Source organism: Bacillus sp. sid0103, assembly GCF_019219025.1.
Window position 1 is genome coordinate 1 of record NZ_JAHUWN010000033.1, and the last position, 57,671, is coordinate 57,671.

Annotated in this window: 48 protein-coding genes and 2 pseudogenes (1 of these 50 running past the window's edge); 27 read left to right on the forward strand and 23 right to left on the reverse strand. The window is 33.2% G+C overall.

Going from position 1 to position 57,671, the window contains the following annotated elements:
* Positions 1-293: 293 nt before the first annotated feature.
* Both KW850_RS26985 and KW850_RS26990 read left to right on the forward strand, forming a co-directional pair.
* Positions 294-503 carry a hypothetical protein gene (locus KW850_RS26985; protein WP_218350818.1) on the forward strand — a complete coding sequence of 70 codons (210 nt, stop codon included), beginning with the start codon at positions 294-296 and terminating at the stop codon, positions 501-503.
* Positions 504-1,358: 855 nt separating this feature from the next.
* Positions 1,359-2,633: pseudogene (locus tag KW850_RS26990) on the forward strand (IS110 family RNA-guided transposase).
* Between the two features lie 787 nt (positions 2,634-3,420).
* Here KW850_RS26990 and KW850_RS26995 read toward each other — a convergent pair.
* Entirely contained in the window at positions 3,421-3,996 is a 576-nt protein-coding gene (locus tag KW850_RS26995) for a DJ-1/PfpI family protein (protein ID WP_218350819.1), read from the reverse strand.
* A gap of 301 nt (positions 3,997-4,297) precedes the next feature.
* On the opposite strand from KW850_RS26995, the gene KW850_RS27000 reads away from it, so the two are divergent.
* On the forward strand, positions 4,298-4,675 hold the full coding sequence (locus KW850_RS27000) for a VOC family protein (protein ID WP_218350820.1): 378 nt from the start codon (positions 4,298-4,300) through the stop codon (positions 4,673-4,675).
* Positions 4,676-4,943: 268 nt separating this feature from the next.
* On the opposite strand, the gene KW850_RS27005 is transcribed toward KW850_RS27000, so the two are convergent.
* Positions 4,944-5,318: a permease gene (locus KW850_RS27005; protein WP_218350821.1), complete on the reverse strand. Its 375-nt coding sequence runs from the start codon at positions 5,316-5,318 to the stop codon at positions 4,944-4,946.
* Between the two features lie 338 nt (positions 5,319-5,656).
* On the opposite strand from KW850_RS27005, the pseudogene KW850_RS27010 reads away from it, so the two are divergent.
* The 3 genes and pseudogenes from KW850_RS27010 to KW850_RS27020 form a co-directional block, all read left to right on the forward strand.
* A pseudogene (locus tag KW850_RS27010) lies at positions 5,657-6,361 on the forward strand (metal ABC transporter ATP-binding protein); the annotation flags it as partial.
* A gap of 10 nt (positions 6,362-6,371) precedes the next feature.
* Positions 6,372-7,217, forward strand: coding sequence for a metal ABC transporter permease (locus tag KW850_RS27015; protein WP_218350823.1), 846 nt, complete (start codon positions 6,372-6,374; stop codon positions 7,215-7,217).
* A 48-nt stretch (positions 7,218-7,265) separates the two neighbouring features.
* Positions 7,266-8,198: a metal ABC transporter solute-binding protein, Zn/Mn family gene (locus KW850_RS27020; protein ID WP_218350824.1), complete on the forward strand. Its 933-nt coding sequence runs from the start codon at positions 7,266-7,268 to the stop codon at positions 8,196-8,198.
* A gap of 11 nt (positions 8,199-8,209) precedes the next feature.
* On the opposite strand, the gene istA is transcribed toward KW850_RS27020, so the two are convergent.
* The 3 genes from istA to mobQ all read right to left on the reverse strand — a co-directional run bounded on the left by istA (position 8,210) and on the right by mobQ (position 12,630).
* Positions 8,210-9,265 carry an IS21 family transposase gene (gene istA / locus KW850_RS27025; protein WP_256358479.1) on the reverse strand — a complete coding sequence of 352 codons (1,056 nt, stop codon included), beginning with the start codon at positions 9,263-9,265 and terminating at the stop codon, positions 8,210-8,212.
* Positions 9,266-9,730: 465 nt separating this feature from the next.
* Positions 9,731-10,003, reverse strand: a complete 273-nt coding sequence (locus KW850_RS27030) for an HU family DNA-binding protein (RefSeq protein WP_168244410.1) — start codon at positions 10,001-10,003, stop codon at positions 9,731-9,733.
* A gap of 611 nt (positions 10,004-10,614) precedes the next feature.
* Positions 10,615-12,630, reverse strand: coding sequence for a MobQ family relaxase (mobQ, locus tag KW850_RS27035; RefSeq protein ID WP_218350825.1), 2,016 nt, complete (start codon positions 12,628-12,630; stop codon positions 10,615-10,617).
* 215 nt (positions 12,631-12,845) lie between these two features.
* Between mobQ and KW850_RS27040 the strand changes: the two genes are divergently transcribed.
* Positions 12,846-13,094, forward strand: coding sequence for a hypothetical protein (locus KW850_RS27040; protein WP_218350826.1), 249 nt, complete (start codon positions 12,846-12,848; stop codon positions 13,092-13,094).
* Between the two features lie 18 nt (positions 13,095-13,112).
* Positions 13,113-13,391, forward strand: coding sequence for a DUF3847 domain-containing protein (locus KW850_RS27045; RefSeq protein WP_218350827.1), 279 nt, complete (start codon positions 13,113-13,115; stop codon positions 13,389-13,391).
* 35 nt (positions 13,392-13,426) lie between these two features.
* Here the strand turns inward: KW850_RS27045 and KW850_RS27050 are convergent, their stop codons facing one another.
* The 3 genes from KW850_RS27050 to KW850_RS27060 form a co-directional block, all read right to left on the reverse strand.
* Positions 13,427-13,597 carry a hypothetical protein gene (locus tag KW850_RS27050; RefSeq protein WP_218350828.1) on the reverse strand — a complete coding sequence of 57 codons (171 nt, stop codon included), beginning with the start codon at positions 13,595-13,597 and terminating at the stop codon, positions 13,427-13,429.
* Positions 13,598-14,028: 431 nt separating this feature from the next.
* Positions 14,029-14,181: a hypothetical protein gene (locus tag KW850_RS27055; RefSeq protein ID WP_218350829.1), complete on the reverse strand. Its 153-nt coding sequence runs from the start codon at positions 14,179-14,181 to the stop codon at positions 14,029-14,031.
* Complete coding sequence (locus KW850_RS27060; RefSeq protein WP_218350830.1) at positions 14,163-14,468, reverse strand: hypothetical protein; 306 nt, start codon at positions 14,466-14,468, stop codon at positions 14,163-14,165. Before KW850_RS27060 ends, KW850_RS27055 begins: the two co-directional genes overlap by 19 nt.
* A 468-nt stretch (positions 14,469-14,936) precedes the next feature.
* On the opposite strand from KW850_RS27060, the gene KW850_RS33570 reads away from it, so the two are divergent.
* Positions 14,937-15,065 carry a hypothetical protein gene (locus tag KW850_RS33570; RefSeq protein ID WP_256358480.1) on the forward strand — a complete coding sequence of 43 codons (129 nt, stop codon included), beginning with the start codon at positions 14,937-14,939 and terminating at the stop codon, positions 15,063-15,065.
* Positions 15,066-16,813: 1,748 nt separating this feature from the next.
* Here the strand turns inward: KW850_RS33570 and KW850_RS27065 are convergent.
* Complete coding sequence (locus KW850_RS27065; RefSeq protein ID WP_218350831.1) at positions 16,814-17,209, reverse strand: GNAT family N-acetyltransferase; 396 nt, start codon at positions 17,207-17,209, stop codon at positions 16,814-16,816.
* 785 nt (positions 17,210-17,994) lie between these two features.
* Here KW850_RS27065 and KW850_RS27070 point away from each other — a divergent pair.
* On the forward strand, positions 17,995-18,096 hold the full coding sequence (locus KW850_RS27070; RefSeq protein WP_218350832.1) for a YjcZ family sporulation protein: 102 nt from the start codon (positions 17,995-17,997) through the stop codon (positions 18,094-18,096).
* A gap of 687 nt (positions 18,097-18,783) precedes the next feature.
* On the opposite strand, the gene KW850_RS27075 is transcribed toward KW850_RS27070, so the two are convergent.
* Positions 18,784-19,902, reverse strand: coding sequence for a hypothetical protein (locus KW850_RS27075; RefSeq protein ID WP_218350833.1), 1,119 nt, complete (start codon positions 19,900-19,902; stop codon positions 18,784-18,786).
* Between the two features lie 1,721 nt (positions 19,903-21,623).
* On the opposite strand from KW850_RS27075, the gene KW850_RS27080 reads away from it, so the two are divergent.
* Complete coding sequence (locus tag KW850_RS27080) at positions 21,624-22,103, forward strand: hypothetical protein (RefSeq protein ID WP_218350834.1); 480 nt, start codon at positions 21,624-21,626, stop codon at positions 22,101-22,103.
* A gap of 5 nt (positions 22,104-22,108) precedes the next feature.
* On the forward strand, positions 22,109-23,764 hold the full coding sequence (locus tag KW850_RS27085) for a helix-turn-helix domain-containing protein (RefSeq protein WP_218350835.1): 1,656 nt from the start codon (positions 22,109-22,111) through the stop codon (positions 23,762-23,764).
* 2,174 nt (positions 23,765-25,938) lie between these two features.
* Here KW850_RS27085 and KW850_RS27090 read toward each other — a convergent pair.
* A complete protein-coding gene (locus KW850_RS27090; protein ID WP_218350836.1) occupies positions 25,939-26,163 on the reverse strand; it encodes a helix-turn-helix domain-containing protein in 225 nt (74 codons plus the stop codon).
* Positions 26,164-26,440: 277 nt separating this feature from the next.
* On the opposite strand from KW850_RS27090, the gene KW850_RS27095 reads away from it, so the two are divergent.
* Positions 26,441-26,860 (forward strand): hypothetical protein, encoded by a 420-nt coding sequence (locus KW850_RS27095; RefSeq protein ID WP_218350837.1) that lies wholly within the window; start codon positions 26,441-26,443, stop codon positions 26,858-26,860.
* A 260-nt stretch (positions 26,861-27,120) separates the two neighbouring features.
* Here KW850_RS27095 and KW850_RS27100 read toward each other — a convergent pair whose 3' ends face one another.
* From KW850_RS27100 to yhfH, 3 genes are all read right to left on the reverse strand, one after another.
* The gene (locus KW850_RS27100; RefSeq protein ID WP_214717358.1) at positions 27,121-27,750 is read right to left on the reverse strand and encodes a hypothetical protein; all 630 of its coding nucleotides are present in this window, start codon (positions 27,748-27,750) and stop codon (positions 27,121-27,123) included.
* Positions 27,731-28,204, reverse strand: coding sequence for a hypothetical protein (locus KW850_RS27105; protein ID WP_218350838.1), 474 nt, complete (start codon positions 28,202-28,204; stop codon positions 27,731-27,733). The genes KW850_RS27100 and KW850_RS27105 overlap by 20 nt, the downstream gene beginning before the upstream one ends.
* 1,913 nt (positions 28,205-30,117) lie before the next feature.
* Positions 30,118-30,252: a protein YhfH gene (gene yhfH, locus KW850_RS27110; protein WP_218350839.1), complete on the reverse strand. Its 135-nt coding sequence runs from the start codon at positions 30,250-30,252 to the stop codon at positions 30,118-30,120.
* A gap of 4,275 nt (positions 30,253-34,527) precedes the next feature.
* On the opposite strand from yhfH, the gene KW850_RS27115 reads away from it, so the two are divergent.
* Positions 34,528-34,692: a hypothetical protein gene (locus KW850_RS27115; protein ID WP_218350840.1), complete on the forward strand. Its 165-nt coding sequence runs from the start codon at positions 34,528-34,530 to the stop codon at positions 34,690-34,692.
* Positions 34,693-35,522: 830 nt separating this feature from the next.
* On the opposite strand, the gene KW850_RS27120 is transcribed toward KW850_RS27115, so the two are convergent.
* Both KW850_RS27120 and KW850_RS27125 read right to left on the reverse strand, forming a co-directional pair.
* The gene (locus tag KW850_RS27120) at positions 35,523-35,996 is read right to left on the reverse strand and encodes a ribbon-helix-helix domain-containing protein (protein WP_218350841.1); all 474 of its coding nucleotides are present in this window, start codon (positions 35,994-35,996) and stop codon (positions 35,523-35,525) included.
* The gene (locus KW850_RS27125) at positions 35,962-36,762 is read right to left on the reverse strand and encodes a ParA family protein (RefSeq protein ID WP_218350842.1); all 801 of its coding nucleotides are present in this window, start codon (positions 36,760-36,762) and stop codon (positions 35,962-35,964) included. The genes KW850_RS27120 and KW850_RS27125 overlap by 35 nt, the downstream gene beginning before the upstream one ends.
* A 3,260-nt stretch (positions 36,763-40,022) precedes the next feature.
* On the opposite strand from KW850_RS27125, the gene tnpA reads away from it, so the two are divergent.
* From tnpA to KW850_RS27190, 13 genes are read left to right on the forward strand one after another with little or no spacing between them, the layout of a single operon-like run.
* Positions 40,023-40,412 carry an IS200/IS605 family transposase gene (gene tnpA, locus KW850_RS27130; protein ID WP_218350843.1) on the forward strand — a complete coding sequence of 130 codons (390 nt, stop codon included), beginning with the start codon at positions 40,023-40,025 and terminating at the stop codon, positions 40,410-40,412.
* 43 nt (positions 40,413-40,455) lie between these two features.
* Positions 40,456-41,574 carry a hypothetical protein gene (locus KW850_RS27135; RefSeq protein WP_218350844.1) on the forward strand — a complete coding sequence of 373 codons (1,119 nt, stop codon included), beginning with the start codon at positions 40,456-40,458 and terminating at the stop codon, positions 41,572-41,574.
* A gap of 19 nt (positions 41,575-41,593) precedes the next feature.
* Positions 41,594-41,923 carry a CagC family type IV secretion system protein gene (locus KW850_RS27140; protein ID WP_308128857.1) on the forward strand — a complete coding sequence of 110 codons (330 nt, stop codon included), beginning with the start codon at positions 41,594-41,596 and terminating at the stop codon, positions 41,921-41,923.
* Positions 41,924-41,938: 15 nt separating this feature from the next.
* Positions 41,939-42,337 (forward strand): hypothetical protein, encoded by a 399-nt coding sequence (locus tag KW850_RS27145; RefSeq protein WP_218350845.1) that lies wholly within the window; start codon positions 41,939-41,941, stop codon positions 42,335-42,337.
* Positions 42,330-42,989, forward strand: a complete 660-nt coding sequence (gene trsD / locus KW850_RS27150; RefSeq protein WP_218350846.1) for a TrsD/TraD family conjugative transfer protein — start codon at positions 42,330-42,332, stop codon at positions 42,987-42,989. The genes KW850_RS27145 and trsD overlap by 8 nt, the downstream gene beginning before the upstream one ends.
* Before the next feature lie 21 nt (positions 42,990-43,010).
* Complete coding sequence (locus KW850_RS27155; RefSeq protein ID WP_218350847.1) at positions 43,011-44,981, forward strand: VirB4 family type IV secretion system protein; 1,971 nt, start codon at positions 43,011-43,013, stop codon at positions 44,979-44,981.
* Between the two features lie 12 nt (positions 44,982-44,993).
* Entirely contained in the window at positions 44,994-46,337 is a 1,344-nt protein-coding gene (locus tag KW850_RS27160; protein WP_218350848.1) for a type VII secretion protein EssB/YukC, read from the forward strand.
* 5 nt (positions 46,338-46,342) lie between these two features.
* Positions 46,343-47,398 (forward strand): bifunctional lytic transglycosylase/C40 family peptidase, encoded by a 1,056-nt coding sequence (locus KW850_RS27165; RefSeq protein WP_218350849.1) that lies wholly within the window; start codon positions 46,343-46,345, stop codon positions 47,396-47,398.
* Between the two features lie 12 nt (positions 47,399-47,410).
* Entirely contained in the window at positions 47,411-48,007 is a 597-nt protein-coding gene (locus KW850_RS27170; protein WP_218350850.1) for a hypothetical protein, read from the forward strand.
* Between the two features lie 40 nt (positions 48,008-48,047).
* A complete protein-coding gene (locus tag KW850_RS27175) occupies positions 48,048-48,482 on the forward strand; it encodes a hypothetical protein (RefSeq protein WP_218350851.1) in 435 nt (144 codons plus the stop codon).
* A 1-nt stretch (position 48,483) separates the two neighbouring features.
* Positions 48,484-50,073, forward strand: coding sequence for a VirD4-like conjugal transfer protein, CD1115 family (locus KW850_RS27180; protein ID WP_218350852.1), 1,590 nt, complete (start codon positions 48,484-48,486; stop codon positions 50,071-50,073).
* Between the two features lies 1 nt (position 50,074).
* Entirely contained in the window at positions 50,075-50,566 is a 492-nt protein-coding gene (locus KW850_RS27185; protein ID WP_218350853.1) for a hypothetical protein, read from the forward strand.
* A 13-nt stretch (positions 50,567-50,579) separates the two neighbouring features.
* Positions 50,580-51,422: a conjugal transfer protein TrbL family protein gene (locus KW850_RS27190; protein ID WP_218350854.1), complete on the forward strand. Its 843-nt coding sequence runs from the start codon at positions 50,580-50,582 to the stop codon at positions 51,420-51,422.
* A 96-nt stretch (positions 51,423-51,518) separates the two neighbouring features.
* Here KW850_RS27190 and KW850_RS27195 read toward each other — a convergent pair whose 3' ends face one another.
* The 7 genes from KW850_RS27195 to KW850_RS27220 all read right to left on the reverse strand — a co-directional run.
* On the reverse strand, positions 51,519-51,713 hold the full coding sequence (locus KW850_RS27195) for an IDEAL domain-containing protein (protein ID WP_088090622.1): 195 nt from the start codon (positions 51,711-51,713) through the stop codon (positions 51,519-51,521).
* A gap of 309 nt (positions 51,714-52,022) precedes the next feature.
* Positions 52,023-52,970, reverse strand: a complete 948-nt coding sequence (locus tag KW850_RS27200; protein WP_218350855.1) for a DNA-directed RNA polymerase subunit alpha — start codon at positions 52,968-52,970, stop codon at positions 52,023-52,025.
* A gap of 1,545 nt (positions 52,971-54,515) precedes the next feature.
* The gene (locus KW850_RS33575) at positions 54,516-54,791 is read right to left on the reverse strand and encodes a DUF4368 domain-containing protein (RefSeq protein WP_256358481.1); all 276 of its coding nucleotides are present in this window, start codon (positions 54,789-54,791) and stop codon (positions 54,516-54,518) included.
* 45 nt (positions 54,792-54,836) lie between these two features.
* The gene (locus KW850_RS27205; RefSeq protein WP_256358482.1) at positions 54,837-56,072 is read right to left on the reverse strand and encodes a recombinase family protein; all 1,236 of its coding nucleotides are present in this window, start codon (positions 56,070-56,072) and stop codon (positions 54,837-54,839) included.
* Complete coding sequence (locus KW850_RS27210) at positions 56,069-56,230, reverse strand: hypothetical protein (protein WP_218350856.1); 162 nt, start codon at positions 56,228-56,230, stop codon at positions 56,069-56,071. Before KW850_RS27210 ends, KW850_RS27205 begins: the two co-directional genes overlap by 4 nt.
* A gap of 381 nt (positions 56,231-56,611) precedes the next feature.
* Positions 56,612-56,962 carry a helix-turn-helix domain-containing protein gene (locus tag KW850_RS27215; protein ID WP_218350857.1) on the reverse strand — a complete coding sequence of 117 codons (351 nt, stop codon included), beginning with the start codon at positions 56,960-56,962 and terminating at the stop codon, positions 56,612-56,614.
* 483 nt (positions 56,963-57,445) lie between these two features.
* Positions 57,446-57,671, reverse strand: the 3' portion of a protein-coding gene (locus KW850_RS27220; protein WP_218350858.1) for a CdaR family transcriptional regulator. 941 nt of this gene lie beyond the right edge of the window; 226 of the gene's 1,167 nt are visible here — the last part of the coding sequence; its start codon lies beyond the right edge, outside the window; the stop codon is at positions 57,446-57,448.

The window sequence follows — 57,671 nt, forward strand, 5'->3', positions numbered from 1 at the left end:
TAAAAGAAAAAAATAGTTAGGGAAAATAGAAATAGGCAACTTCTTGCAAAAATCATACAAGAAGTTGCCTATTTTTTTTAGATAACACATAAATCATAAAAAAAGGAATGTTTTTCAGTGCCCTCGTACAATACCGAGGTCATCTGTTAACTGCATAGGCTCTTTTATTAAACTGTCCATATTAAAGGTTACAGTTCATACAAGGAATTGTGTCTTTTTAAGTTATCATCGTGTCTTAATAATTTAGTAATGCATAATTGACCCAAAAGGCGAAGTAAAAGGAGGAAATAAAAATGAGTTTTGAAAAATTACCAACAATCGAAGGCGGTAGCGGTGGATGCGCTTGTTGTGGGTACCAGTATTCACATTTACCATTACAAAGTTTAATTGCAGTAGGTTTTGGTCATGCGGCGGTAACGAAAAACGGTGAAGAAGTATACACGAAATGGATGCAGAATTTAAAAATGAAGATTTATGGACAGCGCAAGACGCAGAAAACTTAGCAAAAAAAGAACCTAACAACGATTGGAGAATACACCTTGTTGCTCCATTAAGTGAAAGACATTACCAACGTCAAGAAGATGGTTTGTGGGTTCTATATAAAAAAGGAATCGGCTTTGCTTAATGCATCTGTCGAACATAATATGCAGTAGCTTATTCAAGAATCGGGCGCTTTAATTGAGCAAGATAATTATTATAGACTGATCGGTTTTTACCGTTCAGTCTATTTTTTTCAATTAGGCTTACCCTATTGAGAAAATACCGATTTATCAGAATTGTTTAAATGGTATTTACTCCCATAGTGACCCCTCATCCTTCGAATCGTTTCCGTACCCCTTTTTCAACTTCCGTTAAGATTTTTTATGTAAACTAGCTTTGCATACGATATTCACGCGAAAATAAGGTCATTCTTGTTCAATTAACGTAGCAGTTATCTACAGTATCAGCAACAAAATGTTGATGTGATGCACCTTTTATCTTTGTTTATATGTATCCATAGATAAGCGTTTAAGAACTTGACTTGGAGCCTCTGTGGGTACGATTTGTCTTGAAAGGCTGAAGCAGTTATTTCATCAGGCAGCCAAGCCTATCATACCCACCCCTCCAAGTAAAGTCCTATATTTGTTTACGTTGAAAACTATAAATACTTACTGTAGATAATGCTTCTACAAAGATAGAAAACTAGCATTTTTCGTATCTTTACTTACTTTGAATACGGTGGAAATTCATACTGTAGATAATGGCAGTTTAGCATTCCTGTAGAGAGTTAATTATTGACTTTGATAAAAAAGGAGCTCCTCAGTAAGATATGAGTATAGACACCACTCTAACTCAAAACCTTAGGAGGAACCCCTACTATGAAGTTTAAAATGCAAGACAAACAAAATCAACTAATAGAAAGAATTTCCGATAAACACCTCGTTGTTGGTGTGGACATTGCTCAACAATTTCATGTCGCTCGAGCAGTGAATTTCCGTTGAATTGTAGTCGGCGATCCTCTCACATTTGAAAATAGCGAAGAGGGATATACTATTTTATTGCACTGGATTAACAAATTAAAAAGGACAAATAACTTAGTTACAACTATAGTCGGCATGGAGCCTATGGGACATTACTGGATTAATCTATCAAAATGGCTTTTCGAACAGAATATTGATGTTGTAACAGTAAATCCCTACCATGTAAAAAGGAATAAAGAGAATCGAGATAATACCCAGTCAAAAAGCGATAAAAAAGATGCACTAGTTATCGCTGATATGGTGAAGAATGGTTACTATTCCATCGTTCGTCCAACTTCTGAATCATTTGAAGAACTTCGAGTTCTTATGTCTAACCGTGATGTGATTGTTAAGCGTCTTGTTAGTTCAATCAACCAATTAAATCGTTGGGTAGATGTTGTCTTTCCAGAGCTCCGACAAGTTTTTAAAGACGTGAAAGGTAAAGGGGCAATCGCAACCCTTCGCTTATTTCCTACCCCGATGGAATTGCGTTCAATGCAACCTCAAAACGTGGTTATCGGGTGGAAGTCACTGATGAAGAGACAGCCTGGATTAAAAAAGGCCCAATTACTTATTCATTTAGCTAAACGTTCGATTGGTACTAAGCAAGCACTTGATGCTTATAAATTTCATCTACAACAATTACTAGAGGAATTTGACCTCGCAACAACACAACTCGAAAGAGTTGAAAAACAAGTCACAGAAGTACTTAAACAAATTCCTTATGCTAATCAATTGCTTACCATTAAAGGAATTAGTGAGATTTCATTGGCAGGTATATTAGGTGAAGCTGGAGATTTAAGCGGCTTTGCCCACGGCAATTCTTTACTACGTCATGCAGGATTACACCTAGCTGAAGCAAGTTCGGGAAAGTGGAAAGGTCAAATTGTCATTTCTAAACGTGGAAGATCTAGACTTCGGCGTTTTCTCTACTTAGCGACGATGAGCCTTGTCATGAATAACCCTGAGTTTAAAGCCTTACACACCTCAAATGTTAAGGTAAAAAAAATAAAGAAGATGAAATCAATTATGAAATTGGTTGGTAAACTAGCTAGGATATTTGTAGGAATAGCCAAACGAAATGAATCCTATTGTCCAGAAAAATTACAACCTTTAACTTCCCTAGCAGCTTAAGAATTAATAGATTCTTAGAAACACTTACGAGTTTCCCCGAAAGGGTATACTTCAATAAATAAGAATAAGAATAAGAATAAAGAGTGATTGTTAGCTTTGCACTTATCGAATGTTGGCTTATTCGCAGGATTTCAAATATGTACGGAGTACCAGATTTATTGAACAAAAGGGCACTGACCCATCCCGTTAGCATAACTGGCCTCCACCCCTTGGATAGGCATGACGAAGGAATGATAGGGCAAATGACCCGTTGAGACATGGGAGGGAAAGCCTCCAGGGGCAGCGGGGAGAATGTACATCATATGGTAAAATATGGAGTTAGATAATACTCCTTTATTTCACTATGCCTTCACGGAGCCATAATGATCTGAACTCATTTCATTTAATCGTTAAATCCATATCAAGGGTTATGAAATCCTGCGAATAAGCGAGTATTCGTGAGAAAATCGTATTAAACTGAGGGAGTTCAATAAGGATAGACCCTTAACCACAACCATCTAGTTGAATACTCTTTTTCAAAATTGTAAACAATATCTTTAAAATCAAAGGAGAGAAACGACATGGAAGAAGAAGGCCTTTTAGAGAAACTGAAATACCCAATTTCAATGATGATATTATTACCATTGAGTGCCTTTACATTGTATATGGGCATATCGAGTATTCTACTAATTGTAATATTTTAGTCTTATTAGTAAGCAATTTTATTTTCCCATTATTGTTATTGAATTCTTGCTAGACATAAAATAGATAGAATTTAAAAATGAACTTTTTTATATTTCATGAACAATTAATTAAAATACAATCCTTTTCCAACAGGTTTCACAGTTTCTAGTACGGTGTTTACCATATCTTCACTTACTAGGGTTCTAATAATCCAAGCTGAAAGATCCTGAGCAGCTAAGCAACCAGCAGCGGTTGAAACATTTCCATTATTAACAAAACTTTGTTCAATAACTTCTACATCAAATTTTTTAAGTTGTTCAACTACCGTTGGATAAGTAGTAGCCTTTAGACCTTTTAACAACCCTTTAGCTCCTAAAATTAAAGCTCCAGAACACATGGATCCAATCAATTGACTTTTTGGGTTGAAGTTTATTTTATTTAAATACTGTTGATTTTCAAATAAATCCTGAACCCCTTTACCACTTGCTAATATAACAGCATCAGCTGATGGAATCTCAGATATATCCCCTGTCATTGGAATTCTTAATCCAGCCATAGAAATATGTGTTTTATCAGTTCCTAGAAGTTGGACATCCCAATCACTAATACCACCAACCAAACGTACACGATTTAACAAATCCCAAGGTAAAAATACATCAATATCTGTAAAATTATCAAAACAGACGATAGCAATGTTCAAATTTAACTCCTCCATTTAACCGAATTAGCTTTTCAAATTTATTCCATTAAAATACAATTCCTTATTCAATCTGCTTCGTAATTTTGAGTACATTTTTTCAAAATCTCTTCTCTATTTTAACATATATATCCAATTTTGTATCCAAAAATGTATCGAAAACGGACGTTTATGGGGCTGGGTATATTGACTAGATACCTGAGTAATTTCAATATGCACTCCACAATTTGGCACTTTTTGTTAAGCTGTTTTCGTATAGATTGTTGCTCTTGTATAATATTTTTGTAAGATATAAACGTGCGAAATGGCGATGAAAGGTATGAAAATCAAAAAAATCGTAAATAGGATTTATGTGAACGACCTAGAAAAAGCTGTCCAGTTTTACGAAGGACTGTTTCAAACCAAAGCAACAAGATTCAACTATTGGAGTACAGGATTGGACATTGCTGCTTTAGGAGACTTTCTGCTTATTAGTGGGACAGATGAAGCTTTGGCAAATGTACGAGATACCCCTATCTGTTTCTTGGTAGATGATATTCACGCTTATAAAACTTGGCTGTTGGAGAATGGTGCCGTAATACGTCAAGATATTACGAAAGACTTTTCAGGCTTCAACATGATTGTACAACAACCAGATGGTACGGTAGTTGAATATGTGGAACACACCTTTATTACTAAGTAAAGAGCAAATATTACACTTAGTTAGGCGAATACTCAAATAGGCTTCGCCCTTACGATTCTTTTTGAACCTATTAGTTCCATTTTTCAACAAACAGCATGTTAGTCCTGAGAAAAAAATCATTGAGAAAACAGCCGTTTATTATGACAATTTTAACTTGATAGGTATTCGTTGTTCCATATTAAGACGAAAGGTGCCATAAGGATTTACATGGTTATAGAATAAAGGCGTTAACCCTCTATTAGCTGCCTCTGCTCTTCCTAAAATATATTCAGCCATGCACTGGCATCCCCTTTTGAATTAATCTTCTGACTACCGGGATAATTGCACATTCACACACAGGAATAATGGCAGATGCAAGTAATGCTGTAATCATTGCAGGGATTGGCCTTTTGGGGATCAACCTCTGTATGATATCTTCGGATACAAATATTTGAATCACCGATGCCATAAATGCACCAATGACGATAAAAGGAAGTGCTTCGAGTAAAATCCCAAGAAAAACAACAAATACAGTCTTCCATTCACCTTGAAAAATAACTTCTATGATTTGAGGGATTTCATCATTTCCAAAGAAAAAAAGATACACAATAATCAAAAATAAACCAAATAGGAATATGTCCTTTAAAGAAGATGAAATCGTCATAATATAGCCCCTTTTAAAACGAAATGATTACGATTTATTATTACGCTTGTCTACTTTAATACATTCCTGTTTTTTTGTGAACCAACAAAAAAGGTATCATCTGAATTGGATTTTTTCAGAAAATGTTGACAACATAAATCGTAATCATTACTATTATTAAAGTATAAATCGTAATCGTTACGAATAACTTTTATTGTAATCTTTGAATCTAGTGTTTGAAAGGAATGGATTAAGTGAAAGATGCCATTACACTTAGTAACGTGAATGTCCACCTTGGAGGAGAATGGATTCTTCGAAATTTGACATTCAACGTGGCCTTTGGAGAATTTATGGGAATTATCGGTCCAAATGGAGCTGGTAAGACAACATTACTGCGGGTGTTATTAGGAATGCTTCAACCACAGGATGGAACGGTGAAAGTAGGTGGGAAAAATATTAAGTCTGTGGGATCTTCTTTGATTGGGTACGTTCCTCAATCGCGTCAGATTGATCCTGAAACTCCCATTCAAGGGAGAGATTTTGTAAGCTTTGGATTACCGCATAAATATAGGCCTTGGCTAACAAAACAAGACCGTATACTGGTAGAAGAAGCTTTACATTTGACAGATTCAGAAAAATATTCTGATAAACCACTTAGTAAACTTTCAGGTGGCGAGAGACAACGACTGTTTTTAGCACAAGCACTACTTCGAGACCCCAAGGTGTTATTACTCGATGAACCAACCTCTAACCTTGATCCGGGTGCTCAAGAAAACCTTGCAGCTGTCGTAGAACGAGTCAACCGGGAACGTGGAATCAGTGTGGTATTTGTAAGTCATGATGTGAATTTAATCTCTAAATATGCGCATCAGATTTTGTACTTAACACGAGAAAAATATGTAAAAGGAACAGTTGAGGATGTAATGCAACCTGAAGTATTAACGAAGCTATATGGTGTACCGGTTGAAGTGACGAGGTCGGGTGCAAAGATTCTGATGTCCTCTCCTAATCTAATGGAACCTGTAACACCTATCTGTGTCCATCCACATCCGGAAGTTTCATAGGAGGTAAATGATGTTTCAATATGATTTTATGCAACATGCTTTTGTAGCGGGAACGATGGTTGCAATTATGTGCGGTGTTATTGGTGTCTATGTCATTGCAAGAGGTGTATCCTTCATTGCCCACATGTTCTCAGAAATCGGATTCGCTGGAGCGTCGTTCGCTATGTATATGGGTTGGAACCCTATAAACGGATTATTGCTTTTTACCACCACTAGTGCATTGGCGATTGGTCAATTGGGTACTAAAGTGTTTCGAAGAGATCTATCCATCAATGTAATCATAAGTATTTTTCTTGGACTTGGACTGCTTTTCTTATCCTTATCGACTAAGAATGCGTCAAATGCATTTTCTATCCTCTTTGGTAGTGTGTTAAGTATCAGTACCCAGCAAGTTTGGGAGGTTTTAGGTTTATCCATCGTGGTATTAGTTCTGCTCTTAATAGGGTTTAAAATGTTAAATTTTGACTCCTTTGATCCTTTGGGTGCTGAGGCTGCAGGTTTGCCCGTTCGTGTAATTTCAATTTCATTTTTACTGATTCTCTCTATTGCAGTGGTTGGTGCTGTACAAATTGTAGGTGCCCTTCTTGTATTCACCCTGATGACCACGCCCGCTGCAACAGCTCGTCATTTGAGTCAAAAAGTGTCTCGAATGATTCTATCTTCTGTTCTTCTTGCTGTTATCGGGTTATGGTTGGGACTAGTGATTGGATATTATACGAATCTACCAGTTAGTTTCTTTATTACCGCTATACAAGCAATTTTTTATTTTGCTGCACTAGGTTGGAGGAACTACCGTGAGCGAATACGGACAAAAGGGTCTTTAGATAAAATCAGTACAAAGTCTTTTGTATCTTAATCAATTTAATTATGGAATAAATATTTAAAATAGAGGAGAAATCTTAAAATGGAAAACAAAATCATGCGAAAAAAATGGTATTCAATTTTAGCTGTAGGATGTTCTGCTTCCCTTTTACTTCTGTCAGGTTGTGCTGATACTACAAAAAAAACAACTTCGGCACCAGCTTATTCCGATAATAAAATCAAAATCGTGGCTGCTGAGAATTTTTACGGGGAAGTAGCAAAAGCTGTAGGCGGAAATCGTGTAGAAGTTATGTCTATATTGGATAACCCTAACGCTGATCCACATGATTATGAGCCTACTGCTGAAACCTCTAAGTTAGTTAATGATGCACAAGTTATCATTTTTAATGGAGCTGGATATGATGAGTGGATGGATAAGGTGATCAAATCTTCATCTTCTTCTAATTCAAAATCAGTCATCAAAGTAGCTGAGGACCTTATGGGGAAAAAAGAAGGAGATAATGAACATGTTTGGTATGATCCAACAACCATGCCTAAATTAGCAACCAAAATGGCGGATAATTTATCCAAACTAGATCCAACCCAAAAGGAAGCTTTTAATAAAAGAGCCCAAACTTATATAAAATCGCTTGATCCATTAAAAGAGAAAGTTCAAAAACTGAAGCAAGAATCTGCAACTAATATAAGTGTTTCTGAACCAATCTTTGACTACATGGCTCAAGCTTTAAATTTAAAGATTAATGATTCTAAGTTTGCTAGAGCAATTGACGAGGGTACTGATCCAGCTCCATCGGATATCGCAGCATTGCAAAATGATTTAAATGGAAGGAAAGTTAAATTACTTGTCCATAATACTCAAAATTCAACTCCGGTGGTAGATAATATCGTTAAACTTGCAAATTCCAACAGTATACCAATTGTAAAGGTAACCGAGACTGAGCCAAAAGGGAAAAATTATCTCCAATGGATGGTAGATCAACTGGAGGATGTTGCTAAAGTAATAGAAAGTAAGTAACTTGGAGATGGTTAAATGAATACGAAAGGCGCTCTACAATTGTCATAGCTGCAGGGTACAGAATAACGATTTGTTTCCACTGTAATAAGGGAAGTTTTATTAACTTTGCACGATAGAAGCTTACAAGCTTCAAACCTGATTGTAGGAAGAGGATGAAGATACTCTTTTTCTTTCTCCCACATTTCAAGGACAGTCTCTGATTTATTAGGGACGTGAGTCCTTCCAGCTTCCTTTAAACACCACTCTTGGAGATACTCGTTTAGTTCATTCATAGATTGATCCTCAGGGCGAGGCACCAAAGCATTCCGTCTTACATATCCAACTGTGCCTTCGACACGACCTTTTTCGTTGCCACTTGCTGGATTACAATATTCAGCTTTAAACACATAATGAGCCTGGAGTCCAATAAAGGCCTCTTGTTCTAGACGATCTCTGCCTTGTAGGATTTTTAGTACCGCAGTTTTTAGATTATCAAGTAGACCTTCTGTTGGAACTCCTCCTAAGAACTCAAACACATGAACGAAGCCATCCAGGAATGCTTCTTGTTTTGCATGAAGATATGCTCGCACAAACCGCATACGACTTGCGGAAAGTTGAACGCAGAAGAGGTTAATGCGTTGTGTTCGACCCTGTAGAATGATATCCGCCTCTCCCCAGTCGAATTGGAATTGGTGGCCGAGTTGAAAATCAAGTGGTATATATACTTCCTGAATTTGTTGCCTGCGTTTGGCTACGATTTTACGAATGTTGTAGGCAGAGGCTTCAAAATCATATTCATCTTGTAACCTATTAAAAATTTTGATAGCTGTGTGCTTTTGTTTTTTCCAGCTTTTCATGTCATCTTCTAGCCATTGATCAATAATGGGAATAACTCGTTTCGTCTCTGGTGAATACTCTTTAGTCCCATATACTTTTTTTCGATGGACGGTTGTTGGAGCTGTATCTTCTTTAAGATATTTACTTACAGTGTTTCTTGAAATCCCAAGTTTTGTCGCAATTTGCCTTTGCGATAAACCTTCAACCTCTTTTAAAAATTTGATATTATGAAATTGAGCCATTTCGATCATCCTTTTCGTCCTCTCATATGAAGTTAGTTTGGTCACTTCCTATCATAAGAGAGGTTAATAGAATTGGAAATCATGTGGCTCATTTTTAATGTGATCAAAATATATAAAAGTGGCTCAAATTTAAATTATCAAAAACTACTGCGCCCGTAACGGTCTTCTTAAGACCATCTTTCGTAGCTTTGATGTTTTGTTATCTTTCTGCTAACTGGTCTTTATCAAGGACACCTATTTTACTCTGTCTTATCTGACGGCGCGCTAAAGGCTGGTTCCGAATACGCCCTTGACTGCTAGCTTGATCCATCGCATTTCTAGCTCTACCGACCATATTTTTAGCTTAACGATATTTCTGCTTATAACCCTGCATAATAAAATATAAACATTCGTAAAATTGTACTATTTTACACAGAAAAAGGCTCTAAGGAATAATCCCTAGAACCTTTTCTTTAACAAAAAAAAGAAACGAACTTATTTAACAGCTTCCTTTAATTCCTTGCCTGCTTTAAAAGCTGGAATTTTAGAAGCAGAAATTTGAATTTCTTCCCCTGTTTGTGGGTTACGACCTGTTCGAGCTGCACGTTCGCGCACTTCAAATGTTCCAAAACCGATTAACTGGATTTTCTCTTCCTTCGCAAGAGTATGAGAGATGGTTTCAAACAACACATCAACAGCTTTTGTGGCATCTTTCTTTGTTAGTTCTGATTGTGTTGCGACAGCATTTACTAATTCTGCCTTATTCATTATTCAAGCACCTCTTCTTTTTATTATTTGATATTATGTAGAAACGAAAGCATATCATATCCTATATATATCTGTCACTTTATAAAATTAGATAATAGACAGAGAAACTCCTGTTTTTTTCAAAGACTGATTACTTTAGATTGGTTTTCTAAAGTAATCAAATGTAGATTTTAATATAACTAACATTCACTTGAAAATCACAGCTATAATATAATCCCTCTTTTATAACATTTTTTAATATAAGTGTTTTCTGATCAGAAAGGTTTTCTTCACATTCCCTAACCAGTTTTAAAAAAGTTGTCTTCCCTAATACTACCTCCTGAATTGCATTCTTAGCTGATATCTCTCCTGATATTATTATCGATTGTAACTTGTTTAAATTTTTCTGTAACAGTTGATTTCAGTCTGCAAACTACTCCATTTTTCAAACACACATCAAATTATTCCATTTCTTTCTATTGGCATATTATTCGTTTGAGTTTTGCATGAAATATGTATACATATTTCTGTATTTAAATAGTTGAGATCATATATTTTTTTATTTTTATTCTTTTCTGAGTTATTGAATTGATTAAGCTTAGTTTGTTCTTTCCATTCACTAAATCCCTGTCTTAGCGTTCCATTCCATTTCGTCTTTTCTTCTTTTTGTTTTTGTACTGCTGTTCGAATTCATCTTCCCTCCACTTACGATCTGCTTCACGTATAGCACTTTCAAGAATTGATAAGAAATCTGAACCATTAGAAAGAACAAAACCTGAATCATGATAAGAATGTGGTGTAAATGAATTATTTGCTCCTAAATGAAATTCTTCCACGTCTCCAACTGATTGGATATTATACGCATTGTAAAGTTGATTCAATTTATCTGGACCGATTTCATCTGCATACCGCATGCACTCGTGATAAAACATTTGTTTATATGATTGATTATCAATTTGAAATTCAGGAAATTTATGACGTAAAAGATCATTATATTGATCCTTATTTTTTGAATCCATGTTATTGCAATTAATACAATACAAAGCGAAAATAATTTCTTTTTGTTCTTCTTTTGAATACTTTCTTGGCGGGTTTGAGAAATCTTCTGGGATTATGTTTTTTCCATAATACTCTTTTGCCATTACAAAGAATTCCTTCTGTTCAACAGTTAAATAATTTCGTCCATCCCAATTCGGATACATTTCTTTTAGTTGATGATCATAAAGTTGATCTATTAAGTTTAACGATTTGTTCATAATATCTTTTTGTTTTAATAAAAACTGCATTTGGTTTAATTCTTTGTCAGTTACATTTTTAACGGTAGATGGATCAGCAAAGTTAATTCCATTTTTAACTCGTAAATGTTCAAATTGGTTCTCTGCATTTTGTATTTCTTGCTGGAAAGATAAAACGAACTTTGGTCTATTATTCAATAAAACATGCAGATCTTTTTCAATATGCTTTTTCTCAAATTCACTAAGTACTTTTTTGATATCATTGGTGCTCAACAATTTATTTTGAGAAACAGTGGTTTCAACAACTTCAATTTTTTGATCTGTGGATAGTTCTTCTTTAGTTAAATCCGGATAATATTTATCTAAGAATCTATTTGCTTCAATTTTTAAGATTTCTTTTGTCTGATTTAATAGTTCTGTTTCTTTTTCTATCCGGCTTATTTTTTTATATTTATCAATGGAATCCTGATGGAACTCAAGTCGGGATTGCCATTTTCCTAATTGTAATCTTCGAGTATTAATATTTTCATAGTTGACAAACATCCGTAACAGTTTTGCTGATTCAAGTAATTGCTTTTTCTCTAAAGGAGTAAAGCGACGAACATACTTGTCAGTTCTTTCTTTTATCTGTTTTTCTTTCTTCGCTTCTGCAAGTTCAATGACCGTTTTGTTGTACTCTTTTCTGTTAGTATTCATTTTAATCCTATCGGATTCTTTACCTTCGCTTTGCATCTGCCTTGCAACAAAACCTTCATGAATCGTTGGCAGTGTTTCAATCCCTCGACCTTTATTTGATAAATGAGTGATTCTTTCAGAAAACCCATTTTTCTCTAGAAAACGATTGGCATAATGAGCCCACTGTTCTCTCCAATAAATCAGTTTTTCTTTCGTATTCCAATCTGTTATATGTAAAGCTTTAACTTGTAGTTTTCCGTCAATCAATTCTTTCACTTTCATTTGTTTATTTCCCCATGAACCATCTTCATTAAAGGGGCGAATCGTTAACATCACATGAAAGTGAGGGTTTTCTTCATCATCTCGATGGACGGACAAATCGGCAACCATTCCATCGGTAACAAAAATTTCCGTACAAAATTCAATGGCTAATTGCTCTTGTTCGGCGTGGGATAATTCTTTTGGTAAGGCTACATTAATTTCACGAGCGAGTTGAGCGTTCCATTGTTTTTCTTTTTTCTCCACTTCATTCCATAATTGTTGACGATCATAAACCCATTCAGGTGCATGACTAGGCGCAAGGATATGAGTAATCGGTTTCACTTTTCTTTTATAAAACTTTTCTTCATTCGTTCTTTCGTCTATCAATCTTTCACCAGAACGATAGGCTGCAGCCGCAATGGTGCTTTGTTGTTTTTTTCTTGAAATAATCTGATTAGAGAAATGATAGATTGCCATAGTTATAGTCACCTCAACTTATTTTAATGACATGAGCAAAGCGAATTTTTCAGACGCCTCACGAAAATGGTTTCTTCAGATAAGGAGACATCGCACCATACTATGGTAATGGTATATAAGTGCGCCCTGAACTTCGTTTTCGGGATTATTATATCACTTCCCATGTTTTGGTTCAAATGCTATAATATAGTAAACTATCCAAAAGGAGTGTTAAAATGCCAAAACAAAATACAAAAGACAAAATAAGCGATATCGAAGAACAAATTAAAAAACTGAAAGAAAAACAAAAACGTATTCTAACCAATTCCCAAAAAGAGATTGGTAAGTACTTAATGGACACATGGGGAATTGAAGATGTAAATGAAGCAAAAACATTAATAGATTTGTTTAAGGACCAAGTAAAGGTATATTCCGAGGTTGCTTCATCTAACGAAGAGAAAAAAGAGGAAGAGACGAACAATTAAACCTATTGGGTGATTAATATGTCAAATGAAGAGTTACATAGACTTGAGAACAAAATAAAATTCCTGGAACAAAAAAAGAAAGCCTTAGAATACAAAATTTCTCATGAAGATCGGCGGGAAAGAACAAGAAGATTGATCCAAAAAGGAGCACTTTTTGAAAAGTACTTAGAAAATGAAAATGTATCCCTAAAGGACACAGAAGATTTGTTGAAAATTTTAGCTGAGTTTAAAAATAAAAATAAAGAATATATTTATAGACAAATTCAAAACATGAAGGAAGATCCAGAAGCGCATTAATTAAAATTCTACAAATTGTTAGTGCGCTAATTTTTCTATAAGCTTTTATCGTTTCGATTATTGTTGATGAAATTTTTGCCATACTTTGTGGACAATCCTGTAAACACATCGGCAAATAAATCCTGAAAAAGTCTATATTGATATGCATGGCCAAGTTCATGAGATAACACACCGACACTTTGTAAATCGTTTTGATAGGTTAGCATTACTCTCGATTCCTTATATGAGGTAGAGGTGCACAAAAAGCACCAATCCCTTTGTTTGGCTGCTGTGTTGCATCAATCCAATTATGTGTAAAACTATTTCCCTAAATTTGGATATTTCTTCATTAAATAGACGAGGGTTTTCTATTATAATTTTTGAATCTTTTTTATACGAAATGTCAGTAGAGGTTTCTTTTTGTAGAAGTGGTCCAAATTGGTCGGTCCAACACAGTTCTTTTGCATTATACAAAGACTGTTTTTTTAATAAAAACTGCAAAAAAGGTTCTTTCTTTTTCATTACTCTATACCAAATAGCCTGGACTGTTTCTTCATTTATACGATTTAATTCCAACGATTCATGTAAAAAAAAACCCCACACTCGTTGTTCATATTTATTTTACCTTAAACCAGCCAATATGATTAATCGCTTTCGCTCAAAGATTGCTTTCCCTCTTCCATTCATCTTTCCATTTTTCAAATACTTCCGTCCTTTCTGCTCGATTACTATTATAATAAACTATTGCAGCAACTTTTGAGGCAGGTTGCACTTTGTCTCCTACTTTAATTTCTATATTTCCAAGAACCATTTGATATAAGTACCCCCAGCATGCATCCCATCCCCTTCAAGAGAATTTATCGTTTTCTCAACACCATAATTTGCACGAGATTTTTGAATTTTTCTTCGCTCAATCAGGACAGAAGAGATATTTCTAAGGGCAGGGTCATCTAATAGTTCTCTCCATACATCATCATCTAATAGTGACAATTTTTCATTTATTTTAGATTCACAGTTATGATAAAGAGAGGAGAGACTATTTACAACACACATTATTGATTTTGCTTCTTGGTCCCTCGTATTAATTGAATTAAACATACTGCAAATTCAAATGCTTGATACTAATCTTTATAAAGTTCTTGGGTCTGTATAATGAGATTTTTTAAATCATTCATTGATAATTCATTTAATAGTAGATCGGTATTTACATTTTCTAGTTCCGTACGAAGTTGTTTTATAAATATTCTAAATCCATTGGATTTACTTTCCCCATTAAAAACTCTTTCAAGGTCTCAATATTGTTCCATAGGTATCTTCCAAAAAAAAATTTCGTTCAGTTTATCGCATAAATACAAAGCCAAACCTTCTGCAACATTATATCTTTTGTACTTTTCCATTTTGATTAAATAAAGTTCTTTCTTTCACTAACCTGCAACGTTAGCACCATAAAAAAAAAGAGCTACCGTCCATTTATTGATCTTCAACTCTAGCACCCTATGGTTTAAGTACAATTCTTCACAATCTGAGTTGGGAACCAATATAACCGATTCTGATTTGGATAAAAATATGTCTAGCGATCAAAGTTTTATGTCACCTAATGCAATTGCTCGTGCAATCGCGATTGCTATTGAGCAGCCAAGCAACGTGGATGTTAGAAGAGATGATTATAAGACCAACAGGTGGTTTTTAAAGTAAGTATGATGTTTCAGATGAATTATAAATGGAATATTTGTTTCTTTGCGGGAATCAAACTTGTACCTAGTTACTGGTTTTATCTAAACAAAGCTTATGGATATACACTAGAAGCCTATCTAAAAGAAATGAAAGGTAAATCAAAGCGAAAACTACCAAGCATAAAGCCAAGATAGGAACTTGTATTAACCCCTGCGATATGGTTCCTCCAATTAGTGCAAGAGACGATACTATTAAATCTCGAACGCAAGCATTAATGATCAATTTCCAGATGAAAAAGTATATTGCGGTAAACAATAAAAAAGATATATATTATAAAACACAAAAGAGCCTGGGATATCCAAGGTTCTTTTTTTATGTCATAATTAAACATAAGACAAACTCTGGTTAAATCAGAAGGTTACATCTGCTTTATTTTTTATGATTGAAGTTCCTGCTAGTTTGTTCATAATGAACGTTGAAGATATTTATATGCTTGTTTTCTTACTAAATCATTAAATTGAGGTGAAAAATTTGTATAAAGTAGGTCAAAAATTTGTGTACGCTAAAGATGAAGACATGCCTATTTTAAATGGTGCCAAAGTCATTGAGATCACCGGTAGATTCGAAAACGGTATTTCAGCAAAATCAAATCTAAATTCAACCATATTTATACCAATCGAATATTTAAACCATTTGGTAAGAACAAACACATTCACTTTATCTGAGTAATGTTAAACTGACCTGTTCGCTACGGTGGATAGGTATTTTGTTGTAAAAAATATTTTGAAAAATAAAGAACATAGTTTCGAGTTGGTATGAGAATGCTGCATCTTAGATTTTAGTTTGTCATCACTTAAAAAACCGCAGATATCAATTTTACAACTTCAGAGGATCATTACCTTAAGTGTAGCAAATATAATGTATTCCAGTCTAAGACAGCTCTCTTTTTATTTGATTTCTATATAGGTATTTTTGTACACCTTTGCTACCCCGTTGTAATATAACGATTCTTAACTATCGTGTTCTGGTAGTTAAATCGTATTTATTTACACTAACTATCAATATCTTCTGTCCTATCTTTTGGGAAGGGTGCTTATGGATAAATGCTACACGCAGTCGTTTTCTTATATAACCATCTATGTCTGATAGTATTCTACGAATCCATCTAGTCACACAACGACTCTTCTGTCCGTGTTCTTCATTAGCTTTAATAGCTTTGATGATGGTGATATAATAGTTGACTTTCCCCCGATGATTGGATTAATTCCGTTTATCCATTCCTCTTTACTCAAAGTTAATTTCTTTTGAGTCTTTTTGCACCTTCTCTTCTAGTGCATAAAATCTTCATACTACGCACTAATGATTAATCATTTTCCTTTTACTATGTCTTATACTTTAGAGGTGTTAATTCTCCTTAGTAAAATGGAATACTCACAATTATTCCATTTTACTAAGGAGAATATTAATGCTTAATTGGATATATGAAATTGTAATAACCACTTATTTTATTTGGTTTATTTGTGCAGCAATATTTGGATCTTTAATTTATCTTCTGTATCTTGCTATTAAAAGAGAAAAGACAAATTCACATATTTGCTAATGAAATGAACTTATTTAATTTTATAATCATTAAAATGCCAATTTCTCTATTGATGCACAATGGGTCAAATGCGAACAAAAAAAAAATAGATTTTGATCTTTCTTGTTCCACTATCCTGCCCCGTTAATAAAAAAGCAATTGCTTTATTGAGCAATCGCACCGTTAGAGATTAATTAATTTTTCTCCATACACCACCTGAACAAGGGGTAAAACCACAAGTTTGATAAAAGTTTGTATGTGTAGGGTCATAGGTTAGAGTAACAATTTCTAATCCATACCTTTCAGACTCTTTTAATAATTCTTTAACTATATCAACGCCTATTCCTTGTTTTTGGTATTCAGGGTGAACCAATATATCTTCCATATATCCGTGTTGTAACCCCATACCTGCAACATAACCAAATGCTATCAGCTTGTTATTCTCATCTCGAACTCCTGCCCAAAAATTGCAACGTTCAAATAAAGTTGGATAGTCACTATCACGTCTACCCCATCCATTTAACTCTCTTAACTCTGGAACTTCACTTTTAGATATAGGAAGATTAATACTTATTTTATATTTCACCTTATATACTCCCACCATTTATCTATAACCTTGTTATAAAATCCTTTGATTAGTAGAATTAAATATTAGCTTCTTGAACTCCTGACCCGTTAGGTTAAGTGCAAACCTTCACAATCTTTTTATCTAGTTTTCGTATCGAACCATCAATCAATTGAATTATGAAGCCTATATGTTTGTAATCCTAGCATATACGGCAAAGAATGCGAAAAAATAACCTTTGATTTTATTATCAAAAGTTTTATAAAAGCTTAGTGGTCTAGGCTAAGCCTTATGGAGGTCTAAACTCAGAAGAATTTAAACATCTTAATAATATCATTTTCCGAATAGCATCACAACACTTTAAAGCGCTAAAGTCTTATGGAATAATTTAGAAAACATCGAATTTATTTTAATCCCTTTTAAAGTTTCATCGCAAATTGATGAATAATGCGTTTAAAAATCATTTATTTTCATCTGGTTAGTTCCTATCCTTTTTTATTGCACTATTTGAGTCAAATATCTATTTTACATTTATTGGAATAAATATGATGCTTACAGCGAAAACTTAAATTAAGAGCAAGGAAATAAACACCTTTAGAATCGTCCTCCACGCAATTCCTTGCCCTATACTTTCTTTACCTTAGGCATCCCCCATGCCTGAGGGTTTCTATCTATGAAGTGTGCAGTAGGATAAAATTCTTTTTTGTTTCAAAATTAAGAATTTGCAATTTTCCATTCTTGTCCATTTCGGGATTCTTCGTTTTGACATACGATGTACTACTACTAAATTAGTGAGGTGATACATTATGTCAGACGGTTATGGTCATGGTTCTCGTTTTGCTTTAATCGTGGTGCTTTTCATCCTTTTAATTATTGTTGGTGCATCCTTCATGAGAGGGTATTACTAGTTGAATGCTGCAATAAAATAAGTCCATCTACCTTTAATTAATAGAAACGTCCATGCAACGCTTCTATTTACATTTTTCGGAAGTTGTTAACAAGATAGGTCGATTCCGAATTTCGTCGTACTGTTCAGCACTTTAAATGTTGCGATTTTAAAATGTTCTTTTTAAAATGTCTCATATTTTTATTAATGCAAGAATAAAATTTTATAGTCGGAATTAATTAAGTAGTTTTTTATAGTCATGAATTTCCATCGTAAATAACATATTTAGTAAGAATATATATAGTTATTAAAAAATACATATTTAATAAGAGAAACATTATTAATAGGCATTTCAAAATTTCGGGGTATAACCGTTGTGGGAGTAGGGTTTTAGACTTTTTGGAGAGGAGTAATAACATAGTTTCCACTATTGCACAAAAATCATATAAAAGAATACACATCTCCACAAGTATTTTTTTTAACTATTTACATATTCACAAGAGTTTATTTTAGAAATCAACAAATACACAAGTATATATTCGGAACCTCTTACTCAAAAAAAATAATTCCTTCCTGGAAAATCTGTCAGTGATTGGGACAGATTTTCCAGGAAGGAATTTTTTAAAGCATGTAGGTTTGTATTTAAATTTTTGATAAACGCCAATAGCCCTTTGAAAGTTCATTTTTTTCAAAAGGCTAATTATTTCTATTAAATTAGATTGTAAAGTGCTGGTTCTTGACCCGTTTTAGTATATTCCCTTATTTTGGCTTCAAAGATTAGTTCATAAGGCAGCTTCTTTAAAGCACCAGGGAGATACTTTCTGAAAGCCATCCTGAAAAAAGCACCGATTGAGTAAAAATGAAACGTTCCGGTTCGTTGTTTTTCTGTATGTATTAAGACTCCAATTTGATCCATTGTTTCTAAAAAGAAATTTTTTATAAAGCGATCCCTGACAGTGAATTTCTCACTATCTTCATCCAGTAAATAGTTCATTTTATTCATTACTTCCTGTTTAAAAGAAAGCATGACATCAATTTGGTCTCTTGGTTTATATTTAATTTGATGTCCATCCAAGAAGTAGGTTAGCTCCTTTGATAATTTTGCCATAAGCGGGTTCACGTTGAATTCATCTGTATTCTCTTCCACGCATTCCGGCTTCAAGGAAAAGCCAACTTTCTTAATCCATATTTGTTTACCACGAATTTCAATCCCAGTAAATTCAATGGAAAATAGAGCCTCTAAAACACTTAATGTTTTTCGGACTCCTTTTGCATTTTTGTTCAATTGAAACTTGAGTGTTTTCATCGTTCGTTCTTGCTTTACTTTCTCCACTTCACCCGTTTTGCTAAAAGACATACCAGTACGAAATTGGTTAAGCAAGGATAAGAGTAATTCGATCCCTTCAGGATTTGAAGTGCGTACGAATTCAGCTAATATATTTGTGTCAAAAAGGCCATGTGGTATGATCAGGTAGTTGAGAACCCCACCATTATGTTCAGGTGTATTATACTTTTCGACATCTTTAAGCACTAAAACAGGTAATCCTTCGTGAATTTCCTCTTTCACAAAATGATGAGCTTCTAGAAATCGCTTTCCTCCCCAAAGAGTAGAATAAGAGATTCCAAGTTTCTTAGCCCATGAAGAAAGATTATATTCTTTTAGCATGCCGCGTTGATTCTGTTCTACTTCCAATTGCTTTAACATGGTCATATATACGACATAGGCAGATGCTGGAGGGCGCTCAAATGACTCATCGCGTAGAAAACGGAATTCTTCCAATATGGCATGGTGCATTCGAAAACCGTCGATTCTCATTTTACTGTTCATTCTAGGGGCCCTCCTCTCGTCTATTTTCCTAGCTTGAATTATAGCAGAATGGAAATAGAGGAAATGATACCCTTTATTAAGGGATTTTCAAAGTTGCACAATAGGCGTCAATCCCCTGTCCCCCAAGGGATTGAAAAAATCTTTAAAATTTTTTATGTGAAAGGAAACGTCATTATTTTTTATAATTTGTGCATATTGTGACAGGAAACGTCATACCTGATTGATTAATGGATTGAGAGAAACGTTGAAATATCAACGTTTTTTTAAAAGAGTCTATTAAAACAAAAGCAGAACTAAAAAACTTGCACAGAAATCTTTGCTAGTTTGTGTGAGAGGAAACGTCATTATCCTTCATTTTCAAACACAAGAAAGAGCAAACTTTGCAATAATTTGTGTTTTTATAAGAAATTAATGAATTTTCTCTATTCAACCAAGGATGTTCATTCAGTCAAAAAATGTAGTCTTTTGAAGGTTTTGTGCACATTGTGAGAGCAAACGTCAGGCAAAAAAAGTTGCACACAGGATTATTAATGTACTGCTGTGAAAGGGAGCGTCAATCATTTAATAATGACCAGGTCGCTTGGAGTAAAGAAAGGTTTCACATGATTTAGGCCTACTCTGTGCACATTGTGAGAGGAACCGTCAAAGTAGAAAATAAGTGCACAACTAGTAGAGGATGAGGATACTCTTTTATGCTGAATGAAGGATCTTTAAAAGGGTGTGCACATTGTGAGAGGAACCGTCAAAGTAAAAAAATAAGTGCACAACTAGTAAAGGATGAGGATACTCTTTTAAGCAGAATGTAGGATCTTTAAAAGGGTGTGCACATTGTGAGAGGAACCGTCAAAGTAGAAAATAAGTGCACAACTAGTAAAGGATGAGTATATCTCTTTTATGCAGAATGAAGGATCTTTAAAAGGATGTGCACATTGTGAGAGGAACCGTCAAAGTAAAAAAAAGTGCACAACTAGTTTATGATGGGTATATCTTTTTTTATTCAGAATGAAGGATCTTTAAGATGATGGATTGCACATTGTGAGAGGAAACGTCAAAGTAGACAAAATAAGTGCACAACTAGTAGAAGGTGAGCAGATAGCTCCTTTTTTTAAAAGAAAATTCTATAAAAGAATGTGCACATTGTGAGAGGAAACGTCAAAGTAGACAAAATAAGTGCACTGCCAGTAAAAGATAAGAGCCTATCTCTTTTATTCAGAAAGAATGATCTTTAAAAGGCTGTGCACATTGTGAGAGGAAACGTCAAAGTAGACAAAATAAGTGCACTACCAGTAAAAGGTGTGCATATCTCTTTTATTTAGAAAAGAAGGATCTTTAAAAGGCTGTGCACATTGTGAGAGGAAACGTCAAAGTAGACAAAATTAGTGCATTACCAGTAAAAGATGTGCCATATCTCTTCTATGCTGAAAGAATGATCTTTAAAATGGGATGTGCACATTGTGAGAGGAAACGTCAAAGTAGTCAAAATAAGTGCACTACCAATAAAAGGTTAGTAGATATCTCCTTTATTCTAAAATGAAAGTTCTTTAAAAGGCTGTGCACATTGTGAGAGGAAAGGTCAAAGCAAGAAAGAGTTGCACATTACAATGGGTATACATGATGAAGAAAAGTTTTTTTGAATAGAAAGATAGGGATAAAGAAATGTTGACAAATGCAACAATCCTCAATCATAATAACCTTAGACTAGTAAATAAGGGGAATAAGAGATGGGTTTTTTAGTAGGTGTTAAAGAGGCGGGGGAACTCCTTGGTTGGGACCGGAGAAAGGTCTCCACCTATCATCTGCGTGGTGTGCTGCCTAAACCAGTAATCAACTTATCAAGTGGTCCCATTTGGCTTCGGAAACAGATTGAATATTATAAGACTAGTAAAGAGTTGGGTGGAACTACATATTATATTGATGAAGAAAAAGTATATGAATGCAAACATAATTATCCTATGAAAGAAACAAACTATTCACCTGAAGAAATTAAGGAATGTATGGGGAATTATATTGTTTATCAGGAAAAGGACATCCAACAACTGAGAAGTGCCATACTGGAAAAAAAACCGATTGCTCAGTTCCTTTCTTTTGAATCCATCAGCTATCTACATGATTTGGGTATTTTGGAGTCGGATGTTTTCCATGATTACATCCACAAGTACTCATATGAATACATAGGGACGACTAGGGAAGGACGGGATTAAGAATTATGTTAAATACCTTACAAAATAATTTTTTGAAAATTACGAAAACGATTTTTCCAGATCATCCTCAACTCTTTGACGAGTGGACCGATGATATCGGTCATCTTATGGCAAGTCAAGTGGATTATCAGCCTTGCCAATCCTTAAAGGCGTTTTTCGTGATCATAGATCGTTTAGCAAAAGATCATGAATTGAAATTTGAGAGTATGGAATATTGGGTCCAAGATTATAAAGATGAGATAAGAAATTTTGTCCTTCCATACATTCGGATCGTTGGGGAAGATAGTGCCCCCTATTCCTTAAAGTCTAGCAATAGACAAGTAATAAATTCTTTGTTAAATCAGAATTTTGCAGAGTCCGGTTCAGCTTTATTATTTCATAAATTAAGGGAAACCATCAGTAAAAATGAATTTGACATTGCAACAGAAATACCCACTGCAAAGATTGCAGAGAAGGCATTAGAAGCGACTGCCCAAGTAAGATCCGAAAATGCTTATCTAAAAATGAAATCCAATGCAGCGATTGAACAATGGAAAAATCTTACCTCTCAAGCCATCACCTCGATGGATGACTTAACGGCAGACATTTTCGATATCGTATCGATTCTGTGGATGCAGCAGGCCACTCATAAAGATCAAATGATTCATTTCCACACGGATGACGCCTTGAATCTAAGGAGATTGCAAGGACGGAGCGAAGAGTCTGACGGCTATCAAACCTCGTATCGGAAAAAAGAACGGGATGATATTATGAAAAGGTTGGCAGCACTGACGACCATTTGGATCAGAATTGAACGAGAAAATTTGAGGTTCATCAATGAGGATCAGGGTAACTTTGATGAAATAGGGCAAGTTCAATTCAATCCCCTGTTTTTGATTGATAGCGTAACCGTTGCCTATCGGGGAGAAAATCCGATTGGTATTTATGAATGCAGTATTCGTCCAGGGGAAATACTTGCTAACTTCTTGTACGGATCCCAAAAAAGCAGTGGTTTTTTAGCATTAAAGACGCTCGAATACCATCCAACAAAGCAAAAGTACCATAAACGGTTATCACGGTATCTGTCCTGGCAGTGGAGGATTCGCCAAAAGAGTGCAGACTATCTAAGAGCCTATCATATTGGTGGAGATAAAGGGCTGTTAAAAGTCATGGATTTGGATGTAAACCCTCGATATGGTTCAAGGATTAAGGAGCAATTTGAAGAAATATTAGATACTCTGCAGCAGGATGGAATCATTAAAGAGTGGAGCTATAAAGAAAAAGACTTAGAACAACAAATTGAGCAGGAGCGAAACTGGTTTGCAAACACCTGGTTGAAGGCCCGTGTTCAAATTATTCCTCCTACTGAAATCACTGGAATTGGTGATGACAGGGATTTATTGATGATTGAAGACTATGATTATGAAACGGTGAATTTTTCGACCATGTTAAAGGGTTTGACGAAATTAGAGGTTGCTGCTTCCATTGAAACAGTTGAAGAAAAGGTGGTGACTCCTGAAAACATCAGTAGGGAAAGAAATAACCGAGGATTAAGCATATTATTGGCAGCAAATCAAATAGGTATTTCCCACAGTACCTTATCCCGGTATGAAAGGAACTTAATTAAACGCCCGTATACCGAGAATTTAGAAAAAATGAAGGAATGGCTAAATGCAAAATAAGCATTGAAATTCGGTGCTTATTTTTTTATTTAAAATTGTTCCAAGTGTTTATCTAAAGTGATGCATTCGAATTTTTCCATTCGCTTTAACACTTATAACAATTCCCTTCTCCTTGAATTAAGAATGGTGAAATTTATGGAAAGAAACAATATGTATTTAGTTAGAATACTTTGTTGGTAGAAGGCTTAAATCCATCAACGCCATCCATAAGCTAGCAATTGGTAGGTTGGAATAAGACGGAGTTTTGCCCTAACTTAAGTTATATGAACCGCCTTAAGGCGGAACAATAGCGTTAAAATACTACTGTCTGACAACTTTTTTCTTCGGAGGTCTGCTTCTATGCTTCCTATCCCCCTCCCCCTCCACTGAAGTTGATAAATTTTTTATTGCATACATGGGTATCTTCATAATAGAGAAGTATCCTTGTAGAAAAGTTCATTTCTAATGCCATAGCCATACCCCCTGCAAAAAATAGATGTTGAGTATATTAATAAGGATACCTTCTATGGAAATTAAGTCACTAGGCTTAATTTGGTGTATGTAATTTCACCAATAAATATAAATATAATCATCCACTGTGGTGTCTCTGAGCTAACTTCAGTAAGCTCGGACGACTATGCCTTGCCGATCTAAGGCTACAAATCCTGTAGTTGATGGATCATTTCCAGAATGCATAATCTTCTTAACCTTTCTTCTTTGCAATTATCTTGCAGCTGTGTACCGTTCAATTAATCTATAATTTAAATTTTTTTTATTTTCATAAAGTTGTAGCTTGGTAGCTTGGATAAATTCATGGAAAAACTACCTTTTCGATAAAAATACCTATTATTGAAACAATAGCAATTATTAATTAGGAGAAATGTATGCTTAAAGAATTATTATCTATAATGTTAATTTACATTGTTGTATTCCTTTTATTCCTAGGGATAACTTTTCTTTGGGTGCTACGGATTAAAAGGTAATTTCCATTACATATCCCTCTTGTTTTTCTTCTTTGTTTTTAATTGCTTAAATTAATAATTATATTGTTATTAATATTATTGATTTTATATTTATTATTATTGTTATGGATGACATATATTTCATTATTAACATTGATAAGATTTTTTTATTATTGTTTTTCAAAATATCATTAATTTATTGTTTTCTGTTGATCTAAATTATTTTTATTTTTAACTGTTATTCTTTGAAAATACCAAAATAAGGAAGAAGCTTTTATATTATCAAAACCAAATGGATGATAAATAAATGCTAAATAACATGTGGATAAGGACGAAATTTGATTGACCTATTTTCTTTATCCCTGAAATATTAAATGGGTGAAATATTTCATTACTATCATTAACATTAACATATGTTATGTTGTTGTTATTGATATTGTTGTATACTTTATTAATGTTTTGTATAACATCATTAATTGATTAGTCGTTTTATAAAAAATCTAATTTGTAGCAATTATTAATTAACATTTTGAAAATATAGAAAACGGGTATAGGGACGATGGTTAAATATTATTTGTAACCAATGATGATAAATAAATGCTAACAAATATGTGAATAAGGAAGGAACTTGATTGACCTAATTTCTTTATCCCTTGAAATGGTAAATGGTAAAAAATATAATTCATTATTAGTGTTAAAATAGACATATGTTAAATTGTTAATATTGATATTAAGGGATTTTAATAATGTTTTATATAACATCGTTAATTTATTTGTTGTTTTATAAAAGATCTAATTTGTTGTTATTAATAATTGCCATTTGAAAATACAGAAAACAGGTATAAGGAGAATGCTTAAATATTATTTTGTAACCAATGATGATAAATAAATGCTAACCAATATGTAGATTAAGAAGTAACTTGATTGACCTATTTTCTTTATCCCTTGTAATGTTAGGTGTGTTAAAAAATATATATCATTATTAGTGTTAAGATTAATATATATATTGTTGTTACTTTTGTTATCATTGTGTAATTTAATAATTTTTTGTACAACATCATTATTGTATTTGTTGTTATTTTTTATTGTTACTAGAATATAAGGAAAATTGGGTAGAATGACTTTAATCTTTATATTTATTCTAAAATCGTAGCATTTTTCTATTCCTCTATATAATTCAAAAAACGAAAAACCCTAGTGAATCACTGGGGTTAAAGGGGGGGGCTTTTACATTCACATATCCCAAAAGTCGCTCATTTTGGCTTGTGGATCCACTTTACGTATCGCTTTTAATAGTTTTTTCATGACGTCCTGGCGTGGAATGTAGTCTTTATCGCTACATGCTTTAGTAACTGTATTTTTACTAACGTTAGCATCCTTAGCGAGATCTTGTTGTTCTAATCCTTTTTGATCTATCCACTTCCCCAGTTGACTCCGTGTTTTGCCTATACCCCACATTTTTTATTACTCCCTTCTAATTCTTCTTATTCCCCAGTCTTGACTCTTAATCCCAAAAATATACGATTGATTCCAAAAAAGTTGGGAATAATGGACAAGCCATGGCACATACCTTGTACTAAGGACGTCAAGAGACGTCTAAAAGGGGGAATATAAATGGTCACTTATGAACGGAAAATATTTAGGGATATGGAGATCTTATCAATTATGAATTGGAACCGATGTTCAGTTAATTACAAGCATCGCTACCTTAAAGATGTAAAGGAGGCGTCATTTTATGGTATATAGACCTACCATTCGTTATGATGATGTATTCAAAACCTATGTGGATACCCTCTTTCATGCTACTCATTTAGATCGGAATCAGATTATAAGGGCAGCTCTTTTTACGGCAGTCCATTCAAAAGAGTTTCATAAGTTATTAAAGCCCTATCAAAGGCGTGACGTCCCTCTACCTACTCCTTTATGGTCGCTAGAACAGAACAGTTTATGGCAACAGCAGTCCCCAAAAGTAAATACTGGAGGGAAGGACGTCAATGAAGAGCAGACAAAAGCAGGAGAAATAATCAAGGATAATGAAAACACTATGAAACTAGTTCCCGAAAGTGAAAAAAAACGGAATATCCGATTCGAACAGGCTAAGATTCCTTCCGAACCAATTAAGATTACAGGCGGATTGGTTTTTACACTGGATTAGAATAAAAGGAGAGTATAAGTTACTTAATTCAAAGAGAATCGGTGGATTAACGATGGGCCTTAAAGGGATTTTGCTTATTACGGGTACTTGATAACTTAGAAATCCTTTTTAAAAGGAAGCCTGGTTATTGTTTGATGATGTACAATTTTTTATATTGTAAGCTCTGGCTTTATTCTTAGTAATGAATATGTTTTGTAAGGGTTTTGAGTTTTTTCTACAATTAAGGTTCTCGTTTGATGGTTTCCCACCTGATATCGTTTCTAAAGGGCCGATTTCAGGTGAGAAAGAATACTTTTCTGTATTTTATCTGAATTCCCCTGTTCTTTTATCTGGTTGATGAAGTCTAAATAAAGGATCGTCAACAAATCCTCAATTGTTACATGCTGGTCGTTCAGATAAGGGGTGAGGTCATGTAAAAAGATCTCCCCCCTTAATATTTCAGATTCCTTCATTTGAATTGTGATATAAGCTTTCTTCTCTTTTTCTGATTCCTCCTCGTTGATCTCCTCTTCAATTGACTCAAATGAAAAAACATTTTTTGTCAAAGCCTTCATAACTCGTTTTTCTACTTTCTTTTCTCCTAAATATCGTGCTTTTCCTGACACCAGGAACCCTGCAACCTGCTTATTTATATTACCTTTTTTGATCTGGGTAAGGAAATCCTTATAAAGCAGATGAATCAGGACGGCTAAATCAAATCCTCGAGGCACATCATCAAATACATCGAACATGTCGTCGATAAACACTTCCCCTCTTATATAATCGTAGTAACCGGTGACAATGGTTAGGTACTTTCGGTTTCCTAGCATATAGTCCAAAAAGCCTTTTGGAGAAGAGAGGCCTTGTAATTTTTTTTGAAGGAGATTCAACTTACTGTAGGATTTCTTCAAGAGAACCACCCTTTTCAATCCAATTCAAGACGCTGGCCATTATAATGAAAACGACCTTCCGTTCTGATAATTGTTTTTGAATGGCCAGTCCATACGGACCACCAATCTCTTTGTAACTATTTTCTTTCAGCATGGTATGCATATAGGTTTTGGTATCTTTATAATCCTGAACCCAGTCCACTATATCGATATGATCTAACCCGAACTGTAAGAGAGTAGTATTAAATGCTGTCTGGGTTAAAGGTTGTCCCTCTTTAGTTTGAAAAAATCTCTCCATTTGCTTACAGAGGGTGCGCAATTTCATCTGCATGATAGGTGTAACAGGGAACTTGATATTGTGGCATTTATCCGACCGAGGTTGTCGTCTTTTCTTAGGGAAACTTGTTAGTTCCTCTTTTTTTGAAATAATTTTTTTTGAATGAGCGTTTTGAAACATTGGGTTTAAGCTCTCCACTTTCCTTCTCCCCCTCTTACTTTCTCAATCTAGCTCATGGTCACTTTTCCACTTTTCCATGTTTTATTAGATATATAGTGAGGGAAGGGGAATTATAGAACTCTTTTGTATATTTTTTTAGAATAAGGGAATACTGGCTACTACTAATTTCTAGAAAGGAAGGATGAACATGTCCAATAAAAAGAAGGATAAAAGTGTATCAAAGCAGTTAAAAAAAGCAGTCAAAGATGCAAAAAAGGCGGGCGTGAAACTGGTTAAAGTGGAAGTGCGATAAGGAATTCAAAGATTTGAGATAAACACAGGGAAAACATCATCTAAAAGGATTATTACCCTATTCTTGGTTGATTATAGAGTTGAATATAAGATTAGATTTGAAGAGGTTGTTTAATAATTAAATAGATTAGTTTAGAAACTTTGCTTTTCCTCCCCTGTTTTCCTGATCTATCTTATGTCTCATTTTCCACCTTTCCGGCTTTATTATATATATTAGAAGGAGTTAAACCTTTGGTTCAAGTTACAAGTGGATGTTTCAAACGTCTATTATATCGGTGTATGGTTAAAATGACGTCATAGAATTTTCCATCCATTCTTAACAATTTAAAGAGCAGAGGTTTACAAAATAAAGAGTGAATAGGCCTTTATTGAAAATATAAAATCTTTTTATCAAGGTTAATATTAAGACCTAAAAAGACTTTTTTCTGGTTCTTGTTCTCCCCTGACTTTTGAGTTTATCTTCGAGATATCCAATTTTTCAAAAGCTGTTAGTGCCAGTGAAAGTGAATCCATAATGTTTTAAAAATTTTTATAGCTTTTCATGGAAAGACATCAGTTTATCGGATTAGGACATCCTGTTTACATTTCCAATTCAAGGTAATCGGATCTTTTAATTTTAAAAAACAACAGAATGATTCACATGGAATAAATTAGCTGCTTACATTTTTCCGGATTCTTTTGTTTATTGTTTTTATCACAATGATTTTCATCGTTTGCCCAGGATACTAAGGTTTTTTAAGGAAAACCGTTATTCGTAATACATTTCTGTAATTTTTTATATGAAATTTTTTATATGAAATTTTATATTTGGACTTTTAAGATCAATATTGTTCGAAGTATACAATTTGTAAACATTAAAAATAAGCCTGTAGATAGAGATTGATATTGTCATTATTGATAATAATATAACAATTTTATATTTATTATTATTGTTATAATTAACATATATTTTATTGTCGTTATCAACATGGTTTTTTATATTGTTCTTATTTATATAACTTCCCTTTAGATTAGTTTGGCATCAAATTTCAATAATTCCAACCTCTAAATAATTTAATTTAATTTAACGCGGTGTTAATTATGTGGTTTTATAGTACTTATACAGGAAATCTTAATCCACTAACTTACTTAGTTTGTTGAAACAAAAAAAGGCTGCCGGACCTCTATTTTTACTTTAAAACAACTCCCGTAGTTCAATATCATTGAAACAATCTTTCAATATTGATCAGCTACATGTATTTCAGATTAAAGGTATGACTGTTTGAAACTAGTCTAACTTCTAGGCATAAGTAGTTAAGATGCCAAAGGAATTGTTATATTAGATCATCTGAATCTATAGAGAAAAAAAGAGCTATTCATTTTTGCGAATAGGTCTGGGGACTGGCTATTAATTTCTATTAAAGTGATAGCTCCCCCTGATAGAGAATCCATTTGCGGGATACACTGTTCCCTTTTGTACAAATATTATGTCTTCAAAATCTTTAAGTGATTGAAAAAAGTTATTTTAAATCCTTTTTGTTTGCCATAAAATTTAAGGTTTTGCCTCACGCAAAGGGTTTATGTCTGCTAATTCTCTCCAAAACGGTAATCTATTGATAGGAAATTAAAAACTCCCCAGCAATGCTGGAGAGTTAACAAACTTACTCTTCTTTTTTGGATAAACAACGATCACATTCCATCAAATAACTTTCTGCTTGCTCTTGCATATGCTGCTTGCATTCAGGACATATCTTTTTTGGCAAATTGCGGAAAAATTCAACTGGACTAATTAACATTTAAATTTCCTCCTTTATTAATACAGTTTATATTTTTTTCTCTTGTTATAATACAGTTTAAACAAAAAAGAGAAAAATGGGTAGACCTTTTTAAAAAAATTTGCACAATTTTTAAAAATAAGATTTTTTAATTTTTAATTCTACAATTTTCTTTTTCGGATGTTAATTGTTTTAGGTTTAACACCTTTTTCTCCTCATGTAGCAATTTTCTCCATTTCCACAGATAATTCTCTATCTATAGAAAATGAGGTAAAACCTTCTTGTTTTTCTTGGTATGTTTCTTTCCAGAAGCTAAAATAATCTTCATCTTCATATTTATCAACAACAATAAAATTATTTTTATTGTCATTAATAACATATGTTATATTGAATATGTTATATTATTTCAACAGACATGAAAATACATATGTTAATAAAAAAATATATGTATATATATATTAATGTGTTTTGTGTTAATCGTGACATCTTTATTTTTATTTGACTGCTTTTGTTATTCTTAATAATGGAGTAATTAGTACCAAGCTTTTTATAGAGGGCCATAATAAATAAATTCAATATAATTATTAAGGAGGGAGAACAGAATAAGTTAGTATTGGCTGGGAATTTGTAATTTAACCTTATGCTTATTGGCTATAGTTAACATTTATTATTGATGTTTTCTAATGTTTTCCGAACAATTTTTTTACATAAAGATCCTATGGTAAATTGTCAATATCGTGTGAATGAAAATTTAGAAGAGAAATTTTAAATAATGTTAACATATAAAACAACTTATTAATTAACATATATGTTACTCTTGATTTCAAAGACAGTAGCGTTATATGTTTAGAAAGCACTAAGCATAGTAATCGATTCTTTGCTACCATTAGTAGTGCAGGAATAGTAGTTTCATCTGTACACCATGAATGGTTGTTTGATGATTCGATTTTGATTTATGTAAATATCGAGGAGGTTGATTACCTACTAGTTTTCGAAAGGAAAGTAGAAAAGAGTAAAGAAGCTAATGGAGTTCTATAGTTGGACAACAGGTGTTGTACAAAAGTTCGTAATGAATATGGTTTAGTAGGAGAAATGGAGAATACAGTGGTTGGTCTGGCATTTAATTGATATTAAAGTGATATCTACACCTGGAATGAATTAGTTTGCGTAGAACATCATTTCATTTAAACAAATGTTACGTACATAGCATCACTCGTGGAAAAAATAACATATTTTAAAGATGATTTAAAAATATATGTTAAAATATATGTTATTAGTATTTTAACATTTTATAAAACTCTAACCTTATTCACCATTTAATTATTTTCTAAATAAAATTGAGAGATAATCTAAGTTAATACCTCATACTTTTATTGAAATGGTATGAAGTTATTCTTCCTTAACGTTAATTGATTTAAATTCTCCCCTTTTCCTCCCCTTGTAGTATGTTTATCAACTTTCTATGATAAGTAGGATTCATTTAAAATGAAGGGATAAAACCTTCCTGCTTTTTTCTTCGTTGGTTACTTTTCGGAAGCTAAATTTTTGGATTTATATTTAAACATACATATATAATTCAAAATATATCTTAAAATACACATATGTTTTATCCAGTCAACTTAATAACGGTAAGGATGTTCTTTAATCGAAAAAAAGCAACTGAATTATTCACATCGAATAAGTTTGCTGCTTACATTTTCCTCATCTATTCTTTATCGGCTTCCTTCTTTTAATTGTTTTGTAGTCCGATTGATTTTAAATTTTCATCAACACTTGGAGAATTCTTACATTGGTTAAATAAGGAAGGTATTGGTTTAGCTCTAATCGATCTTCATGAATAACACAGGTTTATATTCTAAGATCAATATTTTTACCAATTTTTATATCTTCCTTATCTATATGTTTACCAAGCTATTAATCTTTTATACATCACATTAATAAAATATTTTTTTCATCAATTTATTATTAAAATTCTCCTAGGGAACCATGGTTTTTTAGCGGTGCTTTATTCGAAGTGCATTTCTGCAATTATTCGTATTATAACTTTATATTTCGACTTTTGCAGTTCCAAGGATACATTTGTAATTAAAAATCAGATTATCGAAATTGCCGCTCTTAAAACTAGTGCAAACACAAACACTAAAGACAATCTATTAGAGATTTTTATATTCTTTCTACCAACTTTGTTCTTTCTTTTCTTCATTGTGATTTCTCTTGATCGAAGTTAATACTCAAAGGAATTCATTTGTTGATAAATAATATAATGATTTTATATGTATTGTCCATTGATGATAATAATAACATATATTTTATTGTTAATATTAATATTGTTTTAAATTACATTATTATTATACACAATAATCAATCCATAAGTGCTAAAAACGTTAATATTTCACCATGTTTAGCCACTAGGGATATAAGGAACATATTGTTCCGAAACAAATCTAACTAACGGTGTTCATATGTGAGATAAGGAGATATACTGGGATCAGGTTAATCGTACAAGCAAAAATCATATTCTGATATGAAGGTGCAAATGCCTAAAAGGAAACAGAAGAAAAAAACAAGTACTAATGTGAAAATGCACGGAGAGGATAGAATGATGTCGCTGACATTAATAGTCCTAGTAAGCAATGGGGAAGAGTGCAATTGGTGAGCTATTCAGTGTATTATTGCTGCATGGTAAACAAAGCAGTGGCAGTAGGGACTGTTAATGCAAAGATATGTCCGAGATTAAGCTAGGAAACAGCTGTTTCAGTTTTCCTGGATTTGTAGCATCATCATTTGATCAAACAATTACAATCGGCGTTCGAGAGTTAGATAAAATTCTGCCTTAAATCTTCTCACAAATTAGTGTCTTTCGTTTAAAATAGGTGAATGGCCGTAGTGATTCTGTTTTCATTTACACCATGGTAGTAAGAGGGAAGGAAATATGGCGATAAATGACGATGCAGATTGTCATTAGTTTGCAAAGATTATCGGCGAGCAAGCAGGATCTTTAGGTAGAAAATGCGTTGCCACAAGAAATCGAGTTGAATTAGATGTAGAAATCTTAGGAAAACCTTTTTAAGCAACAACTACTTTCTGATTCGAATTAACAGTAATGATAAAAATGAGTTCAATGAGAGAATAAAGAATAATTTAGGAATTGCGGGGAACACCGTACCATTTGAACAAATATTACTTCCGTAGCATCGCTCGTGGAAGAAAATAATATATTTTAAAGATGATTAATAAATATATGTTAAAATATATGTTATTTAATATTTTAACATATAACACAACTTAAACATCATTGATTATTTTCTAAATGTTTTTAAGAGATAATCTAAGTTAATAAATCATACCTGTATGTAAACGGTAGGAAGTTATTTTCCTAAATACCTCTGTAATCTTCTAATAATATCCTTATTCTCTTGTAAATAGTTTAAATTTTCCCCTTGTCGTAATTTTATCAGCTCCCATGATAAGTCTGGACTCAATTAAAAATGAGTTAAAAACCTTCGTGCTTTTTTCTTCGTAGGACACTTTCCGGAAGTTGGATCCATATTTAAACCCATATTTATTAAACATTGAGAAATATGACATTCTTTGGAGATGATTATCGAAATAAAATGGGGCGTTATATGATTAGAAATATCTAAGAGCAATAAAATACTGAATAATTTACGATAATAACTTTAATATATAATTCAACATATATATTAAATATATATATATATCTTCTTCCATTCAAGGTAATAACGGTCAGGATGTTCTTTGATCGAGCAAAAAAGCAACTGAATTATTCACATGGAATAAGTTAGCTGCTTACAATTACCTTATTTACTTTTATAGGCTTCCCTCTTATAGTTGTTTTGTTATCCGAATGATTTTCAACCTTTCACTTGATGATTGTTATATTGGTTAAATAAATAAGTACGGTATTGGATTAGCTCAAATCGATCTTCATTTAATAAATTTAGATAGTACAGGTTTATGTTCTAAATACAATATTTTTACCCCCTTTTATATCTTTCTTATCTTTATGTTTCCCAATCTATTAAACTTTTATACATACAAATTAATAAATTTTTTTTAAAATTGTACTGTTTTTAATATTTTCATAGCCGTACGGAGATTCCTTAGAATAAAGATACTTAATAAATTATTATTATTGTAACTAACAACATATATTTTATTATCATTAACGATAAACATTTTATTGTTAATGGCAATATATATGTTGTTGTTATTATTAATTTTGTTTTATTTAACAATGTTAATGTATAGTAGCAAATCAATAAAACAAATAGAATGGTTCAACCTGAACAATATAAAACATACAATGAAAGTTTGTTTGGTGAGGTAAATGAGGATCCTTTTTCTATGGAAGACCTAAACGAAGAACAACAAAAAGAAAAGCACCCGCATGATACTAAGGATACTGCCTCCAGTGATAAAAAATATAGTGGCAAGTAATTTTTCTCTATTATAGACAGCTGGAAAGAGAAATCCCTATAAGTAAAAACATTGTAATAAAAATACCTCCGTAGTTTGGACGGTTTTCTCTCTTCACGCCAGCAAGAAACTTTTAACTCCCGCAACATCGACTTCCTTCAATTTTGTAATGGGTGAAACCCAGGCTTTTCATTTCTTTTGCAATGTGCACTTTCACAGAATGATCATTCACCTATTATGGATTCTTCCAGTAACGGATGAAAACTACCGCTTGATTTGACTTAATAGCGGTGCTTATAATCCATTTGAATTGTTATGTTATTTTTAATTCACTTATCTTCATTGATAATAAAACAACAAATTTAATGTTATTGTCTTATTTGATAATTTTAATATATATGATTATGTTATAGATAACATATATATTATTGTTATTATTAATGTTGTGTTGATATTATATATGATTATACAATGCTTTTAAATCTAACGTATGTACTTTCGCAGCTTGTATTTTTTAAACAAGCACGATTGCTTCTAAGCATAATGTTTGGTACTACAATGTTCCTTTTTGAAGAATTGAGGAAGAGACAACATTTCTACTAATTGAAACTACTGGATCATTTTATGGTACCAGTTATTTTTAATTAATAGGAGGAATAAGGGAGTGATTACAAATACTAGTCATCGATTTTTAGAGTAAAAAAAGCTAGAGCTATTCATTTTTGTGAATAGCTCTAGCTTTTTATTGCTTTCAATGTGAAAATTTAACCATAAGAGAAATAGTTTCCGGGAAACGGCTTACTTTTTTAAACCTGTGTTAGGTCAAATACAACATAAAGGTGAATCAAAAGTTATTTTTTTTCAATAACTCCGTAGTCTTCTAACAATTTTCTTATTCCCATGTTAATTAGTTTGGATTTATCCCCTTTTTCTCCCCTGGAAGCAATTTTGTCCACTTCCACAGCTAAGTCAGGATCCATATAAAAAGAGGTAAAAACTTTCTTGGTTTTTTTCTTTGTGGGTTTTTTTCCTGTAGCTAATTCACGAAAATAGTCATCGTCTTCATCATCAACAATAACAATATTATTGTTATTGTTGTCGTTATTAACATATGTTTTATCTTCGTTCTTATTTACATTGTCAACAACATTTTTAGCATGATTGTTATGTTCAACCTTTTTATTATCAACATCATTAACTTTATCATCGTTTTTAATGACATCTATATTGTTTGTATCATTTTCATTATTATCATATGAATTAAAGAATGCTTGAGTCGCATTAGGTTTTTTAATTCGATCCTTGAGGTTGTTTTTGGTTGACACGTTCCTTCAACTCCTTAATAAAGGGAATGTAATATTCTATCGCATTTTTTAATTCAGCATTTCCTTCAAAACCTTCTATCGCTAAACGCCTAGTAGAAGCTTTCCTTTTTATGATGGTATTGAATTTTAATTTAGGATAATCCTCCTCAACTGCTTCTACCATTACTTCGTTTTCTTTGGCTCTTGCATCTATTAAAGAGAATAGGATTCCGGCAGTTTTTAAAGAAGGATTAAAGCGCTCTTTTGCACCCTCGATAATCTCTAGAAACTTAGGAATGGCATAATAAGCAAACAATGAACCGTCAAACATAACTACAGCAAAACTTCCAGCTTCTGAATATGTACTAAGAGGCATTACAGTTTGCTCTGATAGTGCAGGAGGTGTATCTATTACGATCCAATCATAATCTTCCATTATTGGTTCTAAAGCATTCTGCAAAGCATCTAATTTAAGCTGCTTTTCAAACATTTTTCTAGGTAAAGTTGCAAGAAAGTCATTTGCGGGAATTAAATCAAGATTTTCTTTGATTTTGATGATATAAGATCTTGCATCCCCCTCCAAAATTGCCTCGAGAACGGTTTTTTCCTCAAACACATTACAAATGTCATATTCACCAGTTAAGAAACTGGTTAAATTACCTTGCCCGTCCATGTCAATAGCCAATACTCTTTCGTTTTCACTTAATAGAAAAGAAGTGATTCCACTGCTAGTTGATTTAGAGCAGCCGCCTTTACTGATCCCAAACGTTATAATTTTTGCTGTCAACACTTTCACCTCTATCAATGTAAATATTTTTATGTAAAATCTTTATAAACTATTTTAGCATTATCCTATCAATATATAAAGATGCTATTAGCAACATTATATTTTATGTTATTACATAATTTAAAAATAGTTTCAAAACATATGTCAATATATATGTTAATTTACCCTTTATATAAAAACCTTAATTTTTAGCCACCTCTTTAACATTCATCCCAAAATAGAGTCAAACTAGCAAGTTATAATTTTGCTATTAGAGGAATCATCCCAGTTAATAAAATGACTTTAATCTGGTTTTAAATAGAGGACTAAATTTCATATATAGGAAATATCTATAAATGTCAATATATATGTTATTTTATATTATATCGTATAATATATTTTTAACTTTATTGACGACTTCAACATTATTAATTAACACATTTTTAGTCAACAACTATTAATTCTTTATTCGATTGATAAAACAATAAAACAGTTGGAATCAGGAGAGCAAACGAAATGAACACACTGGAAAATAATTAGATAAATATAACATGTATTTTACTAATGATTATAAAATATATGTCAAAATATATATTAAATTATATTTGATTGTAAACAATATCGTTATTTTTGTTGTCTATTTATATTATAAATAAAGAGATCATTTCTTATAAAAGAAATGATCTTAGTCTATAAAATATCTATTATTCTTTTAAGAAGTATTTCACTACATTAGGGATAAAAATAAAATATTCTATCAATATATTTAAAATATAAGTCAATATATATGTTAAGGAATATCGCACTATATATAATATCTTTAATTTCATTGCCTATTTTAAAATTTTTTTTAAGCGATTAATAAGCAACAGTTCTAATTTTTATAGAGAATATCATTTTAAATAAATGTCAATATATCCTTTAGTGAGTAGAAAATTCCTAACATCACATTTAGAAAATTACATATTTTGATAATATATATAATACATATGATGATGTATATTTTGCGTATTATTCTATCATATGAATCAACTTTAATTTCATTGACTATATCATCATTCCTATTAAAATATACTTTATAGTTACCAATTTCTAATTCTTTTGAGAGATAATTTCTGTAGAAAACCTAACAATGAATCTTTTTTTTGAATATTGAGAGGCATGGCTACCATATTTTGAGTAATTTGAAATATATGTTGATATATATGTTACATAACAATTTATCATATAAAACATCTTTAACTTGTTGAACCAATTATTATTTCTATTAATGAATAAATTTATAGTTATCAATTATTAATTCCTTAGAAAGATTATCTCGATTGGTACACCAGCTATATTTGAGAAAATCCGAATGTTTTGATAAAAAATTAAAACATATGTCAATGTATATGTCTGATTATATTTCATCATATTGGTTATCTTTAAATTCAATGATTATATCATCATTGAAATTAAATACAAATGTAAGTATGAAAATCTTATTTTTTTAAAGAAATGATTAATGTAAACAAAATGTTAATAAGCAAATGCAAATAACAATAGATAAATATATAGAGAAATATGTGTCAACATATATGTTAAATTAGATGTCAACATTACAGCTAATAATAATTTTAATTTCTATTTCAACATATTTTTTAATTCATTTGGAGGTAACAAGCTAGAATTTAGTTTCGAGTGAATCGAAGAAATAAAGTAGCAAAGTAGAGTTGTCAAATGAAAGGAGTTCATATTATTGAAAATATATATTTTAATAATAATTTTAATATATATATCAACATATATTTTATTTTATATATAATTATTGAAAATATCTTTAGTATTATTGTTTCCTTATACAGATGATTGGTTAAAACCATTTATATTTTCTTTTTCGTAAGAGGATCTTAGTATATATAAATCCACATAGTTGCGTTAACAAAAGAATACTAACGACCTTTTCCTCTTTAACAAATGATTATAATTTTTAGTAAAGAAGGGGAGTTCGATAGAAAAACTCTATCCAAATTATTCGGTTAGAGTTTTTGGCTATTTATTCAAGGGACGGATTTTTAACGATTCCCAATATTAGCTTTTCTGAAAAATTTCCAACCTAATGGTCTGGAAGGCTGGAAGAGGTTGAACTAGCGACAGGTTGTTATGAAGTGAGGTTGTCTCAAAGGGTCATTGAAGAATGACTCTTTGAGACAACCTTTTCTATTTCACTAAAAAGGAAGATTCCTGTATTTGAAAAATTTTGATATGAAGTACTTAATCCTGTAATACCTGCTCTATAGTCATTCGCTTGTCCTGGAATTTGGGCATTTTCTAATGGAATAAATAACGGGGGGTATTTGTGGGTTATTAATACATATTTAGATATGGAGTTCAATTTCTTTTATTAAGAAATGATTGGAGTAAACAAAATGTTTATCGGCAAATGCAAATAACAATATATAATACATTTAATATATATGTCATTATATATGTTAAGTAATATTTCACAATATTGCTATCAATAAATCAAATTCCTATTTCAACACTTATCTATCAATACATATAGTGGTATCAAGTGAAAATTTCTTTTCTATAGATGATCAATGAATAAAAGTCGAGTTTCTTAATGAAAAGAACAGAGTTCACATAATAGAAATAGAAAACATATTTAATAATATAATATAAAACAACATATATGTTAATGTGTATTTTATTATTAAAATCATATTTAGTTTTATTGTTTGCTTAAACAGATAATTGGTTAAAACCATTTATAGTTTCTTTTTCGTAGGAGGCTCTTAGTAATATAGATCTCATAGTGTGTTAACAAATAAAAAGCACTTGAACTTTTCCTCTTTAACAAGATGATTATGAATCATAAAAAGAAGGGGAGGTTAATTGAAAAACCTAACCAAATCGGTTAGAGTTTTTGTCTATTTAGTCTTGAGCAGAATTTTTATAACTCCAAATACTAGAAGAATTTCCAACCTTAAGGATTGGAAAAAAGTCACATCAAGGTGACGAAAGTTAATTAGGGGTGTTAGATTCCAGAAAAAGCGAATAAAAAAGTCAGGACGAAAGAAAAAGATTGATAAAAATAACCCCTACACCATGTTACTAAAGTTGCTAATGCATAACAGCGGTATTTGGACTTTTTTACCATTTTCGATGCAAAAGACTCATTTTCAATTAAGTACTATTTGAATATACAAAAAATAACATATTTTTGGTAATGTATAAATAGAACAAATATTCGTTAAATATAACAATATCTTTAAAGGGAGATGAGAGTAAAAATACATATGTATGAGATGTATTCAACCAAATATCATGTGAGTTGTTTGCAATATCATATTGCATTTTTTACAAACAATTTCATAGTACTAGAAGAAGAGGAAATAGACTTTATAAAGTCCTATTTTAGAAACGTCTCAACTCGTCATGAATTTAAAATAGTAGGAATGGAGATCCAGGGGTACACCGTTAAACTAGTGATCAATTGCAAAACAACTCATTACATACCCAATATCATGAAAGCTTTAAAAGGTGGATCAGCTAGGTTTTTGTATAAGGAATTTCCGAAAGCTAAAATAAAAAACGGTGGTAGTCTGTGGGATCAAAAATATTTTATCTCAACTGACGTTCAGCAGCTAGGTACCTTGATTCAGGATTATAAGGACGACACACATTAGTGTAGTTTTGATCATTTTGGAGTTGTAGAAAGGAGATAATCCTGTGAGAAACGATTCTATCGAAAGATCCGTTAATGATTCTTTGCTCACCATCGCCGAATACATTTTGCAATTGATCGAACACACAAAAAGGCAAATTGAATTAGATAATAGAAGGTTCGTTGGTAGCGAAATGAAGATTCGGCAAAAGGATTATTTTTCAAACAAAGAGAGGGAAGAGGCAGAGTACGATCTTTATTATGCGTTAATAAAAGAACGTCAGCCAGATCTATTTGTAGTAAATGGGGATCGTGTAGAAGTCTTCTCAGTTAATAAAGATAAAAGTTCTTTTCAGGTCTATCAAAATGATGGTCTATTTTTTGGTACTTATAAACAGGAATCTAAAGAACCACACAAAGTGACTTCAGTTTTTCACTCTAAAGAGGAAGTGCTTAGGAATACGTTCGGAACATCTGAATTCGAAAAATTCCGAGGTCATGCAATCTTCCTTTCAAAAGATGGAAAGGCCTTCTCTCTAAAAAATAATAAGCAATTTCGACTAAATATAATAAAACCTTTTAAACCCCAATCATTCTATGAAAATATTGAACAAGCCCGAATCTTTGTTGTAAAGGACGAACTAATGAACGATCCGAAATTAAAGAAACAAGCTTTACGTCGAACATTAGATGAATATCATATTCCTTTGGACCTTTTCGGGAAGACGGTCACGATAAATAGTATTTGCAAAGATAAAAGAGGGGTAAAGATCACCTTTGAAGAGAATGAAAAAGAAAGAGACATCAGGTTACCCGATCTTTCTGAAAAATGGATAGAAAGAATAGGGAGTAATCCAAGAATGAAAGCCGCATTTGATGAACTTATTATGGATAGTTGTTCTATTGGAGAAGGTTATCTTGCCTTTTATGGTATTGAGATAAATAAAGAGCTTCAAACCAGACAGTATAATTTTGAGGTGTTCTCAAATACAGAAGGTTCCTACATCGGGAAAATAAGTGGAAATGGTACGGTCAAAAAACTATCACCTTACTTTTCAGAAGAGGAGGCAAAGAAACAATTAGAAGACTTGACTAATTATATTCAATTAGAAAAAAAGAACGAAAGATACATAGATAAAGAAGACGGATCAAGCATCGAATTCATGGATATAAGTGAAAAATAATGAAGGGGGAAGAGCAATAGTGAAAACACTCAAAAAGTTACAACCAATATTTTTGTTTGCTGTCCTTTTGGTAGGACTCTATGTCATACCGGAGCATGCATTTGCAGCTGGCGAGATTGAGGCAAAAGTGAAGGAAGGACTAAAACAAATCCAAGCATTCTTAACAGGAATTGTGGTCATAGTAGGAATCTGTGTAGGTGTCTGGATCATCATTAAAAAGTTACCTGGAGTAGACGATCCTCATACGAAAAATGAAATGTTCCGAGGGGTAGGAATGGCACTTGCAGGGGTAGGGTTAGCATCCGCTCTTGTATGGATTGTTCCCTGGGTATATGGGTTATTCGCTTAAATAGAGGGGGTTTTTATGACTACAAAAGAAGATGTGAAAGCAGCACTAAAAGAATTATTTGGAAAAGAAGATTATCGAAAGGGGAAAACATTTGTTTTCCCTGATAATGTTGATCGAGCATATAACATTGTGAAAGGTTTATCGATTGGAAACTTTTTTAAATTTATTTTGCCGGCAGTTTTCTTGTCAGCAGTCATCCTTCTTATCCCACCATACTCATTAGGGTTTATGATGGTCAAAATGTTCTTTGTAGCATTGTTGCTATTAGGCTCTTTTATTTTTGCAGTTTTACGTCCAATTACTTCTCGTCCAAATATAACCTACAGTATTTACTTGAAACTCATTTTTAATTACAACAGTAGACAGAAGTTGTACTTTATGAAACCAAATAAAAGGGATGAATTCCATGGCTAAAAATAAAATGAAAATAGATAGAACAGAGTTTGACTTTGAAGTGGAAACCCTTGTAAATAAGGGACAAAGAACGATTCAAGATCTAAGCGTGATAGAAGGTATATATAAGGATTATATACTTTTGAAAAATGGATACTTAACTTCCATTCTGCAAGTGAGTGGAATCAATATGGATTTATTAGCTGAGTATGAACAGAATCGCTTATTTGAAGACTATGGATCATTTTTAATGAGCCAAGTCCACGATCAAATACAAACCGTCTCAACGACTGTACCTGTGGATTTAAGATCGTACAACTTAGGTTGGAAAAAACGATATCTTCAAGAACTTGAAAATAAAGAGAATGCCGGAAATGAATATAAGCGAAAATTAATCGCCTCATATATAGATCACTTCCAAGGTATCAGGGTTAAAGACGAAATGTCCACGAAACAACACTTTATTGTTATAAGGGAGAAAATGAATAAACGTACTTTTCAGGATTTAGAACGTACGGAGAGCATTTTAACAAAAAAGGCGGAGGAAATATCAAACTCTTTACAATCTACTTTTGAGACCTACGATATAGCAATTAGAAAATTATCAGAGAAAGATACGTTAACTCTGCTTTACCGTTACTTTGATTTTGAAATGTCGAAACTTTACGTTTAGCCACCCTGGAAGGAGAAAATCATGCCATTTTCTTTAGCAACAATTTTTCCATCACGAAATCGTGAAAATAAACAAGAAGAACAGATGCAACAATCTCCAGACCTTCTGAACGGGGTTTTAGAGACCGAGGAACTTAATTCTATCTATCCTTTTGTTTGGAAGGAAAATAAGAGTTTCATAGAAAGTGGAGGGAACTTCATTAAAGTGCTGGCCGTTGTTTCTTATCCCAAAGAGCAAAAAGGCAACTGGCTATCAGACTTGAAACGCTTGAAGGGTAACATTTCATTTGTCCAATATTTAGAGCCTGCTAACTCTGAGGGGATGATTAGTTATTACAATGACTCTATTAAAAATAAGGATGCTGAACTATTAAAAACAAGAGATCCAGCTACGCGTATCAGGTTACAATCAGAACTTGATAGTGCCAGATACCAACTCAATCAGGTGTTAACCAACCGTTCCAACTTTATGTATCTTTACACGTACATTTTCATTCAAGCGATAAACCTAGAAGATTTGAAGACCTTAGAGGACAATGTCCAGAGGATTTGTACAAAATTAAGAATGAAAGCTTTAAACCCTCATTATGCTGCGCCAATGGCTTTCTGGTCAGCTTTACCCTTAGGAGATAATCAATTAAAAGATTATACCTATCAGATGTGCAACAGTGAAACAGCCTCTTCTTTTTTTCCTTTTGATGATTCGGAAATTTGTTACCTTTCCCCAATGGCTCAGGTGGAGGGGATTAATAAGACAACCAATTCCTTAGTAGCGATTGATTATTTAGATACGCAGCGTACATTAAACCAAAACATGGTCGTTATCGGAACGTCCGGCGTTGGTAAATCGACATTTATGGTTCAGAAGATTCTTCGGTGCTTTGCAATGGGGATTAAAGTGTATATTATTGATCCGGAAAGTGAGTATTCCCATATCGTGAAAAGTCTTGGTGGAGAAGTAGTCCACCTAAGCAGTAATAGTGCTACAAAGATCAATCCTTTGGAGATATTTTCAACAGAAATTACAGACACCGAAGATTTTAATACGGATGCAGAATTCGTCAGAGACCTTGTGAAACAGAAGGTTCAACGTCTTAAAGCGTTTTTTAAAGTGTTAAAAGCCGATTTAACACAGGTTGAATCTAGTATTTTAGACAAGACACTAACCCATCTTTATAATCGCTTTTCAATCAATGAAGAGATTGATTTTAAAAATCTGAAAGCCACTGACTATCCTATTCTTCAAGATTTTTACAATGACTTAGGGGAACTAAGGGAAAATGATATCGAACGGTATGAAAAAATCCAAGATTTTTATTTTATATTAGAAAGTTATGTTCATGGTTCAAACTCATTATTTAATGGTCACACGAATGTGAATATCAATAATTCCTTATTCTCCTTTAATTTAAAATCACTTCAAAATGAAGTAGATGTACAGGCTGCCTGTTACTTTAACATTTTCGGCTTTCTCTGGGACGAAGTAACAAAAACAAAAGATGAGTTAATTTATCTGTTTATTGATGAATTTCACTTCTTATCAAAAAATCCTGATTCTATGAGATTTTTCTATCAAGCGTATAAACGATTTAGGAAATACAATGCTGGAGCGATTGCAGGTACACAACAAATTATTGATGTTCTAGATACCACTGATAACCTAGGGGCAGCCATGATTGAAAACAGCCATACAAAAGTATTTTTTGGTCTAGACAATAAAGGGGTAGACGATGTAGTGAAAAAGATTAATCTATCCTTTTCTGATGAAGAGATTTCCTTATTACGTGCAAAACGACAAGGAGAAGCGTTAATTACATATGGATCTCAACGTGCTTTTATCAGAGTGGAGCTTACACAAGAAGAACTTCGTCTTTGGAATAAAAAACGATATTTTGAAAAGTATGGGTTGGATCCTGACGAAATCCCAGACTATGAAGCTAGGAACGAAATGACTCCGATTGAAAAAGAGGAAGTACGAAATTTTGTTCTGTAAAGGAAGGACATAATGGTGAAAATCCAATTATTCGAATTCGGAACGTTATTTATTCATCAAAATAACCACTATCGTTTGGAAATACCTGCAAATAAGGTGTTGGCCGAAAGATCAGAAGATTTAAAAGATCTTCAAGAAGATTCACCTTATTTCTTTACTCTACGTGATATAAAAAAAGAAAACGATCGATTTATTCTCGACTATGTGATGGAGGAAGATTACCAATCACTCATTACAGCAAAAGAATATTCACATGTACTGCGTCTGGCCTTAGTAAACGAGTTGTTAGAGATGGATCCGTTAAATAAAGGAAAAGAGATAGTATTGATTCATCCCAGAAACATTTTCTTTAAAGATATGAAAACACTAAAGTTCCTATATAGAAGCAATCAATGGTTACCCTATGATGACCATATAGAAAAGCTGGAACAGTACAAAATTTTAATTATCTCTATGTTTTCACGTTTCACCTTTGAAAAATATAAACGAGAAAAAGGTAATCTCTTAAAAAAGGAAAAAGATGAATTTCTATTTAGAATTGACAATGCTGAATCTATTGAGGATTTGAAAGAATTGATTTCCAAGAGACTGCAGAAGGAAGAAGCCAATCATTTCATCGGATTGGAAACGGAACAACAAAAAACCAAGAAGCAAAAGAGCATCATGGCGGGTATATCGATTGGGATTTGTGCTTCTGCCTTTGTTTTAGCTCTTTTTCTTAACCAATCAGCAGTAAATAAAATTCAATCGGTCCATGCAATGGAACTTAAAAAGGCGGAACAAGAATCAAAGTTTTATAAAATGCTAAGTGAAGAAAAATTCAATGAAGCCATTTCCTTTTTGAAAAAAAATAATGGCAGTAATAAGGAGATTGCGAAGGTGTACCTTGAAAAGGGTGAGTATCAAAAGGCAATTGATACCGATAAACGTTTAATTAAACCCACTGTGGAGGCCTTATATAAAGCGAATAAAAAGGATGAAATACTAGGGTTAAAAGCTGAAAGTGATTATTTGGAGATCGAAAAGAAAATACTAAGATATGATTATAGCACTTTGTTATCGATGCAAGCATTTGCAAAAGATAAAGACCAACAGCTTCGTATGGGCAAAGCCTTTACAGAACATGGAGATCTTGAAGATGCTAAAAGTTTAAATGAAAAGCTGAAAAGCAAAGAGTTAGAGATCACTATTAGAAAAAAAGAATTGGAAAATCAAGTTGCTACGTTAGAACAACAAATAAAAGAGATTAACGAAAACGTAAAACCAGAAGACAAACAAAAAGAGCTTGATTTCAAAAACAAGGAACTTGAAAACGCGATAGCTGAGATAGAGAAAATTAACAAAGAATTGTGGTGAAATAATTGGCCGCATTAGCCGCTGTTAAGGGGACCGTTTTTGTTGTTAGGAACTGGAAAGAAATTACGATAGGGGTCGTATTCGCTTTCATATTAATGGCCGGTTTGCTGCTTGGAATGAATACCTCTGAACAACAGCCGATTGAGAACATTAATTCACTATTTGGCGCAGCTGATGTCCCACCAAATATTGCGCAATGGAGAGGATTAGTTAGTGAATATACGACCAAATATGGAATACCAGAATACACAGATTTCCTTCTAGCTCTTATGTATCAAGAATTAGGGAATTCTCAAACGTTAGATATTATGCAAAGTTCCGAATCTGCAGGGCTGCCACCCAACTCTATACAAGATCCCGTGATGTCCGTCAATTTAGGTGTTCAACATTTTGAATCCGTGTTAGAACTAGGGCAAAAAGCTGGAGTTGATTTTGCTACGATCGTTCAATCTTACAATTTCGGTACTGGATACATAAACTTTGTTGCTTCAAAGGGTGGAAAACATTCAGTGGATTTAGCTCAAAAATTTTCTTTGAATGAAGCATCTAAACAAGATTGGGTTTGTTCCGACTGGAGGGCACCTTACTGTTACGGTGACTATACGTATGTACAAAAAGTAATGAAAAACCTCATGCCTCTAGATATTGCTGTGGGGGGGAGGAATGTTTCTCCGATGGGGGAGCATGCATTTAAAGCGATTATTTCAGAAGCACAAAAATACGTAGGCTGGCCTTATATGTGGGCCGGTGCAAGCCCTGGTACAGGATTTGACTGTTCTGGCTTTACACAATGGACATTTGCGAAGGCTGGTATAAAGCTACCACGAACTGCTCAAGAACAGTATGATGTTTCTTCTAAGATTCCACCAGCAGAAGCAAAGTCAGGTGACTTTGTTTTTTATACGGGTACATATGAGACAGACAAATATATCACGCACGTTGGCATTTACATGGGGAACGGGAAAATGTTTGATTCAAATGGTTCAGGCATTGGAATTCATGATATCGCTTCTCCTTATTGGAAATCCCATCTGGTTGGTTTTGGTAGAGTAGCAGATTAGGAGGGAAGCACCTTGAATAAAGTATTGGGTGTCTTTTTAGGGATATCTATTCTGGCAAATGTAATTTTGGGTTTAATGTACGTTGGTCAAAGAGCAACGGTCTCCCAAGCAGAAGAAAAAACCCAAGAATCTAAAAAGCAGATGGTTCAGTTAAAAAACGAATCACATAAAAAGGAAAAAGCCCTTACCGCCTTTCAACAGAATGAATCTTACTATGAAATTGAACATAGTGAAGAGGTTAAACGTTTTGTAGATGAAACCTTTAAAGAACTATTTAATTACGATAACAAAACGTATGCCGCACGTTTTGATCAGGTACACAACAAATTAGCAGAGTCAGTCATTTCAAAACTTAAGGCTTCAGGAGAAATGGGTAGTACACAAATTGAATTTAGTAATAAAGTGAAGGCTTTAAATGTATATCTAAGTGCTGTAGAAAAAGACCAAGCAAAAGCTCTTGTAAACATGGAAACACAATACTCGGTGGGTGGCAGCGAGTTCCCAAGAAAAAATCAAATCTATGAAGTTACACTTGTTCAAAATGGGGATAAATGGTTACTTGATAAATTAGAATTAATGGGATCTTTCGAACCCTTTGAAGAGAACTAACTAAGAAGAGATAAACGGTAATCCAAAAGGAGAGAAACCCATGAAAATGTTTGGTATTCGACTATTGTTAACGATCTTTTTATTGGCCCTTCTTGAACTGGTCGTAATCAATATAGCTGGAATTCTCCCATTTGTTGCAGCACACAAGGAAAATATATCTGGTGCCCCCTATATGGGTTTCATAACAGAAAACCTGCTGCATCCGATTGAGAGTTCTACTCTTATGATTGAAGAGAAGAATCCGCTTTTCTTCTTAGGGAGTGTGGCAGTGGTCCTATTATCTTTCTATGCTGCTTTTTTTATGAAAGGTGCCAAAGGTAAATATCAGTTAGCAGACAAATACGGTGTTCATGGATCAAGCCGATTCGCTCACAAGCATGAAATATTTAAACATGGCGAGACAGTTGGGGTTCCGGATAAACAACTTATGAAGGATCTTGAAGCTAGTATGCTAGATAAGAAAGGAGTGAAGTGATATGGCTGTAGATTACATGAATAATAACGGTATCATAGCGGGTATCTTGAATCATTCTGTTATTGTTCAGCCAACGAATTCAAACCTTCCAAACAGAAATCACTTTGTAACCGGCGGTCCAGGATCCTCCAAAACACAAGGATATGTCGTAACCAATGTGTTACACGAAAAGGAATGTTCTTTAGTCGTTACAGATCCCAAAGGTGAGGTCTATGAAATGACTTCTGAGGTTAAACGAAGGCAAGGCTATGAAGTACATGTGGTGAATTTTTCAGAAATGGAGTACTCAGATCGCTATAATCCTTTTGATTATGTCAGGGAGGAAATCCAAGCATCCACGGTAGCCAATTCGATTGTTGCTTCTAAAAATGATCCAAAACGAAAAGATTTTTGGTACAATGCTCAATTTAGCTTGTTAAAAGCATTAATCCTGTATGCCGTTCACGAGTTGCCGCCCAATCAACGGAACATGAAAGGTGTCTTGGATTTTTTACAAGAATTTGATCCAGAGGAAAGCAATGATGGTGCCAGTGAATTAGATGAACAATTTTTAAGACTAGATAAAGCGCACCCAGCAAGAAGAGCATATGAGTTAGGATTTAAAAAGTCCCAAGAAAAAACGCGGGCAAACATTATCATTTCTTTGCTGACAACAATTGGAGACTTTACTTCCGGTTCGGTTTCACGGTTTACGAGTTTCTCAGATTTCTTCTTAGGAGATGTGGGAAAAAGGAAAATAGCTTTATATGTCATTATTCCTGTAATGGATTCTACATGGGAAGGTCTAATTAATTTGTTTTTTAATCAAATGTTTCAGGAGTTGTATAAAGTAGGTGCTAAAAACAGGGCAAAACTCCCTCATCCTGTGGTTTTTATCTTAGACGAATTCCCGAACTTAGGGAAGTTTCCGGACTATGAAAGGTTCTTAGCAACCTGCCGGGGGTATGGAATTGGGGTTCTTACGATTGTTCAAAACATCACTCAATTGCAAGAAAAGTATGGCAGGGAACAAGCTGAGTCCATTTTAGGTAACTGTGGAATGAAAATCTGTTTAGGAAATGTAAACGAAACAACCGCAAAATACTTTTCGCAGTTAATGGGGAAAACAACCGCGAAAGTAGAAACAGGTTCATCCTCAGAATCAAAAGGAAAATCATCTAGTACCTCTTCTTCAACTAGTTATTCGTATGCAGCACGGAACCTAATGAATGAAGATGAGATTCTAACCATGCATAAAGATGATTGTATTATTATCATTACTGGAAAACACCCAATAAAGGCGAAAAAAGCTTATCAATATCGCTTGTTTCCAAATGTTACGAAATCATTTTATGCTAGTCAACTAGACTATCAAAATAACCCTTCACAAGAGGTGTTAGACTGGTTTGAAGATAAAAAAGAAGAATTCGAAAAGTACATATATTCGAATGATCGGAAAGTTGAGTTACAAAAGGCTGAGGTTGAATTGCATGAAAACCAGGTAAAGAAAGCAAAAAAAGAGGCTGAATTGCAAGAAGAACTTGCAATGAGCTTTTTTTCTCAAATGCATTCAACTCACAGTGTAAATCCATCAAAAGAGGGGAGCAATTAAATTGAAAAAAACAGCAATGCTTATATTTGTATTAATGGTATGTACACTTCTTACTGCTTGTAATGGCAGAGGAAATCAATTTGATCCTAAGGTTGAGCAAGAAAAAGCTACAAAGGTAATGAATAGAGTTTTAACTTCCTTTAATGATGAAGAAAAGTTAGCTGAAGCAAAAACACGTGATGAAGCAAATCAAATTGCATGGGAGAAAATTAAAGAAAAAAATGCTAAGGCAATCTCTAAGGATCTAAGCGAAGAAGATCAAAAACTACTATTATATATATTAACTGTCAACAAAGCAGAAGACCTACCGAACGGGGAAACTAAATCCAACTTACTATTTAGTCAAGGTGCAAAAATTAAAAGTGTCAGTTTAAATCAAACTGAAAAAAAGTTCATTTTTGATATGGAACGTTACGAGATAGATCATAAATTAATCACCCTAGAAAAGCAGGAAGATGTTTGGAAAATTGTAAAAGTTGAAGACCCTAAATAAGAGGTGAGTAAACTTGTTTAATTTTAAAGAAAAAATTGTTGAGGCTATCCAAGGGATGTTGGAAGACTTCATTGAATGGGCTCTTCTAATGTGTAATGATTTGTTATTAAAACAAAATCCTGAAATTCAGTTCTTTACTGCAGTCAATAATTTCTTGCTTGCCTTAACCTCCACAATAGCTGTAACCATTATTTTATATAAGATTATAGAGGTTATGTCTAGGAATGCTGCCGGAGATGCCGTTTCATACGGACCTGTTATAGTAAATACCTTAAAAAGCGCCTTACTGATCCCTGCAATGCCTTTTATTCAAAAGATCTTGTTAGAACAAGTCGCTTATAATATGGGAAACTGGATGATAGGAGAAGGAAGTAAGGTTAGCAAGGAAAAAATCAATGATATGTTTGATCCAAATAACTTTGACACACTCCATTTTCAAGGTGCAGCACTTCTTATCTTACTAGCGGTATTTGCAGTTGCATTCATAGCATTCTTGTTCTCAGTTGCTGTATTCCATGCAGACATCATGTTCCTATATTTACTATCTCCCTTGGCTTGTGTATCAGTGATTGCTGATGATAATGAATACTTGGGTGTCTGGTGGCGCGAATTATTAAGTCAGATTGTAACAATTATAGCAAAAATCTTTTTATTTGTTGTAGCTCTAAGTATTTTAATCAATGAAAATATAACGTTTCTCAATTTTCTTTTACTCATGGGATGTTGTATTCTCCTTATTAAGAGTCCGTCAGTACTAAGGAACATGTGGTATTCAACGGGTTCTGGAAGAGGAATGATGGGGGCAATGGGTGGTACAACAAAACTGGTAGCTAGGAGATTTCTATTAAAAAGGTAAAGAAAAGGCGACACCGAGTCCAATAATAGTTCAACAAGCAGTATAAAAGGATCTTCGACTGGAAGATCCTTTTAAGAACGATTACATAAAACAATTTTAAGAAACTTTCTTTAATTCCTCTGTTAATCGTAGGAATTCTGCTTTATTTTTGTCTCGTAAGGACAGGTCGATTTTCTTTTGAATTTTCTCTTTTCGGAAATCACGCAGGGCTTTGTCTAACACCATTTCAGCAAATAGAGAATCCATGACATTTACTTCAGGTTGTGGTGAATTAAGCAAGTTCTTTTCCATAAGAAATCAACTCCTTGACCTTTTTTCTATTATACTAATAATTTTCTGATTATTCAAATATTTGAAATTGGTAATTTGAGAGAGCAACAAAATGAAACATACTTTATCTGCATATTTGGTTACGAATCAATTCATGAGAAAGGAGGAAAACATAATTGCACTGTCCATGCAGTAATTAGGTATTCATAATTAATTATCACCTACTTACTACATTTAAAATCATTCATAACTACCGCCCATTAGTACTTTCTTCGAGATACCGGTGAACTTTTGCTTCAGGGGAAATCACAAGGAAAATAATGATGGATTTTAATCATCTTTGCGTACGATTATATCCAAACTTTCTAATTTATCTATGATCTCTTTTAGAGACTTTTGTCCTAAATTACGTAATTTTCTTATATCTTCTTCGGACTTATTAGCTAAGTCATGAATTGTATTAATCCCATTGCGTTTTAGACTGTTGAAAGAGCGAACAGAAAGGTCTAAATCCTCAATAGTCAGGTTAAGCAATTCTTTTTCTTTTGATACATCTTCCCTTTCCATCATAATTTGGTTATCTTGTGATTCAGGATTAAGTCCTACTAAAATAGAAAGCTGGTCATTAAACATTTTTGCACTTTCAGAAATGGCTTCGCTGGGTCCTAAACTCCCATCTGTCCAAAGTTCCAAAGATAACCTTTCAAAACTAGCCAATTGACCGACACGAGTGTTTTCAACCAAATAACTGGCGCGTGAAACCGGTGTATAGATTGAATCGATTGGTATGACTCCTACTTGAAGGTCTTCACGTTTGTTTTGCTCTGCAGGAACATAACCACGTCCACGTTTTGCAGTTAGGCGCATTCTAAAATGAACATTTTCTCCAAGTGTAGCAAGATGTAAGTCGGGATTTAAGATCTCTACATCACTATCATGAGAAATATCAGCAGCTGTTATTGTACCGTTTCTATGTACATCAATCATCAATTCTTTCTCATCGTCAGAGAAAATATTCAAAGATAATTTTTTTATGTTCAAAATGATGGTTGCTACATCTTCTTCTATCCCTTCAATAGTTGAATATTCATTCTGTACCCCATCTATTTGTATGGAAGTGACAGCGGCACCGGGGAGTGAAGATAAAAGGATACGACGTAATGTGTTGCCAAGTGTCGTTCCAAATCCTCGCATGAGAGGTTGAACGACAAACTTTCCATAATTGTTATCCTTGCTAATCATAACCTTTTCAATTCTCGGCACTTCAATTTTTAACATCTGAATTATACACTCCTTTTAGTCATTAACTCAAAAAACAACCTATTATATTTAGTTAATATACTCCTAGTACTATAATGAATGCTAATTTTACGGGTAAAAAATGTATTAACGATTGTTTTTCCTGTTCAGCTGCAGGGAAGTTAGAGAGAGATCGCGAGTTATAAGAGTGGATGTGATGGTCGCTCTTCTTTTTATCCCTCAATACTACTCTTTGAAGTCAAGTTATCGGAAAAGCAAGTAAAAATAGTTAGATAGGGGATAAATGAGGAGTGACAAAAATTATTGCTCTTTTTTAATTATATAACACTCTGGACATTTGTAATGAACGAACATTGGTGGTTATAAACATCGTTCCTGACCAAGTACTCTGTACATGTTTTCCGATTCCTAAAATTAAAACAATTATTAAAATATAATTCAACATATATGTCAATTTTAACTTATGATAAATAATATAAGTTGTCATTTATTTCATTGATAATAATATATGATTTTTTGAACAAACTTTTCTTTTAGTAACAGGATATGCGATATGCACTTTTACTGGGAAAGAAGTCCTTTGAAAAGGGTCTCTTTACCTTGGTTTGTTACCAAATCATTTTTCATCATGCCGATTCATAGAGCATAAGTCATTCACCATAGTATGACAGAGTAACTTTAGGTACTATGGGAGGCAGCAAACTAATAACTCGAAGATTTTTATAAAAAGTTACATAAAGAGTGCATTTTCATATTTGTGTACAAGACATTAAAGATATTAGATATATATAAGAACCATCAGTTTTGTTCAAATTATTCAATGAACCCAAAGAAAAAGGCCATTCGTGGAAGCAAATGGCTTTTTAAATAAAAATTGTATATTCCTTGATTTTGTGCCAATCGCTTTGGGAGGTATATTTTTGGAGAAGAGGCACAAACATTTTATTTACTAAAATACATTGGACTCCCGTTATTGGAAGTCCACAACATGTAGTAATCTTCTTTGGAGAGCAAGAAAAAATCGCCTTTTTATTTTAGCTTCTTTTATTGTGCTAAAAAGAGGGATTAGGACTAAATAAACCACACACTATTATCTAAACTGACTTAATATAAGGCAGTTTATTAATGCCTTTTAAAATAACTGGTCGAAGTACAAATTTTTTGTTTGATTTATATTATGTCGAAGGTGTGAAAGTTTCTTGGGTTAATGCCTCAGAAATAGAAATGTTTGGCTGGCGGCCTTACGGCTAATAAAACAACGACTTCTGGGCCAAGCCTCTCAATCAATTTGTAGATTATAACAATATTTATATTGGTTAGGAGAATTTTTCGGAGATTACCATTCGGCATAATAGTCATTGTTGAATGATAAATTAGGCACGCCACTCGAATGATGATTGATCTTAATCCTTCCGTTTAAGATTCCTTGACTTTTTCCGAGGCATTTGGTTCCCAAAATGCATTCATTTTCAAATATGCTTCTATCTTCCTCTGTTCACATATTTGCTGTTAGAGCCGTTACGGTGAACCGTACCATAAGTAAATATAGGTTTCTGGTCGATTCTATTGGTTAGTTAGATTTGAGTATTTGTTTCCACACTCTACACACGTTGAATGCTGTGCGTTGATAATACGAATTGAAAAATAAGCAGATGAAGTGGAGGTCCTGTAGTGGACCTTCGCTTTTCCATCTGCTTTTATTTCAATTTTTTCGATTAAACGATGAAGTAATTCAGGAGTTAATTCTTTGAATTCTACAAATACTTCAAGCTGTTTTTTTAACTCATACAGGGAAGTTTCATCGTCCTTTGTTTGAAGATAAGTCTCTTGTTCCTGCATGTTTATTGTTAATGTATGAATTTGTTTATTAAGATTATCAATGTATTAATCATATGCTTCCTTTGAGATTACTTCATCAACCAATAGGCCAACTGCCTTTTGCTTTTTTGACTTTAGGTCTGTCATTTCTTCCTTGGCAAAGTTAATTTGTTTTTGAGACTGTATTCTTTGCTTTTGAACTTTGGCCTCAATTGCCTCCATATAAGAAGTACTATCTAATGAAGATAACAAGCCCCTAATGTCATTTAAGATTGCTAGGCATAATGTGTTTTCTCTGGTTAAATGGTTGCTACACGCCTTCGCTCCATGCTTATTATAATTACCACAGATATATCCTTTACTATTGGCTTTGAAGTGCATTCCATGTCCGCAATCCGAGCAATATAAAGTATTAGTAAATAAATGCTTTTCAGCCTGGGGACGAATTCTTTTACGATGTTCAATAAGCTGTTGAACGGTGTTAAAATCTTCTTTTGAAATTATTGCCTCATGAGTATTGGGTATGAGGATATAATCTTCGGGATTATTTTCGTTCCTAGACTTATTTGTGACACTTCTCGTTGTAGATCGTCCCTGTACTAAATCACCTGTATAATGTGGATTGGTAAGTATAACCCTAGTCGTTCCTCCATGCCATTTATCACTAGCATTTTTTTTATGAGAAATTTGGGCTGGTGTCCTGATTCCTTCGTTGTATAATCCTCTTGCAATGGCATCAAAACCTTTACCTGCAAGATATTCACGATATATTCGTCTGACGATATCTGGAGTGCTATCAGATTGGATATGAAGTTTGCCATCTTTCACTGCGTAACCATAAGGAGGATTTGATCCTTTGAACAAACCTCGTTGTGCTCTGCTTTTTAGAGCTGCTTTCACCCGGTCGCTTGTTCTTTGTGACTCCTGTTCATAAAGCCAAGCATAGATACCAAACATTTGCTCATTGCCTTCCAGAGTATTAATTGCATTATCCAGGGTTATAATATGAACTTTATTTTGTTCAGCAATATCACGAATTTCATATGATAAGCGACCATTTCGAGCTAAGCGTGACAATTCTTTTGCTAGAATGACATCGAATTTCTTAGCTTTAGCATCAGAAATAAGCTGCTGTAGCTGTTCACGTTTCTCTGTAGTACCACTTTCTACATCAATGTAGAATTCATGAATGTCCCAACCTTTATCTAGAATATATCTGTTAAATAGATCTCTTTGGTTGGTAAGAGAGGCTTTTTGCTCTTCTTTATCAGTATAAACTCTTATATAAATTGCACATCTCATGGTATATCTTTCCTTTCTACATGAGATGTAGTAGTGTTCACCTTATCTTGAGAATAGTAAATATTTACTATTCTGTCAATTTTCTCGTTGATTAGTGAATTAATAATGTCTTGAAAAGTAATATTTGTATTCTCATTAAAAATACGTTCGATTTCCATTAATGTACCCCCAATATTTTATTGAGGTCTAGACCTTCATAAATCTACAAATCTCTGATATATGTAATTAGTAAGAATTTGTAGTGATTTCAGCTGATTTCTAATTATTATTATACTTTCTATATGTGGTTTTCTACTAAAGTGCTATTAAGGGATCTGTTACCTTTATCTTAGAATAAGAGCGATATTAGTAATAAATTCGGAGGTTAATCCCACGAAAAACTACAAATACCTCGTGGATTCTCTTGGATTCTCAAAAAATCCGTCATAGGGAAAAATTTTTTAAAAAAAATTCTGGGGGGTAGGTACTTTTACTTCTTCTTCTGCTCTTTGACGTTTGGTGCCCCCCCTCCGTTAAGTTGTTTATCAACTATGGTTATATTAAAGGTCTATATTATCCAGGGCCTCAGCACCACCTTCCAAATAAGCTTTCTTCCATGAAGCTATCATAGAAGGATTTGTTAGTCCAAATTGAAGGGCTGTTTCCGTTTCTGAAGAACCTGTTCTCTCCATAAATCTTAATACATCCAGCTTGAAATGAGTAGAATAAGTTTCCTTATGTTTCTTCCTCATTAATCCTTCAGCTCCGAATTTCTCGTAAACTTTTACCCATGTTTTAATTGGGGTACTGCCTTTCATACCATATTTCTCAGCTAAAAGCCTATACCCCAATTTTCCTTCATGATACTCTCTTACTAGCATTAACTTAAATTTTTCACTATATTTACCCATAAAAAACACCCCAAACGTTAGATTTTAACTCTAACATTTGGGGTGCAGTACAAAATTGGTCCTTTTCTTTTTGAGGTACCTGATTTTAAGATTCACTTTTCCTACTATGTTTTGTTCTTCGTCCACAAATAGGAGCCATTAAAGAAAATATTAAATCAAATGATTTAATAAGTTTTAGTATTCACATTTAGCAAATAATTGCTGGGGGATGGCTTTTTTATTACTCAGGAGTGATTCAAGATTTAGCTTGATTTTTTGAAATCAGGAAGATTGACGATTCTCTCATCTTACAAGCCAATGCTCAGAATTTTAGGAGTCTGTCAAGTGCTTTCCTAGGCAGGCTCCTAGGGTTCTGAGATCCTGCAAAAAGATGAGAAGAAGAAAAGGAAGAACCAACGCCTCTTAAACCTAGGTTCCTTCATAAAAAGGAATTTGTTTTGTCAACTTTTGGGATTGTAATGCAAAGGCATAGTAACTGATTATCTATTCCGTCTTAACCTGATTTGAACGCATTTTTATAAAGAAGAGCAGAATTTTAAGTTGGACTGCATCATCAAAATTTCTTGGATTTAACCCACAAAGGTTCTTTATTTTATCAAGTCGATAGGTAACTGTATTTCGATGAATATTTAGTTGGTTTGAGGTAAGTTCAACACTTAAATTTGAATTCAAGAACATTTCAAGTGTACCCTGTAATTCTAATTCTAGT

Coding starts and splice junctions, on each gene's coding strand:
- KW850_RS26985 (WP_218350818.1), top strand. CDS start 294: ATGAGTTTTGAAAAATTACCAACAATCGAAGGCGGTAGCGGTGGATGC.
- KW850_RS27000 (WP_218350820.1), top strand. CDS start 4,298: ATGGCGATGAAAGGTATGAAAATCAAAAAAATCGTAAATAGGATTTAT.
- KW850_RS27005 (WP_218350821.1), bottom strand. CDS start 5,318: ATGACGATTTCATCTTCTTTAAAGGACATATTCCTATTTGGTTTATTT.
- KW850_RS27015 (WP_218350823.1), top strand. CDS start 6,372: ATGTTTCAATATGATTTTATGCAACATGCTTTTGTAGCGGGAACGATG.
- KW850_RS27020 (WP_218350824.1), top strand. CDS start 7,266: ATGGAAAACAAAATCATGCGAAAAAAATGGTATTCAATTTTAGCTGTA.
- istA (WP_256358479.1), bottom strand. CDS start 9,265: ATGATCGAAATGGCTCAATTTCATAATATCAAATTTTTAAAAGAGGTT.
- KW850_RS27030 (WP_168244410.1), bottom strand. CDS start 10,003: ATGAATAAGGCAGAATTAGTAAATGCTGTCGCAACACAATCAGAACTA.
- mobQ (WP_218350825.1), bottom strand. CDS start 12,630: ATGGCAATCTATCATTTCTCTAATCAGATTATTTCAAGAAAAAAACAA.
- KW850_RS27040 (WP_218350826.1), top strand. CDS start 12,846: ATGCCAAAACAAAATACAAAAGACAAAATAAGCGATATCGAAGAACAA.
- KW850_RS27045 (WP_218350827.1), top strand. CDS start 13,113: ATGTCAAATGAAGAGTTACATAGACTTGAGAACAAAATAAAATTCCTG.
- KW850_RS27050 (WP_218350828.1), bottom strand. CDS start 13,597: ATGCTAACCTATCAAAACGATTTACAAAGTGTCGGTGTGTTATCTCAT.
- KW850_RS27055 (WP_218350829.1), bottom strand. CDS start 14,181: ATGGTTCTTGGAAATATAGAAATTAAAGTAGGAGACAAAGTGCAACCT.
- KW850_RS27060 (WP_218350830.1), bottom strand. CDS start 14,468: ATGTTTAATTCAATTAATACGAGGGACCAAGAAGCAAAATCAATAATG.
- KW850_RS33570 (WP_256358480.1), top strand. CDS start 14,937: ATGTCTAGCGATCAAAGTTTTATGTCACCTAATGCAATTGCTCGTGCA.
- KW850_RS27070 (WP_218350832.1), top strand. CDS start 17,995: ATGTCAGACGGTTATGGTCATGGTTCTCGTTTTGCTTTAATCGTGGTG.
- KW850_RS27075 (WP_218350833.1), bottom strand. CDS start 19,902: ATGAACAGTAAAATGAGAATCGACGGTTTTCGAATGCACCATGCCATA.
- KW850_RS27080 (WP_218350834.1), top strand. CDS start 21,624: ATGGGTTTTTTAGTAGGTGTTAAAGAGGCGGGGGAACTCCTTGGTTGG.
- KW850_RS27085 (WP_218350835.1), top strand. CDS start 22,109: ATGTTAAATACCTTACAAAATAATTTTTTGAAAATTACGAAAACGATT.
- KW850_RS27090 (WP_218350836.1), bottom strand. CDS start 26,163: ATGTGGGGTATAGGCAAAACACGGAGTCAACTGGGGAAGTGGATAGAT.
- KW850_RS27095 (WP_218350837.1), top strand. CDS start 26,441: ATGGTATATAGACCTACCATTCGTTATGATGATGTATTCAAAACCTAT.
- yhfH (WP_218350839.1), bottom strand. CDS start 30,252: ATGTTAATTAGTCCAGTTGAATTTTTCCGCAATTTGCCAAAAAAGATA.
- KW850_RS27115 (WP_218350840.1), top strand. CDS start 34,528: ATGGTTCAACCTGAACAATATAAAACATACAATGAAAGTTTGTTTGGT.
- tnpA (WP_218350843.1), top strand. CDS start 40,023: ATGTATGAGATGTATTCAACCAAATATCATGTGAGTTGTTTGCAATAT.
- KW850_RS27145 (WP_218350845.1), top strand. CDS start 41,939: ATGACTACAAAAGAAGATGTGAAAGCAGCACTAAAAGAATTATTTGGA.
- trsD (WP_218350846.1), top strand. CDS start 42,330: ATGGCTAAAAATAAAATGAAAATAGATAGAACAGAGTTTGACTTTGAA.
- KW850_RS27155 (WP_218350847.1), top strand. CDS start 43,011: ATGCCATTTTCTTTAGCAACAATTTTTCCATCACGAAATCGTGAAAAT.
- KW850_RS27160 (WP_218350848.1), top strand. CDS start 44,994: ATGGTGAAAATCCAATTATTCGAATTCGGAACGTTATTTATTCATCAA.
- KW850_RS27175 (WP_218350851.1), top strand. CDS start 48,048: ATGAAAATGTTTGGTATTCGACTATTGTTAACGATCTTTTTATTGGCC.
- KW850_RS27180 (WP_218350852.1), top strand. CDS start 48,484: ATGGCTGTAGATTACATGAATAATAACGGTATCATAGCGGGTATCTTG.
- KW850_RS27195 (WP_088090622.1), bottom strand. CDS start 51,713: ATGGAAAAGAACTTGCTTAATTCACCACAACCTGAAGTAAATGTCATG.
- KW850_RS27200 (WP_218350855.1), bottom strand. CDS start 52,970: ATGTTAAAAATTGAAGTGCCGAGAATTGAAAAGGTTATGATTAGCAAG.
- KW850_RS33575 (WP_256358481.1), bottom strand. CDS start 54,791: ATGCAGGAACAAGAGACTTATCTTCAAACAAAGGACGATGAAACTTCC.
- KW850_RS27205 (WP_256358482.1), bottom strand. CDS start 56,072: ATGAGATGTGCAATTTATATAAGAGTTTATACTGATAAAGAAGAGCAA.
- KW850_RS27210 (WP_218350856.1), bottom strand. CDS start 56,230: ATGGAAATCGAACGTATTTTTAATGAGAATACAAATATTACTTTTCAA.
- KW850_RS27215 (WP_218350857.1), bottom strand. CDS start 56,962: ATGGGTAAATATAGTGAAAAATTTAAGTTAATGCTAGTAAGAGAGTAT.